This window comes from Frankia sp. AgB1.9 (assembly GCF_016786355.1).
Classification (GTDB): Bacteria; Actinomycetota; Actinomycetes; order Frankiales; family Frankiaceae; genus Pseudofrankia.
In genome coordinates this window covers 1-50,556 of the sequence record NZ_JADWYX010000065.1, presented here as the reverse complement: position 1 = coordinate 50,556, position 50,556 = coordinate 1, and the positions used below count along the sequence as shown (strand labels likewise).

Annotated in this window: 47 protein-coding genes, 2 tRNA genes, 1 other RNA gene and 2 pseudogenes; 26 read left to right on the top strand and 26 right to left on the bottom strand. The window is 71.5% G+C overall.

Annotated elements, in window-relative coordinates; genetic code table 11:
- The 4 genes from I6A60_RS41960 to I6A60_RS24455 form a co-directional block, all read right to left on the bottom strand.
- The coding region (locus tag I6A60_RS41960; protein WP_238436137.1) for a hypothetical protein at positions 1 to 233 on the bottom strand (233 nt) is incomplete at its 3' end.
- A 429-nt stretch (positions 234 to 662) separates the two neighbouring features.
- Positions 663 to 1,301, bottom strand: a complete 639-nt coding sequence (locus I6A60_RS24465; protein WP_203011809.1) for a PHB depolymerase family esterase — start codon at positions 1,299 to 1,301, stop codon at positions 663 to 665.
- Between the two features lie 122 nt (positions 1,302 to 1,423).
- Positions 1,424 to 2,149 (bottom strand): type 1 glutamine amidotransferase, encoded by a 726-nt coding sequence (locus I6A60_RS43140; protein WP_203011812.1) that lies wholly within the window; start codon positions 2,147 to 2,149, stop codon positions 1,424 to 1,426.
- A 680-nt stretch (positions 2,150 to 2,829) separates the two neighbouring features.
- Entirely contained in the window at positions 2,830 to 4,131 is a 1,302-nt protein-coding gene (locus tag I6A60_RS24455) for a Mur ligase family protein (RefSeq protein ID WP_203011810.1), read from the bottom strand.
- A 529-nt stretch (positions 4,132 to 4,660) separates the two neighbouring features.
- Between I6A60_RS24455 and I6A60_RS24450 the strand changes: the two genes are divergently transcribed.
- The 4 genes and pseudogenes from I6A60_RS24450 to I6A60_RS41955 all read left to right on the top strand — a co-directional run bounded on the left by I6A60_RS24450 (position 4,661) and on the right by I6A60_RS41955 (position 7,140).
- The gene (locus I6A60_RS24450; RefSeq protein ID WP_203011811.1) at positions 4,661 to 5,158 is read left to right on the top strand and encodes a tRNA adenosine deaminase-associated protein; all 498 of its coding nucleotides are present in this window, start codon (positions 4,661 to 4,663) and stop codon (positions 5,156 to 5,158) included.
- A 126-nt stretch (positions 5,159 to 5,284) separates the two neighbouring features.
- Entirely contained in the window at positions 5,285 to 5,953 is a 669-nt protein-coding gene (gene tadA / locus I6A60_RS24445; RefSeq protein WP_307873843.1) for a tRNA adenosine(34) deaminase TadA, read from the top strand.
- 790 nt (positions 5,954 to 6,743) lie between these two features.
- Positions 6,744 to 6,821 (top strand): annotated as a pseudogene (locus tag I6A60_RS44155) (DNA (cytosine-5-)-methyltransferase); the annotation flags it as partial.
- A gap of 91 nt (positions 6,822 to 6,912) precedes the next feature.
- A complete protein-coding gene (locus I6A60_RS41955) occupies positions 6,913 to 7,140 on the top strand; it encodes a hypothetical protein (protein ID WP_238436136.1) in 228 nt (75 codons plus the stop codon).
- A gap of 228 nt (positions 7,141 to 7,368) precedes the next feature.
- On the opposite strand, the gene I6A60_RS24435 is transcribed toward I6A60_RS41955, so the two are convergent.
- Positions 7,369 to 8,097, bottom strand: coding sequence for a hypothetical protein (locus I6A60_RS24435; RefSeq protein WP_203025231.1), 729 nt, complete (start codon positions 8,095 to 8,097; stop codon positions 7,369 to 7,371).
- Positions 8,098 to 8,577: 480 nt separating this feature from the next.
- Positions 8,578 to 8,919, bottom strand: a complete 342-nt coding sequence (cutA, locus tag I6A60_RS24430) for a divalent-cation tolerance protein CutA (RefSeq protein WP_203025232.1) — start codon at positions 8,917 to 8,919, stop codon at positions 8,578 to 8,580.
- Between the two features lie 134 nt (positions 8,920 to 9,053).
- On the opposite strand from cutA, the pseudogene I6A60_RS43670 reads away from it, so the two are divergent.
- Positions 9,054 to 9,608: pseudogene (locus I6A60_RS43670) on the top strand (replication initiator); the annotation flags it as partial.
- 59 nt (positions 9,609 to 9,667) lie between these two features.
- Here I6A60_RS43670 and I6A60_RS24420 read toward each other — a convergent pair.
- Positions 9,668 to 9,820, bottom strand: coding sequence for a hypothetical protein (locus tag I6A60_RS24420; RefSeq protein WP_203025234.1), 153 nt, complete (start codon positions 9,818 to 9,820; stop codon positions 9,668 to 9,670).
- Between the two features lie 56 nt (positions 9,821 to 9,876).
- Here I6A60_RS24420 and I6A60_RS24415 point away from each other — a divergent pair, with 56 nt between their 5' ends.
- Positions 9,877 to 10,221: a helix-turn-helix domain-containing protein gene (locus I6A60_RS24415; protein WP_203025235.1), complete on the top strand. Its 345-nt coding sequence runs from the start codon at positions 9,877 to 9,879 to the stop codon at positions 10,219 to 10,221.
- Positions 10,211 to 11,473, top strand: coding sequence for a site-specific integrase (locus tag I6A60_RS24410; RefSeq protein ID WP_203025236.1), 1,263 nt, complete (start codon positions 10,211 to 10,213; stop codon positions 11,471 to 11,473). Before I6A60_RS24415 ends, I6A60_RS24410 begins: the two co-directional genes overlap by 11 nt.
- 54 nt (positions 11,474 to 11,527) lie before the next feature.
- Here the strand turns inward: I6A60_RS24410 and I6A60_RS24405 are convergent.
- The 4 genes from I6A60_RS24405 to I6A60_RS24385 all read right to left on the bottom strand — a co-directional run bounded on the left by I6A60_RS24405 (position 11,528) and on the right by I6A60_RS24385 (position 14,504).
- Positions 11,528 to 11,614: transfer RNA gene (locus I6A60_RS24405), tRNA-Ser, on the bottom strand.
- A gap of 112 nt (positions 11,615 to 11,726) precedes the next feature.
- Positions 11,727 to 13,082 (bottom strand): NAD(P)/FAD-dependent oxidoreductase, encoded by a 1,356-nt coding sequence (locus I6A60_RS24400; protein WP_203025237.1) that lies wholly within the window; start codon positions 13,080 to 13,082, stop codon positions 11,727 to 11,729.
- The gene (locus tag I6A60_RS43665) at positions 13,079 to 13,474 is read right to left on the bottom strand and encodes a ferredoxin (RefSeq protein ID WP_203025246.1); all 396 of its coding nucleotides are present in this window, start codon (positions 13,472 to 13,474) and stop codon (positions 13,079 to 13,081) included. Before I6A60_RS43665 ends, I6A60_RS24400 begins: the two co-directional genes overlap by 4 nt.
- Positions 13,475 to 13,976: 502 nt before the next feature.
- Complete coding sequence (locus I6A60_RS24385; RefSeq protein WP_238436135.1) at positions 13,977 to 14,504, bottom strand: ferric reductase-like transmembrane domain-containing protein; 528 nt, start codon at positions 14,502 to 14,504, stop codon at positions 13,977 to 13,979.
- An 895-nt stretch (positions 14,505 to 15,399) separates the two neighbouring features.
- Between I6A60_RS24385 and I6A60_RS24380 the strand changes: the two genes are divergently transcribed.
- Complete coding sequence (locus tag I6A60_RS24380; protein ID WP_203025239.1) at positions 15,400 to 16,041, top strand: NAD(P)-dependent oxidoreductase; 642 nt, start codon at positions 15,400 to 15,402, stop codon at positions 16,039 to 16,041.
- A gap of 350 nt (positions 16,042 to 16,391) precedes the next feature.
- Here the strand turns inward: I6A60_RS24380 and I6A60_RS24375 are convergent, their stop codons facing one another.
- Together I6A60_RS24375 and I6A60_RS24370 are read right to left on the bottom strand one after the other, a co-directional pair.
- Complete coding sequence (locus I6A60_RS24375; RefSeq protein WP_238436134.1) at positions 16,392 to 17,813, bottom strand: pyridoxal-dependent decarboxylase; 1,422 nt, start codon at positions 17,811 to 17,813, stop codon at positions 16,392 to 16,394.
- Positions 17,814 to 18,681: 868 nt separating this feature from the next.
- The gene (locus I6A60_RS24370; RefSeq protein WP_307873842.1) at positions 18,682 to 19,059 is read right to left on the bottom strand and encodes a helix-turn-helix domain-containing protein; all 378 of its coding nucleotides are present in this window, start codon (positions 19,057 to 19,059) and stop codon (positions 18,682 to 18,684) included.
- 107 nt (positions 19,060 to 19,166) lie between these two features.
- On the opposite strand from I6A60_RS24370, the gene I6A60_RS24365 reads away from it, so the two are divergent.
- On the top strand, positions 19,167 to 19,529 hold the full coding sequence (locus tag I6A60_RS24365) for a DoxX family protein (protein WP_374113463.1): 363 nt from the start codon (positions 19,167 to 19,169) through the stop codon (positions 19,527 to 19,529).
- A gap of 256 nt (positions 19,530 to 19,785) precedes the next feature.
- Positions 19,786 to 20,316, top strand: coding sequence for a hypothetical protein (locus I6A60_RS24360; RefSeq protein WP_203025241.1), 531 nt, complete (start codon positions 19,786 to 19,788; stop codon positions 20,314 to 20,316).
- Between the two features lie 124 nt (positions 20,317 to 20,440).
- On the opposite strand, the gene I6A60_RS24355 is transcribed toward I6A60_RS24360, so the two are convergent.
- Positions 20,441 to 20,525: transfer RNA gene (locus tag I6A60_RS24355), tRNA-Ser, on the bottom strand.
- A gap of 668 nt (positions 20,526 to 21,193) precedes the next feature.
- On the opposite strand from I6A60_RS24355, the gene ffs reads away from it, so the two are divergent.
- From ffs to recR, 5 genes are all read left to right on the top strand, one after another.
- Positions 21,194 to 21,290, top strand: an RNA gene (gene ffs / locus I6A60_RS24350) — signal recognition particle sRNA small type.
- A 56-nt stretch (positions 21,291 to 21,346) separates the two neighbouring features.
- On the top strand, positions 21,347 to 21,550 hold the full coding sequence (locus tag I6A60_RS24345; RefSeq protein WP_203025242.1) for a hypothetical protein: 204 nt from the start codon (positions 21,347 to 21,349) through the stop codon (positions 21,548 to 21,550).
- A gap of 163 nt (positions 21,551 to 21,713) precedes the next feature.
- The gene (locus I6A60_RS24340; protein ID WP_203055700.1) at positions 21,714 to 24,164 is read left to right on the top strand and encodes a DNA polymerase III subunit gamma and tau; all 2,451 of its coding nucleotides are present in this window, start codon (positions 21,714 to 21,716) and stop codon (positions 24,162 to 24,164) included.
- Positions 24,165 to 24,190: 26 nt separating this feature from the next.
- Positions 24,191 to 24,664: a YbaB/EbfC family nucleoid-associated protein gene (locus I6A60_RS24335; RefSeq protein ID WP_238436133.1), complete on the top strand. Its 474-nt coding sequence runs from the start codon at positions 24,191 to 24,193 to the stop codon at positions 24,662 to 24,664.
- A gap of 55 nt (positions 24,665 to 24,719) precedes the next feature.
- Entirely contained in the window at positions 24,720 to 25,319 is a 600-nt protein-coding gene (gene recR, locus I6A60_RS24330) for a recombination mediator RecR (protein ID WP_203020671.1), read from the top strand.
- A gap of 163 nt (positions 25,320 to 25,482) precedes the next feature.
- Here recR and I6A60_RS24325 read toward each other — a convergent pair whose 3' ends face one another.
- Positions 25,483 to 26,235 carry a hypothetical protein gene (locus I6A60_RS24325; RefSeq protein ID WP_238436132.1) on the bottom strand — a complete coding sequence of 251 codons (753 nt, stop codon included), beginning with the start codon at positions 26,233 to 26,235 and terminating at the stop codon, positions 25,483 to 25,485.
- Positions 26,236 to 26,555: 320 nt separating this feature from the next.
- Between I6A60_RS24325 and I6A60_RS24320 the strand changes: the two genes are divergently transcribed.
- Complete coding sequence (locus I6A60_RS24320; RefSeq protein ID WP_203020675.1) at positions 26,556 to 27,056, top strand: hypothetical protein; 501 nt, start codon at positions 26,556 to 26,558, stop codon at positions 27,054 to 27,056.
- A gap of 13 nt (positions 27,057 to 27,069) precedes the next feature.
- Here the strand turns inward: I6A60_RS24320 and I6A60_RS24315 are convergent, their stop codons facing one another.
- A complete protein-coding gene (locus tag I6A60_RS24315; protein WP_203020703.1) occupies positions 27,070 to 28,098 on the bottom strand; it encodes a zinc-dependent alcohol dehydrogenase family protein in 1,029 nt (342 codons plus the stop codon).
- A 92-nt stretch (positions 28,099 to 28,190) separates the two neighbouring features.
- Entirely contained in the window at positions 28,191 to 28,775 is a 585-nt protein-coding gene (locus tag I6A60_RS24310; protein WP_203020677.1) for a TerD family protein, read from the bottom strand.
- A 427-nt stretch (positions 28,776 to 29,202) separates the two neighbouring features.
- On the opposite strand from I6A60_RS24310, the gene I6A60_RS24305 reads away from it, so the two are divergent.
- The 6 genes from I6A60_RS24305 to I6A60_RS24280 all read left to right on the top strand — a co-directional run bounded on the left by I6A60_RS24305 (position 29,203) and on the right by I6A60_RS24280 (position 35,891).
- Entirely contained in the window at positions 29,203 to 30,255 is a 1,053-nt protein-coding gene (locus tag I6A60_RS24305) for an ABC transporter ATP-binding protein (RefSeq protein WP_203020679.1), read from the top strand.
- Positions 30,252 to 30,998: an ABC transporter permease gene (locus I6A60_RS24300; RefSeq protein ID WP_203020681.1), complete on the top strand. Its 747-nt coding sequence runs from the start codon at positions 30,252 to 30,254 to the stop codon at positions 30,996 to 30,998. Before I6A60_RS24305 ends, I6A60_RS24300 begins: the two co-directional genes overlap by 4 nt.
- Before the next feature lie 26 nt (positions 30,999 to 31,024).
- A complete protein-coding gene (locus tag I6A60_RS24295) occupies positions 31,025 to 32,335 on the top strand; it encodes a histidine kinase (RefSeq protein WP_203020683.1) in 1,311 nt (436 codons plus the stop codon).
- Positions 32,336 to 32,366: 31 nt separating this feature from the next.
- On the top strand, positions 32,367 to 32,978 hold the full coding sequence (locus tag I6A60_RS24290) for a response regulator transcription factor (protein WP_203020685.1): 612 nt from the start codon (positions 32,367 to 32,369) through the stop codon (positions 32,976 to 32,978).
- Positions 32,979 to 33,234: 256 nt separating this feature from the next.
- Entirely contained in the window at positions 33,235 to 34,503 is a 1,269-nt protein-coding gene (locus I6A60_RS24285; RefSeq protein ID WP_013427956.1) for an aspartate kinase, read from the top strand.
- 275 nt (positions 34,504 to 34,778) lie between these two features.
- Complete coding sequence (locus I6A60_RS24280; protein WP_307873841.1) at positions 34,779 to 35,891, top strand: aspartate-semialdehyde dehydrogenase; 1,113 nt, start codon at positions 34,779 to 34,781, stop codon at positions 35,889 to 35,891.
- 380 nt (positions 35,892 to 36,271) lie between these two features.
- On the opposite strand, the gene I6A60_RS24275 is transcribed toward I6A60_RS24280, so the two are convergent.
- The 3 genes from I6A60_RS24275 to I6A60_RS24265 all read right to left on the bottom strand — a co-directional run bounded on the left by I6A60_RS24275 (position 36,272) and on the right by I6A60_RS24265 (position 40,090).
- Complete coding sequence (locus tag I6A60_RS24275; RefSeq protein ID WP_013427958.1) at positions 36,272 to 36,475, bottom strand: cold-shock protein; 204 nt, start codon at positions 36,473 to 36,475, stop codon at positions 36,272 to 36,274.
- A 498-nt stretch (positions 36,476 to 36,973) separates the two neighbouring features.
- Positions 36,974 to 38,818 (bottom strand): CYTH and CHAD domain-containing protein, encoded by a 1,845-nt coding sequence (locus I6A60_RS24270; RefSeq protein WP_307873840.1) that lies wholly within the window; start codon positions 38,816 to 38,818, stop codon positions 36,974 to 36,976.
- Positions 38,819 to 39,001: 183 nt separating this feature from the next.
- Positions 39,002 to 40,090, bottom strand: coding sequence for a CPBP family intramembrane glutamic endopeptidase (locus I6A60_RS24265; protein WP_307873839.1), 1,089 nt, complete (start codon positions 40,088 to 40,090; stop codon positions 39,002 to 39,004).
- Between the two features lie 303 nt (positions 40,091 to 40,393).
- Between I6A60_RS24265 and I6A60_RS24260 the strand changes: the two genes are divergently transcribed.
- From I6A60_RS24260 to I6A60_RS24250, 3 genes are all read left to right on the top strand, one after another.
- Complete coding sequence (locus I6A60_RS24260; protein ID WP_238436130.1) at positions 40,394 to 40,861, top strand: BlaI/MecI/CopY family transcriptional regulator; 468 nt, start codon at positions 40,394 to 40,396, stop codon at positions 40,859 to 40,861.
- A gap of 72 nt (positions 40,862 to 40,933) precedes the next feature.
- The gene (locus I6A60_RS24255; protein ID WP_203020689.1) at positions 40,934 to 42,055 is read left to right on the top strand and encodes a M56 family metallopeptidase; all 1,122 of its coding nucleotides are present in this window, start codon (positions 40,934 to 40,936) and stop codon (positions 42,053 to 42,055) included.
- A 266-nt stretch (positions 42,056 to 42,321) separates the two neighbouring features.
- Positions 42,322 to 43,146 carry a type 1 glutamine amidotransferase gene (locus I6A60_RS24250; RefSeq protein WP_203020691.1) on the top strand — a complete coding sequence of 275 codons (825 nt, stop codon included), beginning with the start codon at positions 42,322 to 42,324 and terminating at the stop codon, positions 43,144 to 43,146.
- 6 nt (positions 43,147 to 43,152) lie between these two features.
- On the opposite strand, the gene I6A60_RS24245 is transcribed toward I6A60_RS24250, so the two are convergent.
- The 4 genes from I6A60_RS24245 to I6A60_RS24230 form a co-directional block, all read right to left on the bottom strand.
- Positions 43,153 to 43,683, bottom strand: coding sequence for a MarR family winged helix-turn-helix transcriptional regulator (locus I6A60_RS24245; RefSeq protein ID WP_203020693.1), 531 nt, complete (start codon positions 43,681 to 43,683; stop codon positions 43,153 to 43,155).
- A complete protein-coding gene (locus I6A60_RS24240; RefSeq protein ID WP_374113511.1) occupies positions 43,680 to 45,140 on the bottom strand; it encodes an MFS transporter in 1,461 nt (486 codons plus the stop codon). The genes I6A60_RS24245 and I6A60_RS24240 overlap by 4 nt, the downstream gene beginning before the upstream one ends.
- Before the next feature lie 529 nt (positions 45,141 to 45,669).
- Positions 45,670 to 46,278, bottom strand: a complete 609-nt coding sequence (locus I6A60_RS24235) for an MGMT family protein (RefSeq protein ID WP_203020695.1) — start codon at positions 46,276 to 46,278, stop codon at positions 45,670 to 45,672.
- A gap of 131 nt (positions 46,279 to 46,409) precedes the next feature.
- Positions 46,410 to 47,006, bottom strand: coding sequence for a DUF2599 domain-containing protein (locus tag I6A60_RS24230; RefSeq protein WP_307873837.1), 597 nt, complete (start codon positions 47,004 to 47,006; stop codon positions 46,410 to 46,412).
- Positions 47,007 to 47,200: 194 nt separating this feature from the next.
- On the opposite strand from I6A60_RS24230, the gene I6A60_RS24225 reads away from it, so the two are divergent.
- Positions 47,201 to 47,347 (top strand): hypothetical protein, encoded by a 147-nt coding sequence (locus I6A60_RS24225; RefSeq protein ID WP_013427968.1) that lies wholly within the window; start codon positions 47,201 to 47,203, stop codon positions 47,345 to 47,347.
- A gap of 447 nt (positions 47,348 to 47,794) precedes the next feature.
- On the opposite strand, the gene I6A60_RS24220 is transcribed toward I6A60_RS24225, so the two are convergent.
- Together I6A60_RS24220 and I6A60_RS24215 are read right to left on the bottom strand one after the other, a co-directional pair.
- A complete protein-coding gene (locus I6A60_RS24220; protein ID WP_203020699.1) occupies positions 47,795 to 48,370 on the bottom strand; it encodes an HhH-GPD-type base excision DNA repair protein in 576 nt (191 codons plus the stop codon).
- 336 nt (positions 48,371 to 48,706) lie between these two features.
- Positions 48,707 to 49,909 carry a hypothetical protein gene (locus tag I6A60_RS24215; RefSeq protein ID WP_203020701.1) on the bottom strand — a complete coding sequence of 401 codons (1,203 nt, stop codon included), beginning with the start codon at positions 49,907 to 49,909 and terminating at the stop codon, positions 48,707 to 48,709.
- Positions 49,910 to 50,556 lie beyond the last annotated feature (647 nt).

The following is a 50,556-nucleotide window of genomic DNA, read 5'->3' as shown; positions in this document are numbered from 1 at the left end:
GGGGTGGCAGCCCGGCCCGAGCGGCGGCGGCCGCGCGGGCTTGGCGAACCGGCTGACGAAACACCCGTCGTGGTGGCCGGCCAAGCGGAAATCCGCGCGGCCGCCCCGGCGGGCGGTAGGCCGTCTTCCACCGGGCTCGTCCCGGCGAACTCACCCTCGGACCAGCGCGACGCGGCCTGACTCCGCGCGAAGCGCCCTGACGATCTCCTGCTGTCGCGGGCCAGGTCGGTCATGGGTCCTGTCCTGGCGCCCCGGTCTACCTGGCGACGCCGCGATCCATCGTGCTGGCTGCGTGACTACCGGCTCGCCGGTGCCGTCGCAGCCGGCTCCTGCTTACCTCCAACCGGGGCCGGCCCCCGGCCCGGCCCCCCCCCCCCCGCCGCGGGCGCCCCGCGGCGGGGGCCGCGCCGCCCGCTCCCGCGCACCCCCCCCCCGGGCGGCCCCCGGGCCCCCCCCCCCAAGCTCGTCCGTCGGCGCCGCCTAGGGCTTCCCCCTCCCGCCCTCGACCTGGCGCCTCCGGACGAACCGCCGGCCGATCCCCCTCGGCCCGGCGGCGGCCCGACCGGTCCCCCCCGGATCCGGGCCGGCCAGGCGGCGCCGCCCTTGCCGAGTCTTCCCCCCACCCGGCGAGGGCGGCGCCAGCCGACACCAGACCTGCTGCTTCAGGTCTTCTTGTTGGAGGAGAAGGTCCACAGCCGGGCGGCCGCGTTCTTGTCCAGGGTGGCGACGCGTTCCCGGTCGGTCGGGACTTCGGTGTCGCAGTTCGGGCCCGGGTCGGGGTCGAACTGGCCGACGACACCGATCGCCGCGAACTGGGTCGGGTTGGCACAGGCCAGGGCGAGCGCCAACCGGGCTCCCTCGCCGAGACCCCAGATGTAGACGCGGCTCGCGTCGACCGATGTCCAGTCCTTGGACATGTAGGCGACGACGTCCTTCAGGTACTGGGCGTCGGCGCCGTTGGGGTCGACCTGCCACTGGCTCGCGACCGGCTCCGGATAGACGAGCGCGAAGTGCTTGCGGTCCGCCAGCGTCGAGGCACCGCTGTCCGTCTCGAACACCTTGGTCTTGGTGTTGTCGTCCGACAGGACCAGCACCAGCGGCAGCTTGCTCTTCGACTTCTCCTTGGCGTGGATCAGCACCAGGCGCCCCTTGGACGCGTACTGGTCCGGAAGCGCCTTCTCCTTCGTCTTCGCCGATCCGTTGCCGTGGGCGACGGTCCAGAGCACAGCGATCACGATGACAGCGATGACGGCTGTCTTGCTGTTCTTCTTCCACCACGCGGAGATCGGGTTCGCGGCCACGCCACCAAAGGAATCACACTAGGCACCCCCATGGCGCCGGTTTGCGCCACCAACGTGGCCTCAGCCGTGCCTCCGTGGCATGACGGCAGCCACATCGTCCCTGGCCGAGCCGAGATCCTTGCTCAGGCGATCTCCAGGGCCCGCAGCCGCGCCGCGCGCAGGGCGTCGACCTCGGGCGGTCCAGGCAGCGGCGGCAGCTCACCGTGTACCCAGGAGAGCAGCAGATCGGCGACGGCGGGGTTCTGCGCCAGCAGCGGGCCGTGCAGATAGGTCCCGAGCACCCTGCCGTGGACCATCCCGTCGGTCCCGTCCTGAATGCCGTTGCCCAGGCCGAGCCGAACCTTGCCGAACGGAACCCCACGCGCGCCCGGCAGCGGCCTGGTCCGGCCACCGTGGTTCTCGTAGCCGAGCACGGTCGGCAGCCGCAACGACGGGTCCGGGTCCAGAACGATGTCGCCGACGACTCGGGGCGGCAGCGGCGCCTCCGGCGCCTCGAACGAACGGCGAGTCTCGACGCCGATCAGCCCGAGACCGTCGTAGATCTTCCCTCCGGCCGGGAAGGTCGCGCCGATCACCTGGTAGCCGGCGCAGACCGCGAGCACCGCCGCGCCGCTGTCGACGGCTCGGGTGATCGCGTTGTTGCGCAGCAGGCCCTCGGCGGCGAGCGTCTGCGGCTCGTCCTCGCCGCCGCCCAGCAGGTAGATGTCGCAGCTCTCCGGCACCGGCTCGCCGGCCGGCACGCTGACGACCTCGGCCGCCATCCCGCGCCAGCGCAGCCGCTGGGCCAACACGATCGCGTTGCCGCCATCGCCGTACGTCCCGAGCAGCTCCGGGTAGATGAGCGCGATCCGGGTGGTCGACTCGCGGCTGCGACGCGCCCTGGCCGGCGCCGAGAACTGCCCGGGCGACCCGGCGGCGAACGGGTCCTCGCGCCGTGCCGGCAGCCTGGCGTCATCCGGCCGCGGCCGAGCCGGCGCAGGTTCGAACAGGTGCGCGACCGGGACCTGGGGCGCCGCGTAACGACGTGGCGGCAGCGCAGGAGCGCCGCCGTGGTCCTCCGGGTAGGCCGCGGCCGGGTTCGCCTGGGCCGGGTAGCGCGGCTGGGGTGGGTACGCCTGGCCGGGCGGATCCGACCGGGGTGGCGACTGCCCGGCCGCGGGCGGAAGCTCGGGCCGCTGCGGGACGCGGCGCACAGGCAGGCCCCGCGCGGGGTACGGCCCCGGCGGCAGTTCGTCCGGGTGCTGGTAGATCGGGCGAGTGTGCTCGTACGGGTCGGCGGCCGGCGGAGCCTGGCGCCGGCCGTACGGAGGACTGCCATACGGACCACCGCCGGCCGGACCACCGCCGGCCGGACCACCGCCGGCCGGACCACCGCCGGCCGGATCTCCCCCGGGCGGGCCGAAGCCCGGCTCGGGCTCGAAGCCAGGCTGCTCACGGGCCGGCCACTCGCGGCCTGGCTGGTCGGGCTCGCGGTGGTCGTCGTCCTGGCGGCGGTTGCGGGATCCGCGCGGCTCCGGCTGGAAGAGGCTCACCAGGCACCGCCGGGGGCGGGCGCCATCGGCGCGGCGGGCGGGCGCGGCGCGGGCGTGGTCCGCACGAGCAGGTCGCGGAAGGCGGTGTAGTTCGCGACGACGTCCAACCTGCCGTCACCGGCCGCGTCGGCCGCCTGCTCCGCGTTCGGGTGCACGGTGTGCCGAACGCCGGCGTAGGCCAGCCGCACGCTCATGTCTTCCTTCCGATCCCCGGTGACGAGAACCGGACGGCCGGCCAGCCGCTCGAACGGCACGTCCCAGATCCAGGACGGGTCACGCCCATCGGCGGTCTGCGAGTTGAAGTCGACGATCAGGCTGCGCGGCGGCGTGGAGTTGATCAGCTCCATCATCTCGACCCAGCCCGCCGGGTTCTTGGCCAGCAGCATCCGGGCCCGCGTTCCGGACGCACCAAGCAGCACGTCCTGGTATCGGCCCTGGACATCCCCGAGGTCGGTCATCGCGGCCAACGCGTCCTCGACGGGCACGCCGAACTCGCGGGCCGCGGCGGCCGCCATCGCCGCGTTGCCGAGGTTGACCCGGCCGGGCAGACCGATCGACGCCCTGATCGTGTGGCCGAACCACATGATCTCGTCGGGGCCGGTCACCGCGACGATCGGCTCCGGGCGCGCCAGCCCGCACTCCGACCACCAGCCGGACTCGTTGCGGTGCAGCAGCCGCGCGCACTGCGGGCAGACCATCGCGTCCGCGGTCCAGTTCTGCCCGACCGAGACCCAGACCTGCTTCGCCCAGGTCGCCGCCGCCCAGGTGACGAGCGGGTCGTCGACGTTGGCGACGACCGTGCAGTCCCCGAGCTCCGTGCCGAGCTCACGCCAGATCGCGGCGATCCGGCGGGTCTCGTTGGAGCGGTCCAGCTGGTCGCGGCTGATGTTGAGCAGCGCCACCACCCGAGGCCGGACCTGGCGCGCCACCTTGGGCAGCCAGATCTCGTCCACCTCGAGGGCGGCCGCCGCGTCATAGGGCGGGCGGGCCAGCGCCGCGAGCACGCCGGGGGCCATGTTCGCCCCGCCGCTGTTCGACTTCACCGGGCCAAGCGTGCCCAGGGCCCTGGCCAGCAGCCGGGTGGTGGTCGTCTTACCGTTGGTGGCGGAGACGCAGGCGATCGGCCTGCCGCTGCCGACCTCTTCGAGGGCGTGCGGCGAGACCCTCAGGGCGAGCTTGCCGCCGATCATCTCGCCGGAACCCTTGCCCAGCCGGCGAGACGCCTCGGACGCCAGTCGCTCGACGGCAAGCGCCGTCTTCGTCCTCGTGGAGAGGCGGCGCGGCAACGGAGTCATCATGGCGATTTCTACAGTGCCACGCCGCCGTGACGCTGTAGCGGCGACCCCGCGACCTGTCCCCGCTTGCGCCGCTCGTCCCCCACTCGCCGGGGGCGAACGGGCCGCCGACCACCCCCGGAGCAAGGTCGTCTAACCGGCCGGCTCCCGTCCACCGGTCTCCTCTCCACCCACCCAGGCCACCACAAATATGACCGAATGGGATAAATGCGAGCCGGAGGCCCCTCAGCGAGCATTCGGACGCCTCGGTCCCCGGGGGATTGCCAGCATCGCCCTCCGCGGAGTATTCGGATGGTGTCGTTCCACGCCCGCGACCACCGTCAGCACCGGCCCGCGAAGGCCTCTCCGGCCGCAAGGCTCGGGGTGGGCGGGGCGGACGGCCCCTGTGAGGGTGGCCTGGGGCGATGCGGTGCGCCGGGCGAACGGGACGGCGCGAGAATCACGGTACGGAGGCATCGACCCCTCCGAACCGAACGGCGCTGCCAGCAAAAGACTGACGATTCACCAGCTTTGACGATGTGAGGACACCACGGTGAGCACCAAGGCCGTCGCGATCGCGCGAGAGGACGACCGGTGGAGGGCATATGACCTCGACCACGCCGAGCTCGAGGACCTCGATGCGTTGATCGACGCGATGCGTGATCTGGGCGACGGCCTCGTGGTCGCCTTCGTCGAGGAGGACGACGAGTACCTGGCGATCATCAGGATCGACGAGGACACCTCGGATCCCCGGGTCTTCCTCTCCGACCGGCGCGTCCTCGGGACCTCCGGCCTGGCCGAGGCCCTGCTGGCCGACGCGCTGCCGCTGCCGGCACCGCGTGGCGGGGACGACGATGACGACGACGAGGACCAGGCCGTCATGCTGCACGCCCAGCCGATCGGGGACCTCGACCTGCTCGGCGACCTCGGCACGACAGCGGAGGCACTCGTCGCGTTGATCGCCGAGGAGGGCATGCTGCCCGGCGACGTCGTCGCCGCGATCAGCGAACGGGCGGGCGCCGGCGAGATCCTCGACGAGGTCCGCGGCTGACCGGGTGCGCGGTGAGCGGACGGCGGATCGGCCGCGGGCGGCGGTCGGGGCCTCGCGCCGTGACCGGCGCCGGCCCGCGTGACCGCGGGCTCGCCGTCTCGCGACGTCTGACCGGGTCCAGCCACCATGTCTGACACGGCCCCCGGGCACCCCGCCGGGCGGCCCGAGCCGGTGCCGCCAGTCCGGCTCACTGAGCCGGCGGGGTCGGTCCAGCCCGCCGAGGCAGCGGAGTCGGTCCGCCCCGCCGAGCCGGCGGGGCCGGTTAGGCCCGCCGAGCCGGTGCCGCCGATTCGGCTCGCCGAGCCGGCGGGGCCCGACCGTGACCTCGCGGCGATGCGGCTCGCGCTCGCCGAGGCCGCGCTGGCCGTCGCTGGCGGCGACGTGCCGATCGGCGCCGTCGTGATCGGCACGGATGGCACCGTCCTCGGCCGTGGCCACAACATCAGAGAAGCCGCCGCCGACCCGACCGGGCACGCCGAGATCGTGGCCCTACGCGCCGCGGCGACCGCGGTCGGCGAGTGGCGCCTCACCGGGGCAACCCTGGTCGTCACGCTAGAACCGTGCACGATGTGCGCCGGCGCGCTCGTGCTGGCCCGGGTCGACCGCCTCGTCTACGGCGCCATCGACGAGAAGGCCGGCGCCGTCGGCTCGCTGTGGGACGTCGTCCGCGACCGCCGCCTCAACCACCGCCCAGAGGTCATCACCGGCGTGGCCGCGCCCGACTGCACGGCACTCCTGGACACCTTCTTCGCCGAGCGCCGAGCCCCTCGACGGCCCCACTTCGGCGACCGGTAGGCACTCGACCGCCGCCCCAGCCGCGAGGCTCGGGCACCAGCGCCGTCTCCGGCAAGGTTCACCCGGCTTCCCGAATCTCCATGATCGCCATTTCGGCCTCCCAGTGGTCGTACCCGGGGCCGTTCCGTAGCCATCAGGACCCCCCAGCGCGGCCACCACCTTGATCATGATCGCCGTTTGAGCCCTGGGGTGGTCGTAGAAACGCCCCCGCCACGACCACCCAGGGCCAAACCAGCGATCAAGCCGACGGGCAGGCCTTGGATGGTCACCCTGAAACGGCCAAAACAGGGGCGATCGCGCCCGGACGGGGGCTACGCGCCACATCTGGCGACACTCCAGCGGAGGCGAAGCCTCCGACCCGGGGGTTCCAGGGGGTCGCCCCCCCTGGGCAGACATTGCGGGCCCCCGGCGAAGCTGCCCCGAAGGGCAGCGAACAAGGAAGACCGCCGGCGGTGGAGGTGGGATTTGAACCCACGGAGGGGTTGCCCCCTCACACGCTCTCGAGGTCTGCGATCAGTAGTCCGCGCGTGGTCCTACCCACTCGATCCCTGGCACTCGTGTGGTCTCGCCGTCCCGCCGGACGGGGTTTGATCGCGGCGAATGAGACCGAATCTGAGACCGGTCCAGGCGGTGCGACGTTCCGACGGGCGCGGGCGGGTGGCGGTCCGACGCGCCCGCCGAGCACGGCGCGCCAGCGCCGCGCGCAGGCGGCCGCGCGGCGGGCCGCCGGGTCCTGGCCGTGCACGGCGCGTGCAGCGCACCACGCCCCCGTCCCGGCTGGCGGTGTGGCATGAGGGTGCTGTCGCTGTGCTCGGGTATCGGCGCGCTCGACCTCGGGTTGCAGCGCGCCGGGATGGCCATCGTCGGCCAGGTCGAACGCGATCCCTACTGCCAGCAGGTGCTGGCCCGGCACTGGCCGGAGGTCCCCGCCATGACGACGTCACCACCGCCCCCGCCTGGTGACCAACCAGCAGCGACCTGCCGTCGACGTGGTCGCTATCGCCGGACAGTATGTCCTGGTCGGGCGCCGCGCCGCAGGCCGCACGATCACGGCTCACGTCGCCGACACCACGATCACCCTGGAGGTCGGGGACGGCGAACCACCCCGCACCGTCGTGCGGACCACGACCCAGCCCGTCACGAGCATCAAGGCCCACCAGCCCCCCAAGGCCGACACAGTTTCCTAGCCCTACCGTCAAGCATCAGGTGAGACTGAAGCGTCAAGCATCACCTGGGACTCGACAGACCTGGACCTAGACAAGTCGGGGGGAGACAATCGGGGGGCAGTCAGCGACAGCCAGTCAGTGAGTGAGACGCGCAGAATCTAAGTAATGACACTGTGGAGCGGGGATATCGGACGAGACATAGGGGCGCCGAAGGGGTCCGTCGCTCGCCCGACGCGAAGGTGCGATCAATTACTCGGTGTACAATTTACGCCTCTGAACTACTCGCACTTTCTGTGGTGAGTCGTTGACTACGTTGCACGAGATCAAGGCGACAAACTCCTCCCCCGGCAAGCCCGACAATTCTTTTACGAGGGACTCCTCGGTCACCGCCTCCTGAGCCGCGCGTGTTCCATATCCATAAATTCCGGCCAAGATCAATACGAATGAGCCTTCAGCGAATGGACTTTTCGCGAAGATGACGAGAGCGTAGTCGCGAGTGACTACGTTCTGATTTCTTTCGGATTCCCATGTCCCGCCAGACTCTGGATCTATGATGGCCTCATCGTCTGGTACACGAAATTGAAGCGGCAGCCTCGACCTCAGGGAATCGGTCACTTCTCGGGTGATTCTATTGGCATCGGCCGCGCCGATGAGAATCAAGTTTCGGCGCCGCTCCTGACTCGTTAGCGTGGTGCCGGTCCGAAATTCGAAGCTTCTCAGGCCGGCGCTCCGAAGATGCCGGTCTAGCTCAAGGAGCGTCTGCATGTCCGCAATACCACCCATGCCGGATGGCTCGTAATCCTTAAATTTTTCATGCGCGTCTACGATCAGAACAACACGTTCCCCGGCGGCCATTGGTTTCCAGAATTCCCGCAGCTGTCGGAACCGCCAGCGAGTTAGGGCTACAGCTTGGGCGCGCCCGAAGATGAGGCCTGCGCCCGCCACCGCAATGTTGGACAATATATCCTCCACCAGCATTCGTGATGACCTCCTCATGCCCACTCCTAATGGACAGACGGGAGATCAAACAGCGCGTTTGTCGCCGGCGGACGTTACCACGTGATCTACGTTGGGTCGTCGACCGGTCCGCCCAGCCGACGGCTTCCTTGGCCCCCGTCGTCCCACAAGGGATCGATGTCACCGAGCACGATAGACATCCAGGAGCCACGGTTCGTGGCTTATGTCCAACAGACGGTGGATGGTCACTTCAAGCGCCCGTCTAGTGACATAAAGTAACCAAATGTCAACGGTGTCATGTGGAGCTTGCCGAGTGCTTGGGCCGCTCGGAGAGCTGGGTGTCCCAGGCGGAACTGGGATGCGCACAGTCGATCGCCTGTCGGTGTGGACGCGACTGGTGGAGGTTCTGGGCGCACAGTTCGAAAACCGAACGAGCGATGCCTGGCCCACGTGCGTCACTTTTGGTTGATACCTAGTCCCGCACTGGAAGTACAGGCTCAGCTAAATGGGATTTGGGTCGCCAGTCTCGCTGTAGATCCATTCGAGATAATTCGCTGGACCTTCCAGGATGGGAAGGATGATGACGCCCGGTACCTCGAATGGATGCCGGTATCGGACCTGGTTGAGGATGGCTGGGACGAGAGACCGACGAGTGTGGAATGCTGCGCTGATCTCAGATTTCTGATGGACGGTGTCGTCCCACCGGTAAATCGCCATGATTGGCGCGAATAGGTGCACTGCGGCGACAAGTCGCTCAGCGATTAGGTGGCGGGCGAATTCGCTCATCCACTCGGCATCCGGCGCGGTGATGACGACCTCGCAGACGTCGGCGGCGTCATTCATGCCGGTATCCCGCGCTGCTTGAGTGATTCGATCAGGGCGCGCGCCTCGACCTCGGTCCTCGCCGTTGCCGTCCAGCCGGTGACGATCGGTCCGTCGTAGCTCAGGCCGACCCGCCTTCCCTGCAGGTTGATGCCATGGGCATGGAGGGCGAAGTACATCGTGCCCTTCGAGGTGCCCGAGCCGTCATCAGCCGCGTACCAGCCCATGAGGATGTGGTTGTCCCAGATCCGCAGTTCGCCGCGCCACAGGTAGCCGCCCTTGGCGAGGTCCGCCGCTACTTCGACACCGCGACCAAGCCCGACGGCACGATCCTGATCCCGTGTGGCAACCGGCGCGCCTCGGTGTGCCCGTCCTGCTCCTACACCTACGCGGGCGACGCCTGGCAGATTGTGCACGCCGGCCTGACCGGCGGCCACGGCGTGCCCGACACGGTCGCCGAGCATCCCGGCCTGTTCGTCACCGTGACCGCGTCGAGCTTCGGGCAGGTCCACACCCGCAACGCCAAGAAGAACCAGCCCGCCCGAACCTGCCACCCACGCAAGGGCGTGTGTCCCCACGGCAACCCGATCGGCTGTTTCAGCAAGCACGAGGACACCGGCGACCCGGCGCTGGGTCAGGCGCTCTGCCTGTTCTGCTACGACTTCCCGGGCGCGGTCCTGTGGAACGCGACCGCGGCCCGGCTGTTCAAACGCACCGTCGACCTCTGGTACCGCCGCCTCGCCGCCCACGTCGGCCTGCCAGTCCTCGGCTACACCCGGGCGACGAAGTCGTCTCCCTCGGCGCCTGGCGCTTCGAGGGCGCCGGCTACCGCCTGCCCGGCGACGCCCAGTTGGCCGCGATGGCCGCCGACCTCGCCCGGTCGCGACGCGAGGCAGCCCGCGACGCCCGCACTACCGCCCACGCTGCCTAGCCGCCAGGGCGACACCCCCCACCCGCTACCCCCTCGAAGGAGACCCCATGACCGGGGTGGCGTTCGGTCCGGACCGGCCGCCGGTATCCGTACCCGAGTCCGAGTTCGACGCGGTACGCGCGGCGCTGCATGCCGCGCTGGCCCGGCTGGACGAGCTCGCCGCGAACGCGCGGCCGGTCCCACCGCCGAACCCGGCCGGCGCACCGGTGCTGCTGACCGTGGAAGAGGCCGCGAACCTGCTGCGGATCAGCCGGACCGTGCTCTACGACCTGCTCGGCGACGGCGAAATCCCCGCCGTCCGGATCGGCCGGCTGCGCCGACTGCGCCTGGCCGACGTCGAAACGTTCGCCGCCAGGCGCGCCGGCGCGGACGGCGGCAACCGTGCCGCGTAAGCGCCCCGAAGGCACCCGCGCGCCCAACGGCGCGTCCACGATCTACCTCGGCGCCGACGGGTCCTGGCACGGCCGGGTCACCGTCGGCGTCAAGGACAACGGCAAACCCGACCGCCGCCACGTCCGCGGCAAGACCGAGACCGAGGCAATCGCGAAGGTCCGCAAACTGGAGCGGGAGCGCAACAACGGCACCGTGCGCAAGACCGGCCGACCCTGGACGGTCGCGCGTTGGTTGGAGCACTGGGTCGAGAACATCGCAGCGCCCTCGGTCGGCGAGAACACGATCGACGGCTACCGGGTCGCGGTCCGCGTCCACCTGGTGCCCGGCCTGGGCGCACACCGGCTCGAGAAGCTGGAGCCCGAACACGTCGAAGCACTCATGCAACGAATGCAGACGAACGGCAGCGCGGCGGCCACCGCGCATCAGGCGCTGCGGACACTGCGGACGGCGCTCGGAGAAGCGGTCCGCCGGGGCCACCTCGGGCGCAACGTCGCGTCGCTGGCGAAGCCACCGCGGGTGGTCGAGAAGGAGGTCGAACCGTACTCGGTCGCCGAAGTCCAGCAGCTGCTCGCCGAGGCCGCGAAGCAGCGCAACAGCGCTCGATGGGTGCTCGCGCTCGCTCTCGGCCTACGCCAAGGCGAAGCGCTCGGCCTGCGCTGGCCCGATCTCGACCTGGATGCCGGGGTGATCCGGATCCGCCGGGGCCGGCTCCGGCCGAAGTACCGGCACGGGTGTGCGACCCCGTGTGGCCGCAAGCCCGGCTTCTGCCGGGACAAGGTGCAGATCCGGGCGGACACCAAGGAGACGAAGTCCCGTGCGGGAACCCGGACGATCGGCCTACCTGACGAGCTGATCGAGATCCTGCGGCGGCACAAGGAGCGGCAGGACAAGGAGCGCGCGGAGGCCGGGAACCTCTGGCGGGACGGCGGTTGGTTGTTCGCGTCGGAGACCGGCAGCCCGCTCAATCCAGGTACCGACTACCACGAGTGGAAAGACCTCCTCGTCGCCGCCGGCCTGCGGACCGCCCGGCTGCACGACGCACGGCACACCGCGGCGACCGTGCTCCTGCTGCTGGGCGTGCCCGACCGCACAGTCATGGGGATCATGGGCTGGTCGACCGATCAGCGCAGCCGCTACCAGCACATGACGGACCCGGTCCTCAAGGACGTGGCGGGGCGCCTGAACCGGCTGCTGTGGCTCGGCCCGGCGTCCGCCGAGGGGCCCAATGAGACCGGAACTGAGACCAGATGATCCACGGGCAGCCACAGGTTGCGGGCCTGCCCGTGCGATCAGCCTGGTACGGGGCGGTGGAGGTGGGATTTGAACCCACGGAGGGGTTGCCCCCTCACACGCTTTCGAGGCGTGCGCCCTCGGCCACTAGGCGACTCCACCGCAGGTGAGCTTACTAGACGGAGATGGTCGGATGGAGTGGGGCCAGTGCCGACCTTGCCTGGCCCGTGCCGAGCCAGGAGGCCCTGACCACCGACGGCGATCCGACAGTGGATCAGACGGTGGTCAGCCGGTCTCCGATCGCGGGGGTGGCGGCCGGGAAGGGCGCGTCGAGGGGCCAGCCGATGAGGTCGGTGTACTCCAGTAGGCGGGCGCCCGCGTTGGCGCTGACCGCGCCGACCACGATGCCCTTGCGGGTGTAGACGGCGACGAACTCGAGGGCCTTGGGCGAGCCTTCGGCGAGCCGGCAGGTGTCGGCGAGGCCGGGGCGCCCGACGCCCTGCAGTCGGACGCCGAACTGCTCGGTCCAGAACCGGGGCACCGGGGTGAACGGCGGCGCCACCTCGGGGCCGAGCAGGAGCGCGTCGGCAGCAGCCTGGCCGTGTTCGGAGGCGGTGATCCAGTGCTCGACCCGGCGGGGGATCCGGTCGAAGAGCAGGTTGGGCCAGCGGGCCACGTCGCCGGCGGCCACGATCGAGGGCACGACCGCGGGGCTGCCGCCGTCCATGTGCACGGCGTGGGTGGTTGGCCCGGTCAGCACTCCGTCGCTGATGTCCAGGCCGGAACCCTGCAGCCATCGCACCGCGGGCAGCGCGCCGACGGCGACCACCGCGACGTCCGCGTCGACGCGGCAACCGTCGTCGAGCCAGATGCTGACGCCCACGCCGGGCCGCGACCGGTCGGTCTTCGAGTCGGCGGTCGCCCAGCGGACGGGGTTGGCGCCGAGCAGCAGGCCGACGCGGTTGCGCCGGTGCAGCCGGGTCATCAGGCCGCCGACCCTGGCCCCCACGGCCGCCGACATCAGCGCGTTGCCGCGGCCGATCAGGGTCACGTCCAGGCCACGGCTACGCAGGCTGGAGGCGATCTCGCAGCCGATGAAGCCGGTGCCGATCACGGCGATGTGCCGCGTCCCGTCGGCGAGCCGGCGGCCCAGGCCACGGCCGTCGGCCATGTCGCGCAGCGACCAGACGTAGTCGGACCACAGCGGGGCGCCGGGCAGGTGCCGGGACTCGACTCCCGTCGCGATCACCAGGCCGTCGTACTCGACCTCCTCGCCGCGTGCGAGCAGCAGCCGGCTGCGTTCGACGTCCAGGCCGAGGGCTCGGGTACCGAGTCGCCAGGTCGCGTCGAGCTCGCGGTAGAGGGGCAGCTTCAGGTCGCCGAGGCGGCCCGTCCTGGCCAGCAGCTGCTTGGACAGCGGGGTGCGGTTGTACGGCTTGTGTGGTTCCTCTCCGACGAACACGATCGATCCGTCGAAGCCACGCTCCCTCAGGCGCTCGGCCGCGCGCAGCCCGGCGATGCCGGCGCCCGCGACCACGACGGTGCGCGGCCGCGGCCGGTGCTCTAGGCGAGCCCGGCCGACCTTCGCCAGCGCGTGCGCGATGTCCGGACTGGGACGGTGCCTGATCATCTCGAGTCGTTCCCCAAAGTGATCGCCTGCATGGGGCACAGGCGGGCCGCCTGGCGGACGCTTGCCATCAGGTGCTCCGGCGGCGCGGCGTCGTAGTAGAGCCGGCCGTCCCGGGAGACCAGGAAACTCGCGGGAGCCTCCTGCTGGCAGATCGCGTAGAGGTGGCAGCGGTTGTTGTCCACGCTCACCACGGCCGGCTCGGAGCGCCGGCGCACGCCGCCGCCCGACCGGCGCCTGGCGGTCGGGCGGAACGCGGGCGGCGCGGCGCGGCGGCCCACGGCGGAGCCGCCGAGGTGGGTGAGCGGCACGACGTCCAGCGGGCCGGTCTCGACGATGCCCGGCTGCGGGCCGGTCGACGCCGGCAACGGGAGCGGGACGCTCGGCTCGATCACCTGGGGTCCCGTGTCCGGTACCGCGGGCAGCCGATCGCTGGTCTGGTCCGGCCGAGGCAAAAGGTCGACGCGCGGGACGTGGCCGTAAGGGGGCGTGTGTGGACCCGCGAACTGCCTGGGTACCGGGACCGCGGCGGCCTCGTACGGCGGATCGGTGAAGGGTGCCGAGGCGGCCCCGTTGGAGGGCCAGAACGGGTGCGCCCACTCGCCCGGGGGCGGCGGGGGCGGCAGCACGCGCGATGCCCCCGGCGGCGGGGTGCGGGGAGCCTGCGGTGCCGGCGGCCAGGGCGCGGACGGTGGCGGTACGGGCGGCCACGGCCGCAAGGACGAACGCGGTGGTTCCGGCGGAGGTTGCTGCGGCGGCTGCCATGGCCAACCATCCGGCGGCGGCCCGGCCCGGCCCGTCATGCCTGCCTCCGGCCCAGTCGGCGGCCCTTGCATCCAGCGTGACTCCCAGCTGGCCTCGTGGACGGAATCGACGTGGATACCCGGCTCGCCCTCGTCACCGACGGTAGATGCCATCTTCGAATGCCTCCACTACGTCGAACCAGGTGTCGCTCTCGTCCTGGCGCCCAGCGGGTGCGAGCACGCGTAGCAGAAGCAGTGCCGCCGGGACGAGAAGGGCGGCCGCCATCGCCGCGTAGATGATGCCGAAATGCTGCTCGCGCGACGCCCACACGCTGTGGACCGCGATCAGGAGGAATCCGGGGTACGAGAGCCAGTGGAAACGGTGCCATCGGCGATATCCGGCGCGGTGCTGGAACCAGATCGACAGCGCTACCAGCACCACGATCTCGAGGCCGAGGATTCCGGGTATGACGTCGCCCTTGGCGCCGCCCCACGGCAGCCAGATCCGGCTCTCGGTGTAGTACGCGTCGTGCCGGAAGAAGTGCACCTGTGCGTGCACGACCGACGCGGCCAGCGCGAGGATCGCCAACGTCATGTGGGCGCCGTACAACGTCTGTCGACGGATATGCCGCTCCGGCAGCCTGGTAATGAGCAGCAGGCCCCAGATGACGGTGGCCGCCATCAAAAAGAACGCGGTGTAGCCGAGTATCCCGGCGATATGACCCAGCGTAGCGTCGGTGGTGACGCCGGGGCGAACCGCTGGTCCCGCAGCGGTTCGTATGATCGTTCCGGACGCGGTGTGCGCCATCGTCGCATCGCGCGGAACAGTCGTATGCGTCAAAGCTAGTTGTGCCAAGGTATCCTCCGGGCTTTCCCCCCCGGTAGTACCTCGGCACGAACCGTAGCAGAGTCGTCCGATCCGAGCCAGACCGGACACTCTGCGGCCACGGGGGCGAAAGGCGCTGGCGCCGGATCCGGCCGACCGCGGAGTGTCTCGCGGAGGCACGCCCTGGGCCCCTTCGTCCGACATCGCGCCGGCCCGCGCCCCTGATCGCGCCCGCGGTGGCGACCCGCGGCCGGGGCCGGCGGTGAGCGCTCCCGGCGACCGGTACCGAGGCCGGGCCGCTCGCCCGCGCCAAGACACAGACCGGCACCGCGTCATCTCCGGCTCGTCCGGCACGCCCGACGCGCCAGTTTCCGCGATGTTTTCCGGCCGCGGACACCTGTGCCTACATCCTTTCCAGGCCACTCCAACCGGGCGTCACACGAGGATGGAATTCGCCGGCTTTTCCGGAGAAAGACCGGCCAGCTGGCCCGATGTTCTGGAGACGTTGACGGTGGCGGGCAGAATCTGCGTGCGTGCGAGCGCAAGGGCGGGTATATCCACTGGTCGGGTTGCGGCGGCCGGCCGGCATGCAATAGTCATGGCGAAGGAAAAAGAATGCGGATCATGACTCCACTGGAAGGTCGCGGCGCGGCCCGGAGAATGATTTTCCAAATGTGATGGGCAGCGCTTGTCTTTAGATTCTTCGGTGGAGCGTGACGCGCAACCTATCCCCGCCAGGAGGTAATGAAGAATGGCAAGGGTTGTGGTGTTCGGCGCGAGCGGCAGGGTTGGCCAGTCCGTCGTCAACGAGGCGATCCGGCGCGGCCACAAGGTCACCGCGGTCGCCCGCGACGAGGCGAAGCTCAGCAAGCTGTCCAGGAAGGCCAATGCCGCTGTCGGTGACGCCACTTCGCGTGACTCGGTGCACAGCCTCGCGGACGGTGCCGACGCGGTCGTCGTGGCCGTCGCCGGCAACGACAAGAAGATCTGGGCGAACGCCGCCCGGACGATGATCGACGCGCTGAACAAGCAGGGCGACAGCGCGCCGCGTCTCATCCACGTCGGCCACGGCGGCACACTCGAGGACGGGCAGGGTGCCCGCATCCTCGACGACCCCGAGTTCGCGAACAACATGCGCAAGGACGCGCTCGGCCAGGCGGAGGCCCTCGACGTGCTGCGCGCCTCCAAGGGCGTGCGGTGGACCGTGGTCTGCCCGCCGCCGGTCCAGCTGGTGCAGGGCAAGCGCCGGGACACCTACCGCACCGGCACCGACCAGCCGGTCCAGGACAGCCGCGGCAACATGGCGATGTCGACGGACGACCTCGCGGTGGCCATCATCGACGAGATCGACAAGGCCAAGCACGTCAACCAGCGCTTCACCATCGGCTACTGACCCACCAGGCCGGCGGATGAACGGCGGCCAGCGGGGACGGGGTTTCGCGGAGTTTCTCCGTCTACCGCCGGCCGTCGACCTCCCCGAAGGTCCGCGCGGCGCGCGTCGTTGACACGCGCGCCGCGCGGATACCTTTTCTCATCGCTCGTCGGGTCATCCTGAATCACGGACAGCGACGTCCGTGAATCCCGCGATGACCCGAAAGTCCCACGCGGCGTCCGGACGCCGCCGCGGCTCGGTGCGCGCACACGTCGGCGCCGACGTCAGCGTCGACCACGGACGCGGACGTGGGCCGCACCGCCGCAGCCCCCGGAAGTCCGCTCAATGCCGAGCGGCTTCCGGGGGCTTCCTCACGTCGCCGGTCCGGGATCGGCAAGCATTGTGTCGAGGATCAGCGCGGTGTCATTCGGCGTAGTGCGCGGCGACACTATGGCGAACCGTGCGAGCGTCTCCCCGTCGTGCACGGTGGGCGTGACGAAAGCCAGCCCGTCGCGCAGCAGCCGGTCGGACCAGGCGTGGTACTGAGCCGGCGTCCAGCCGGGCCGCCGGAAGACCACGACGGAGAGCTCCGGCGCACCGACGAGCTCCAGCCAGGGCCTGGCCCTGATCTGGTCGACGCACACGGACGTAGTACGGAGCGCGCTCTCGACCGCCTCCGTATAGGCACGCGTGCCGTGTACCGCGAGCGAGAACCAGAAGGGCAACCCGCGGGCCCGCCGGGACAGCCCGACCGCGAAATCCGACGGGTTCCAGTCGCCCGAACCCAGAACGTCCAGGTAGCCGGCCTGCTGGGTGTGCGCGGCCCGGGCCAGCGCGGGCTCCCGGTAGATCAGCGCGCAGGCGTCGAACGGAGCGAACAGCCACTTGTGCGGGTCGACGATCAACGAGTCGGCCAGCTCGAGGCCGTCGAACCGGGCCCGTGCCGACGGTGCGGCTATCGCCGCGAGCCCGTACGCGCCGTCGACGTGCAGCCAGAGCCCGCGCTCGCCGGCGGCCTCGGCCAGCCCGCGCAGATCGTCTACCAGGCCGAACTGGGTACTTCCGGCCGTCGCGACGACGGCGAAGACGCCGGCCCGCCGGTCGGCCGCCAGACCGTCGACGGTCGCGGCGAGTGCCGCGCCGGTGAACCGTCCACCGTCGCCGGAGGGGGCGACGACGACGTCGACGTCCATCACCCGGGCCGCCTCGGCCAGCGAGGAGTGCGCCTCCTCGCCACAGACGAAGCTCCACCGGGCAGGCGGCACCGACGGGCCGTCCGCCGCCTCTGCCCGCGCCGAACAACGGGCGCGAGCCGTGTGCCGGGCCGCGACCAGCGCGGAGAGGTTCCCGACGGTGCCGCCCGGAACGAAGACGCCTCCGGCCGACGACGGCAGACCGGCGAGGTCCGCGAGCCAGCGCAGTGCCTGGTTCTCCGCGTAGACCGCTCCGGCGCCTTCCAGCCAGCTGCCGCCGTAGATGGACGAGGCGCCGACAACCAGGTCGAACAGCACCGCGGCCCTGGTCGGCGCCGCCGGGATGAACGACAGGTAGCGCGGATGATCGGTGGAGATGCAGGCTCGAGCCAGCACCTCGTCGAACACCCGCAGCGCCTCGGCGCCACCGAGACCATCCGGGGTGACCGTCTCGCCCGCGCGGGCGGCGAGCTCCGCCGGCGACAGCGGCGCGTCCAGCGGTGCCGGATCGAGCCGCAGGCGTTCCTGCGCGTAGGCGATGACCGCACTGGCCAGCTCGGCCGTCTGGTCGTCGTACCGGTGCACGGCGCGCCTTTTCATCCAACCGACGTCGGGCAGGCGCACGGAATTCCGCCGGACGCCGAAAGGCCCGTCGTCTCGCGCGTTCTCCCGAGGGCTGGCCGGCCGTCAGGTGGCCAAACGGCCCCTATCGGTCATCCACTCACCCATTTGAGTTCTGCTCCAGCGAAACCGTCCGGGAAACCGATCCCGGACGGTTCTCGCTCAGGCCTCCTGCTTGCCCTTGCGCTGACGAAGGAAGAACCCGCCGGTAGCGAGGGCGACCAGCAGCACGACGATGCCGACACGCTTCATGACAACCTCCGAAGAAGTACCTGTCGAAGACTCAGAACGGCGACAGTGAGCCGCCGTCGGCCGAACCGGGCGACGTCGTGACAGTTGTCGGTGGGAGGGCGTTCGACCGCGCGCCTCGGGGCACGTGGCCGGCGTCCTCGGCAGGGCTCCGACTGATTGTCACGGCGAGGTTTCCAACCGGCTGGGCCAGAGCATGCCACGCGCCGCCCGACGACGGTGCGGCGGCACCGGCACGTGCCCGGCTTGCCCCAAACATCCGGCGAGCCGCCACGCCCACGACCAGCGCCGATTCACGCCGCCCGAGCGGCGGTACGACCCGATGTCACCACCATCACACCGCTGCGGGACCCAGTTGGGCCGCCCGTTGCCTGGTTGTTCGACGTCCTTCGCCGGTTTGGGAGCCGACGGGCGCAGACCACCCGGCCCCCCGCCCCGAAGCGAGTCCAACCGTCCCCTCAGACGCGTTTCTCGGTCAGATTCGCCCGAACAGCGGGGCTGGCCAGCGACCTGTTCCAGGCTCCCGCGGTCGAAGATCGCGCGCGGCGAGGCAGCCCGTCTCACAGCGGCACCGACTACTCCGTACTGACCTGCACATTCACGCCTCGCGATCGTCATACTCGCGACGGCTGCGTTCGATGTCGGGGTCGTGTTCGACGGCCCACTCGGCCAAGGACAGGGCGGGTTCGATCAGCGTCCGGCCCATCGGCGTGAGCTCGTACTCCACCCGCGGCGGAACCTCCGCGAAGACGGTGCGGGAAATCAGGCCGTCCCGCTCCAGGTGCCGCAACGTCAGCGAGAGCATCCGCTGGGAGATCCCCGGGATGTGCTGCTGCAGCTGGGTGAAACGCAGACGTTGGTCATGCAGTGTCGCGACGATCAGTAGCGCCCACTTATCGCCGATCCGATCCAGGATCCGCCGGATGGCGCGCCCACCGTCGGCTCGGATGAGGCAGACCTTCTCGTACCGCGACACGACGGTCGCCTCCCGTTAGCTACGCACACGCGTGTTCCTTTTGTACCAATGGTCATAGTCACCCATCATGGGGTCACTTACAAGTCGTAACCATGAGGGGGGCGATCATGAAGGTCGGGTACTGGGTGGTCATCGCGCTGCTTGGAGCCTTCTACCTGTATGGGGGCGGGAAGAAGGTGACGCAGAGCAAGCAAAAGCTGGCGCCCATGATGGGCTGGGTTGACACGATCCCGATGTCGCTGGTCCGGGGCATCGGCGCTGTGGAGATCCTCGGCGTCGCCGGTCTCGTACTGCCGGCGGCGACGGGCATCGTGCCCATGCTCGCGCTGTGCGCGGCGATCGGATTCGTCGTCCTGCAGCTTCTGGCCGCGGGCCTGCACTTCTCCCGCGACGAGCGGAAGCAGACGGGCCTCAACGCCGTGCTGATCGTCCTGGCGGCCCTGGCGGTGTGGCTGGCAACGGCCTTCTGACGCAGCTCCGGCGCAGTAGCAGGCCCATCCGCCGGTCGGACGCGGTGCTCAATCAGATCAGTCAGGTCCATCTGCCGCTGCGTCCGACGCTTGATCGGCATGCCTCACGGACCCGAGGGCTACGGTCCGAGTGCGCCTGCCGTCCCACGGTCATATCTGGATCCCAGCCGCGCCACAGCCTCAGCACAGCCAGCCTCGTCATGGTGGCCGCCACGGATGGATCTGCACCATCCGACGACGCCCACCTAGGAGGATCATGGACGGCCGCAGGATTGCCAGCCTGACGCGACGATGGCGCGCCTCACGCGCGAAAGGCGGCCGCTGGCTGGCCGTCCCGGCCCTGGTGCTCGCGCTCGGCGCGTGCGGCTCCGGCGGGACCAGCACCGCGCAGGCAGGAAACGCGACCACCGCAGGCTCTTCGACCGGGGGCACCAGCGCCATGAGCGCCTACACCTCCTGCCTGGCCCAGAACGGCGTGACCCTGCCGACCCCGTCCGCCGGGCCGGGCGGCGGCACCGGACAGGGCGGCACGCCACCATCGGCGCAGGGCGGCACGCAACCGCAGGGCGCTCGCCCGTCGGGGTCGCCGCCCTCGGGGATGCCGAACGGTGGCCAGGGCGGGGGCGCGCCGGGCGGAGGCGGGCCGGGCGGGGCCCTGTCGACCGCGGCACCGGCCGGAGTCGACGCGCAGACCTGGGCCAAGGCCCGCACCGCGTGCGCCTCACTCGCCCCGACACCACCAGCGGCCGGCCAGACCGCGGCCCCCAGCGCGCAGCCAACGTCCTGATCCGGTGTGCCCACGGTCTGACCCACACGCGTGGGGACAGTCCCGCGACATGCGACGGGCCGCGCCCGGCGGTGAGAACCAGGTCAGCGGCCCGTTAGAGATCTTCCATCACGGATGATCAGAGCGGAGGACGGGGGATTCGAACCCCCGAGGGTGTGAACCCAACACGCTTTCCAAGCGTGCGCCCTAGGCCACTAGGCGAGTCCTCCGCCGACGAGACTACCGGATCGCGGGAGTAACTGGGCCAGCGGGCGACCACAGTCCAGCGGACCTCTCCCGGCAGATCTCTCGCGAGCGAAGCGAGGTCCGAGCGCCGCTGTCCTCGGGTAGCGAGGTCAGCGGCGGTCCGTGCGCGTCTCGCCGCTCGTTGATCGTCGTTTTCGCCCTCCGGTGGCTGTCGTTCTGCCTCGGTGACGACCACTGGGACCCTGCTGGCCTAGTCGGTAGAGCCTGGCCGCGCGTGACCTTGATCGCGGTTTTGGCCCTAATGGGGTGGTCATGGTGAGAGCGTTTCCATGACCACCCCAGGGCCAAGACGGCGATCATGACCGGCGCGGTGCCCGTAAGACGGGACTGGACGCCGCGCGCCGATCACCGGGACGCCTGGATCAGGCTCCAGTTCTACCTCGCGGTCGACCGCGGACGAGATCCGCGACCACCACGTATGGCAGAGCAGCCTAAAGGCCCGAACTAGCCAACAGCGACCGCTGGAGGGCGAAAAGGACGATCTAGGGACGACGGACCCGCCTGCGCGGGCCTCTGCCGGGCTACGGACAGCCGGAGGGCGAGGCGTTTGCCGGATTGCGGACGGCCGGAGGGCCCGGAGCGACCAGACGGCCCCGGCGTCAAGATCGGCGCTGGCGGGCTATGCTGCGTGGCAGACCCCTCGTACGGCGTCATCCTCGTGAACCTCCCCAGGGCCGGAAGGCAGCAAGGATAAGCGGGCTCTGGCGGGTGTGCGGGGGGTCCTCTCGTTGGCCCCCGCAGCCCGGAAGGTACGGCCGGTGCAGGCCTGCCTAGACTCGGCGCGGTGTTCGATTCGCCCGCTTCGTCCACCACGGCTGCCGGTGGCATCCAGCTGATGTTCCCGCTCAGCCCCGACGAGCTCGCGACAGCCGCTGCCTCGTGGATCCGTTCCCAAGCGCGGCGGATTCGCACCCTCGCGGCGGTGGTCGTGCCAGTAGCCGTGCTGCTGGTCGGTCTCCTGGCCGGACACACCCAGCTGATCCGCTGACCGAGACCGCGGGGCGACCCGAGCCGGTTGCCGCGGGAGACCCGGGAGACAGGGCTCGTAGTGGCCCGGACGGACGCCCGCGGCAGGAGGGGACAATGGGCACCGCTCGCGACGTAGGCGAGCTGGTTGGGCCAGCCGGGCAGACGGGCGGGGAGACGGGCCAGTGAGCACAGCGCTGTACAACCGGTACCGGCCCGCGACATTCAGCCAGGTCGTGGGCCAGGAGCACGTGACCTCCGCGCTCATGCAGGCGCTGCGGACCGGGCGGCTGCACCACGCCTACCTGTTCAGCGGCCCGCGTGGCTGCGGCAAGACGTCGTCGGCCCGGATCCTCGCCGCGTCGCTGAACTGCGAGCAGGGGCCGACCCCGGATCCATGTGGGGTCTGCGACCAGTGCGTGTCGATCCGCACCGGCTCGTCGATGGACGTCACCGAGATCGACGCCGCCTCGCACGGTCTCGTCGACGACGCCCGTGACCTGCGGGAGAGGGCCTTCTTCGCGCCCGCATCCGCCCGCTTCAAGATCTTCGTCGTTGACGAGGCGCACATGGTCACGGCGGCCGCGTTCAACGCGCTGCTCAAGGTCGTCGAGGAGCCGCCGTCCTACCTGAAGTTCGTCTTCGCCACCACCGAGCCGGACAAGGTGATCGCCACCATCCGGTCCCGCACGCACCACTACGCGTTCCGGTTGGTGCCGCCGGGAGTGCTGCGCGACCACCTGGCCTCGGTGGCCACGCAGGAGGGCGTCGACGTCGACCCGGCGGTGCTGCCGCTGGTGGTCCGGGCCGGCGCCGGCTCGGTGCGTGACTCGCTGTCGGTGCTCGACCAGCTGCTCGCCGGGGCCGGCTCGGACGGGCTGCGTTACGACCGCGCGGTCGCCCTGCTCGGTATGACCGACGGCGTGCTGCTGGACGAGACCGTCGACGCGCTGGCGGCTCGGGACGGCGCGACCCTGTTCACCGTCGTCGACAAGGTCGTCGGCTCGGGGCACGACCCACGTCGGTTCACCGCCGACCTGCTCGACCGGATGCGCGACCTCATCATGATCAAGGCGGTGCCGGACGCGGTCGAGCGGGGACTGCTGGACGCCTTCTCCGCCGACCAGATCGAGCGGATGAAGGCGCAGGCCGGCCGGGTCGGTCCGGCCGAGCTGTCCCGGACCGCGGACGTGCTGCACGCCGGTCTCGCGGAGATGCGTGGGACGGCCAGCCCGCGGCTGTTGCTGGAGCTGGTCGTCGCACGGGCGCTCCTGCCCGCCGCAGCCGCGGCGGATCCGGCCGCCCTGCTGACCAGGCTGGAACGGTTGGAGCGCGGCCTCGCCGCCGGCCCGCCGCCGGCAGCCGCCGCGGGGCGGGCCGGGGCCGTCGCCCCGCTCGCCCCCGCCGGGCCAGGTGCCCCGGACGCGCCGCTCGCCCCCGCGAGGCCGACTGCCCCCGCCGCCGAGCCTGCCGGGGCGCCCCGGCAGGAGACGTCGCGGGCGCAGCCCCCGGCAGCCGCGCCTGGACCGCCGGCCGGCTCGACACCCGCGCCCGCCGCCCAGCAGTCCAACGGCTGGAGCGGCGGCCCGAGCACTCCGCCCGGCCCGCCTCCCGCAGCGCCCCAGACACCAGCCCCCCAGACACCGACCCACCAGGCCGTTGCCCCGTCTGCGCCCGCCCAGCCGGCCCCTGCCGCGGCGGGCGGCGAAGGCGGCGAGGCGGCCACGGTGCGGGCCGTGTGGGACCAGGTGCTCGCGGCGACCCGGCGACGTAAGCAGACGACGTTTGCCCTGCTCACCGAGTACGCCAGCGTCCTGGACGCCCGCGGCGGCGAGTTGTTCCTCGCCTTCTCGGCGCCGCGGATCGCGCAGATGTTCGGTCAGGGCTCCCACATCGACGTGCTCTGCGAGGCGCTCGCCGAACAGCTCGGCGGCGGCTGGCGGGTGACGATCGGGGAGCCCGGGGGCGGCCGGCCCGCCGGCGGCCCCCGCGGCGGGCCGACCCGGCCGCCGGCCGCACCATCCGGCGGTGGCTTCCCGTCGGCGTCTGGGGGCCGGCCCAACCCGACCCCGCCGCCGAACGCCACCCCCCGTCCGCCGGCCGGATTCACTCCAGCCACGCCCGGTGGAGGTCTTGCCTCCCAGGCCTCAGACGGCTTCGCCGCCGCCGCCTCGCTGGGCGGCGGTGCGTCGGCGGCACCGGGCGCCTACGGCAGCGCCATCGGCCCGGGCGGCGGTGCGGCGATCCCGTCGACTTCCGGCCCCGCCGTCGCGACCGCTGTCCGCGGGCCACTCGGTCCGAGCCTGGACGCGACCGCCGGCAGCCCGCAGCCCCAGGTCACGCCTGGTGCGGGCCACCCGGGGATCGGAACGTCCGCCTACGCCGACCAGGCCGGCGCCGGCCTGGTGGCCACGCCCTCCGCCGTCCCGCTCGGCGGCAACCTGGGCGGCCCCGCACCCGCGGTCGCCGGCACGACCGCGGTGGTCGCCGCGCCGAGCGCGCCCGACGAGCCCTCGCTGGACGACGAGGACGCCCCCGCCCACGCGGGCTCGACGCTCTCGGGTGAGGCCGCCGCCATGGAGCTCCTGCGGGTCGGTCTAGGCGCCACCGTCATGGAGCAGCGCGGCGCCAGCTGAACGTGTCGTACCCGGGACGTAGGCTCATGGTCATGTCGAGCCCAGGCGAGCCGTTCGGAAACACCTGGCCTGCTGGAAATTCGGGGCCTGCCGGAAATTCGGGCCCTGCTGGGAATCCAGGGCCGGCCGGCGGGCTGGGCGACGGGATCGGCGGCTTCGGCGCGATCTTCGAGCAGGCACAGAAGATGCAGGCCGCGATGGTCGCCGCGCAGCGCGAGCTCGCCGAGGCCCGGGTCGACGGCAGCGCCGGCGGCGGCCTCGTGACGGCGACGGTCAACGGCGGCGGTGAGCTGGTCGCGTTGACGATCAGCCCGAAGGCGGTCGACCCCGAGGACACCGAGACGCTGGCCGACCTGGTGCTGGCCGCCGTCCGGGACGCGACGACGAACGCCCACAAGCTGGCCGAGGAGAAGATGGCCGGCGTGACCGGCGGCCTCGGCGGCATGCTCGGCGGGGGGCTGCCTGGCCTGCCCGGCGGGATCCCCGGGCTCGGCGGCTGAGTGACGACCAGGCGTTGGACGACGGCGCCGACGGCGCGGGAACGGTAAGGCACACGTGTACGAAGGCGTCGTCCAGGACCTGATCGATGAGCTCGGAGCGCTGCCCGGGATCGGCCCGAAGAGCGCGCAGCGCATCGCGTTCCACATCCTCGCGGCGGATCCGGCCGACGTCCGGCGGCTGGCCAAGGCGCTGCTCGAGGTGAAGGAGAAGGTCCAGTTCTGCCGGATCTGCTTCAACGTGGCCCAGGCCGAGCTGTGCCGGATCTGCTCTGACCCGCGCCGCGACACCACGGTGATCTGCGTCGTCGAGGAGTCGAAGGACGTCGTCGCGGTCGAGCGCACCCGGGAGTTCCGCGGCCGGTATCACGTGCTCGGCGGGGCGATCAACCCGATCGGCGGGGTCGGCCCGGACGACCTGCACATCCGTGAGCTGATCGCGCGGCTGGCGGATGGCACCGTCACGGAGCTGATCCTCGCGACCGACCCGAACACCGAGGGCGAGGTCACCGCGAGCTACCTGGCCCGCCAGATCGGCCCGATGGGCCTGACTGTGAGCCGGCTGGCCAGCGGTCTGCCGATGGGCGGCGACCTGGAGTGGGCCGACGAGGTCACCCTGGGGCGCGCCTTCGAGGGCCGCCGCGTCGTCGCCGGCTAGTCGGCCCGGCGCCGCTGGCAGTCATGATCGCTGTTTCGGCCCTCCGGCGGTCGTGACCGGGCCCGTTTTGTAGCCATCAGAGGGCGAAAACAGCGATCTGGCGACGGGCCGACCTTGGCGATCGCCGTCCTGGACAGTCCGGCGCGGTCGGCGAGGACCCGGGTCAGAAGCCGAGGATGGGCGCGTAGGTCGAGCTGGGCAGGGACGCGAGGGTCGCGAGGACGACGCTGACGTCGAGCTCGTCGGCGCCGGGTTCGAAGTGGCCCAGCATGCCGCGGGTCAGGTAGACCGGGCGGTCGCCGCGGCTGACCCGGACGCCGAAGACGCCGGTCGCCCGTAGCCACCAGACCCGGTCGCCGGCGCGGATGCGGACCTGCCGGTTACCCCGGCGCAGGCCGGTCGTCGCCCTGGTCAGGCGGCCTGCTTCGGCCGGCGGACGTGCCGGCTGGTCGAGACTTCCGACGATGTCCCGGTCCGGGGCGCGTACCACCAGCCGGGCCGGGGAGCCCGCCAGCTCGATCAGTGGGCTCTCCCGCGAGACCTCGGAGTCGGCCGGCCACACCGTCGCCGGCCACACCCCCTCGCCGGCCAGCACGCGGGCACCGAGCCGGCCGGCCGCCGGGTGGCCAGGCGGCAGGAGCGCACCGACAACGGAGCCCACCCCGTCGAGCTGCCAGGCGACCGAGACGACCGCGCCGGCAGGCAGACCCGCCGGCCCGTGCTCGCCGCGGGCCAGACCGTCGGCGCAGCGCAGGGGCAACATCCGCACCCGCCGGGCCGGGGTCGCCTCGTCGCCGGACAGCGCGGGAGCGAGGCACGCCCCACGCGGGCCCGGCGCACCGGCGAGGCGCCGTAACCCGGCGGAGAGCTGGCCCAGCGTCAGGGGGCGGGGTTCCCCGCCGGTCAGACTGACCATGTGCCTGGCGCCTCCTTCGGCCGTCACCGGCGCGGACACGGGGGCCTCCCCCCAGTGGTCCGGCCGCACGGTCCTAGCCGACGCACGCTCCGTCGGACCGGGTCGACAGTCTGCCATCCGCCCCTTACAGAATGCAATACCTGCTATGTCGGCGGCAGGTTCTGGCCTAAGACGGCCATCCGAGCTCCTCGATCCGCGAACTCGGAATGACGATCTCGACCCGCGGGCACAAGCCCCACCCCGGTGGTCGTCCGCGAAGGGACGAGTGGCAGCGTGGAGTGCGCGGCCACGCGGAGCCGTCACGTCAGGAGCGGGACCAGATGATCATCAGTTCGCACGTCGGGGCGGGCGCCTTCGTCGGCATGGCCGTCCGCCGGCCGGGCGCGGCGCTCGCCGCCGGCTTCCTGTCGCACCTCGTGATGGACGCGCTGCCGCACTGGGGCCTCGGGCCGAACACCGAGGACGAGTGGATGCCGATCGCGAAGGTGGACGGCATCGCGGGGCTGTCCGCGATGGCGCTGCTCACGGCGTCGGCGCCGGCCGACGTCCGGCTGGCCGTGTTGGCCGGGATGACCGGCGCCTGCCTGCCGGACACGGACAAGGTCGGCCGGTTCTTCTTCGGCCAGAGCCCCTGGCCGGCCAAGTTCGACCGGTTCCACGAGCTGATCCAGAACGAGGCCCGCCACCGCCTGCCCCGCGAGGTCGTCACCGCCGCGGCGCTGACCGCCCTGGGCACGGCGGCGCTCCGAGTCTGGAAGGCGCGCGCCGCGCGACTGGCCCCCAGCGACCTGGAGCCCACCGAGGCGCTGGCCGCGGCCTGACCGCGACCGCGGGTCAGCTTTCCGGGTCGGGGAAAAGCACGGCGGCGCCGGTGACCCGGTCGGCCGCGAGGTCGGTCAGCGCCTGGTCGGCGGCGGCCAGCGGGTAGGGCGCGACCGTGACCGCCAGTCGGTGCCGGGCCGCGATCTCCAGGAACTCACGGCCGTCGGCCCGCGTGTTGGCCGTCGTGCTGCGCACCGAGCGCTCCTGGAACAGCTGGCGCTGATAGTTGAGCGTCGGGACGTCGGAGAGGTGGATCCCGGCGATCGAGAGCGTTCCACCCCGGTCGAGCGCCTCCAGCGCGACGGGCACCAGCTCCCCCACCGGGGCGAACAGCACCGCGGCGTCCAGTGGCTCCGGCGGGGCGTCGTAGGCGCCGGTCACCGACGCGGCGCCCAGCTCGGTCGCGAGCCGCTGAGCGTCCGCGGACCGGGTCATCACGTGCACCGTCGCCCCCTCGGCGAGCGCCACCTGCGCGGCGAGGTGGGCGGACGCGCCGAACCCATAGATCCCCAACCTGCCGCCCGGCGGCAACTGGGCCCGGCGAAGCGCGCGGTAGCCGACGATCCCGGCGCACAGCAGCGGGGCCAGCTCGCCGTCGCCGTAGCCGATGGGCAGCCGGTACGCATAGGCGGCGCTCACGACGGCGTACTCGGCGTAACCACCATCGACGTCCCACCCGGTGTAGGTGGACGCCGGGCAGAGGTTCTCGTCGCCTCGACGGCAGTACCGGCAGCTCCCGTCGGTCCCGGCCAGCCAGGCGACGCCGAGCCGGCCGTCCGGACCGAGGCCGGGCCACAGCGCTTGCGCGTCGACCCCCGGCCCTACGGCATCGAGCCGGCCGACGACCTCGTGGCCCGGGATGGTGAACGGCCGGTGCGGTGCCAGATCCCCCTCGGCCAGATGCAGGTCGGTCCGGCAGACCCCACAGGCCAACACCCGCACCCGCACCTGGCCCGGCCCCGGCTCGGGCACCGGCACCTCAACCCGCCGCAACGGCCCAGCCGCCGCCGGCCCCGGGGTCGCCACCTGCCACCCGGTCATCACGGGCCCCGCCGTCATGCCCTCAGGCTCCCACCACAAGCGAAAGGGTGCCCGCCATCAGGCAGGCACCCCTCACTCAGAAAGACCTGGTGCTAGACGTTCACGCCGTAGTCGCGGGCGAGGCCGGCCAGGTCGTTGTGGCCCTGGCCGACGGCCCGGAACTTCCACTCGGCGCCGTTGCGGTAGACCTCGCCGAAGATGACGACCGTCTCGGTCGAGTAGTCCTCGGACAGGTCGTAGCGGACCAGCTCGGTGCCGGTCTGGTCGGCGACCCGGATGTAGGCGTTGCGGACCTGGCCGAAGTTCTGCGCCCGGTTCACGGCGTCGTAGATGGACACCGGAATCACGATCTTGGTGATGTCGGCCGGGACGCTGGCCAGGGTGATGACGATGGACTCGTCGTCGCCCTCGCCCTCCCCGGTCCGGTTGTCGCCGGACAGCACGATCGCGTCCTCCGGCGACTTCAGGTTGTTGAAGAAGACGAAGTGCCCGTCGGAGAACACCTTGTTGCTCTCGTTGACGCCGATCGCCGAGGCGTCGAGGTCGAACTCGGTTCCGGTGGTCGTGCGGGCATCCCAGCCCAGACCGACGGTCAGCGAGGTGAGTGCCCCGGTGCCGGCCTCCGCCGCGGTCTTCGTCAGGCTGACGTTGCCGCCCTTGGCGAGACTGATGGCCATTTTGACGTCCTTCCTGGCCGATCCCCACAAACGTCGCCGGCCATGACGAGAAGCAGCTACTGGGCAGTAGATGAGTACTAGGCAGTGGCGAACACTCTGGCACAGCCAGTCGGGCGACCCGTGTCCTCGTCGCCCGCCAGACACGCGTCGCCGGGCCGCCCGGGCCGCCTCAACCCAGACTCGCGAGATATCACGAAAGCAGCCAAACGCAACCGTACCGAAAGAGCAACGAAACATCTCCCAGGACCCACCGTCACGGCGCGTCCCGTTCCGACTCCGCCCAGGGACTCCGCGCCCAGGGACTCCGCGCCCAGGACGGCGGACCACCGAGTCTGGCCGGATCCGCCGGCGGCAATGACGGATGTCATCCCGAGGTCGTGACGGGCATGACTGACCTTGGTCCGGGTCGAAGCGGCACTCTGCTGACATGCCCAGCGACCACCTGTCACCGCAGCCCGACCGCCGCCGGCGGGCCCCGTTCGCCGCGACCTCAGCCGTCATGACCTCGACCGCCGCGCCGGCACCGATCGCGCTGAGCGGCGTGCGGCGCAGCTACGGCGCCACGAAGGCGGTGGACGGCGTCAGCCTCACCGTCCCGGCCGGCCAGGTCATCGCCCTGCTCGGGCCGAACGGCGCCGGCAAGTCCACCACGATCGACATGCTGCTCGGCCTGACCCGCCCGGACGCCGGCACGGTCAGCCTCTTCGGGCGCTCGCCCCGGCAGGCCTGCGCCGACGGCCTTGTCGCGGCGATGCTGCAGAACGGCGGCCTGCTGCCGTTCGTCACCGTCCGCACGATGCTCGACGCGCTGCGCGGGCTGTACCCCCGCCCGCTGACCGTCGCCGAGGCGCTGCGCCGGGCCGGCGCGACCGAGCTCGCCGACGCGCGCACCGAGAAGCTGTCCGGCGGCCAGCGCCAGCGGGTGCGGTTCGCCGTCGCGCTGCTGCCCGACCCGGCCCTCCTGGTGCTCGACGAGCCGACCGCCGCGATGGACGTCTCGGCCCGCCAGGCGTTCTGGGCCTCGACGCGGGCCTGGGCCGCCGAGGGGCGCACGGTGCTGTTCGCGACGCACTACCTGGCCGAGGCGGATGACTTCGCCGACCGGATCGTGCTGCTGCGCTCCGGCCGGGTCGTCGCCGACGGCCCGACGACCGAGGTCAAGGCGCTCGTCGGCGGCCGGACGATCCGGGCCACCCTGCCGGGCGTCGACGACAGCACGATCACCATGCTCGACGGCCTGCCTGGCGTGAGCCGGGCCGCCCGGCGCGGCGACACGATCGAGCTGCGCTGTTCCGACAGTGACGTCGCCCTGCGGGCGCTGCTCGACGCGGCCCCGACGGTCCGCGACCTGGAGATCTCCGGCGCCGGCCTGGAGGACGCCTTCCTCGCCCTGACGTCCGACCAGCCGTTGACGCTGCCCACCCCCACTGCACCGACCGGCGCGGACACCGACGCCGCCGCGAAGGAGACCGCCCGATGAACGGCACGCTGTTGATCGCTCGCTACACCCGGTTCGAGATGGGCCGAATCCTGCGCAACCCCAGGTTTCTCATCTTCAGCATGGCTCTACCGGTGATCATGTTCGCCGCGTTCACGGCGACGGACCCGACCGACACGCTCGGCCCGATCACCGTCGGCCCGTACATCATGATCAGCATGGCCAGCTTCGGCGCCATGATGGCCGTCGTCGCCATCGGCACCCGGATCGCGCTGGAGCGGGCCGGCGGCTGGAGCCGCCAGCTGCGGCTCACCGCGCTGACCGGCCCGCAGTACCTGGTCTGCAAGGTCCTGGGCGGCTTCACCCTCGCGCTGCCCGCGCTGATCGCGGTGTTCGTCGAGGCGGTCGTGCTCGGCCGGGCGCACCTCTCGGTCGGCACGTACGTCGAGGCCGGGATCTGGGTGATGATCGGCATGCTGCCGCTCGCGGCACTCGGCATCCTGCTCGGCTACCTGGTCCGGGCCGACAACGCGGGCCAGCTCATCGGCGGTATGACCTCGCTGATGGCGTTGGCCGGCGGCATCTGGGTGCCGGTCGAGCAGTTCCCGCGCTGGCTCGCCGACGTCGTCAAGATGCTGCCCATCTACTGGTCGGCTGACGCGGGCCGGGCCGTCATCGCCGGCTCCTGGATCGGCTGGCACGGGCTGCTGGTGCTGGCCGTCTGGACGGCGCTGCTGAGCCGGCTGGCGATCCGCTTCTACTCCCGCGACCAGTTGCGCGCCTAGTCTGGAACCCGATGGTGGCGACGACGATGACGACCGACGAGAGCACGAACGACGAGAGCACGCAGGGCAGCTCCGACGGGCTGGCCAGGTTCCGGAAGTACATGTTCGAGCCGATCCGGGGCGAGAACGCGCTCGGCCGCCAGGCCGGCGTCACCCGCTGGCGACGCACCGCCGGTATCTGGCTGGTGTACCTCTGGTACGCGCTCGTCGACCTGGTCGGCGAGAGTCCTTGGCGCATCGTGCTCGGAACCCTGCTGCTCGCCGGGTTCTGCTGGCTGTACATCGTTCCGCTGCCCCGTGCCATGTTCTCCGGGCCACTCAAGGACCGGGTGACGGTCCTGGTCGGTGGGCCGCTCATCGCCGTGCTGTACCTGGCGCTCGTCGGGCGCGGCGGGCTGGTCTTCCCGACCTTCCTGTCGGTCGCCTTCGCGCTGCTCCTGGTTCCCGCGGTGAGCCTGCCGATCATCGCGGCCATGGCCGCCACGGTGATCTGGCTGCCGCAACTCGTCCCGTCCTGGCACGTGCACGGGGCGCAGTGGTCGACCGCCGCCCCCATCGCCCTCGTGGTCTTCGCGCTGTACGCCATGCGCGCCGGCGCTCGCAACCAGATCGAGCTGCACCAGGCGCGCCAGGAGATCGAGCGGCTGGCCCAGGAGCAGGAGCGGCTGCGGATCAGCCGCGACCTGCACGACCTGCTCGGTCACGCACTGACGACGATCACAGTCAAGGCCGAGCTCGCGTCCCGGCTCGCCACCCGCGACCCGCAGCGGGCCGCGGCCGAGATGGCCGAGGTCGCGGCGCTCGGCCGGGAGGGGCTGGCGGACGTGCGCGCGGCGGTCGCCGGCTACCGGAGCGTCAGCCTGGTCACGGAGCTCGCGACCGCCCGCGAGGTGCTGTCCGCCGCCGGCATCCGGGCCGAGCTGCCGGCCGCCGTCGAGGACGTCCCGGTCGAGCTGCGCGAACTGTTCGGCTGGGTGCTGCGCGAGGCGGTGACGAACGTGGTCCGGCACAGCGGGGCGTCGTCCGTCCGGGTACTCGTCACGAAACGGTCGATCGAGATCGTCGACGACGGGACCGGCGGCACGCCCGACGGTGGCGAGCCGGGCGAGCCGGGACGCTCGCGCTGGCAGCCGGGAACGACGACGCGTCCCGGCGCTGGCGGTGGCAACGGGCTTGTCGGGCTCGCCGAACGCGTCGCCGCCGCCGGCGGACGGCTGGAGGCCGGGCCGGCCCATGCGCCTCGAACCGGTGGCGAAGCCCTCGCGCCACCGCCCAGGCCGGGCCCGGCGCCTACCCCTGGTCTCGGCTTCCGGTTGCGGGCGGCGGTCCCGGCCTAGCCAGGCACCGGGCCGGTGCGATCATGGCTGCGTGCCGTCGATCCGTGTGCTGCTCGCCGACGATCAGCATCTCGTGCGTGGCGCGCTTGCCGCGCTGCTGTCCCTGGAGGACGACATCGAGGTCGTCGGCCAGGTCAGCCGGGGTGACGAGGTGGTCGCCGCGGTCCTCACGGCCACGCCCGACGTCGTGCTGATGGACGTCGAGATGCCCGGGATCGACGGGTTGGCCGCGGCGGCCGCGGTCCAGGCCACCCGGCCGGCCACGAAAGTGCTCATCCTGACCACGTTCGGCCGCGCCGGTTACCTGCGCCGGGCGATGGAGGCGGGCGCGCTCGGCTTCGTCGTCAAGGACGCCCCGGCCGACGCGCTGGCGGACGCCGTCCGTCGGGTAGCCCGCGGCGAGCGCGTCGTCGACCCCACACTGGCCGCGAGCACGCTGGCCAGCGGGCCGAGCCCGCTCACCGGCCGGGAGCGCGACGTCCTGGTCGCCGCCCGGGACGGCGCCACCGTCGCCGACATCGCCGGGCGGCTCTTCCTGTCCGAGGGCACCGTGCGCAACTACCTCTCCGCCGCCATCGCCAAGACCGGAGCCCGCAACCGCCTGGAAGCCCTACGAACCGCCGAGCAGTCCGGCTGGCTCTAAGGCGATCGGCCGGAACCGGGCGCGGAGCGCCCTTCGCGGACCTCCCAGATCGACTTCGTCGATCCGGCAGGAACCCCGGCTCCGCCTGTCGGGCGCTGAGCGCCCTCCAGGCCCCTGATGTCTCGAGGCGTGGATGTCGAGGGCTGTGCCATCAGTGGTCGGAATCTTGGCTAGGTTGCGCTGTGACGTGGACGCCGCCCGCGTGCGGGCCTAATAACGAATCGGCTCCTCGGCCCTGGCTCGGTAGCCTGGGGGCATGGCGTTGGTCGTGGCGAAGTTCGGCGGCTCCTCCGTAGCGGACGCGGACAAGATCAAAAGGGTGGCCGAGCGGATCGTCGAGACGCGGCGCGCCGGCAACGAGGTGTGCGTGGTCGTCAGCGCGATGGGTGACACGACCGACGAGCTGCTCGAGCTCGCCGAGCAGGTGTCCCCGCTGCCGCCGGCCCGCGAGCTGGACATGCTGCTCACCTCGGGCGAGCGCATCTCGATGGCGCTGCTGGCGATGGCGATCTCGAACCTCGGCGCGGAGGCACGTTCGTTCACCGGTTCGCAGGCCGGCGTCATCACGGACTCCACCCACGGCAAAGCGCGGATCATCGACGTGACGCCGGGCCGCATCCGTACGGCGCTCGACGAGGGCGCGATCGCGATCGTCGCCGGCTTCCAGGGCGTCAGCCAGGACACGAAGGACATCACGACGCTCGGCCGGGGCGGCTCCGACACGACGGCGGTCGCGCTGGCGGCGGCGCTGCACGCCGACGTCTGCGAGATCTACACCGACGTGGACGGCGTGTTCAGCGCCGACCCGCGGATCGTCCCGAGCGCGCGGAAGATCGACACGATCTCCTACGAGGAGATGATGGAGCTCGCCGCCAGCGGCGCCAAGGTGCTCATGCTGCGCTGTGTCGAGTACGCCCGTAACTACAGCGTGCCCGTGCACGTCCGCTCGTCCTTCTCGACGAAGCCGGGCACCTGGGTCACCGACATTCCGGAGGCTGAACTCGTGGAACAGGCCATCATCCGCGGCGTCGCGCACGACAGCAGCGAGGCGAAGGTGACGGTCGTCGGCTGCCCGGACAAGCCCGGCGTCGCCGCGGCGGTGTTCCGCGCGGTCGCGGACGCGGACGTCAACCTCGACATGATCGTCCAGGTGGGCTCGGTGGCCGGCACCGGCCGGACCGACATCTCGTTCACGCTGCCCAAGACCGACGGCCGCACGGCGTTGGCCGCGCTGGAGAAGGTGCGCGGCGAGATCGGCTTCGAGAAGACCCTCTACGACGACCACATCGGCAAGGTGTCCCTCGTCGGCGCCGGGATGAAGTCGCACCCGGGCGTCTCGGCCCGGTTCTTCGGCGCGCTCGCGGACGCCGGGGTCAACGTGGAGATCATCTCAACGTCGGAGATCCGGATCTCGGTGGTCGTCCGCGACACGGACCTGTCCGGCGCCGTCAAGGCCGTCCACGACGCCTTCGAGCTGGGCGACGAGGGCAACCAGGCCATCGTCTACGCCGGCACCGGCCGCTGAGTATCTTGGTTCGCTCCGTCCGGGCGCGGCGCTCCGCGGCCATCCTCGCCTGGCGGCTCGGATGACCACTCCGCGCCGCGTCCTCCTCCGCGAACGGGCGCTCCGGCGACCTGCGCTGCGGCCCAACCCCCTCGCTTCGCTCGGAGGCCGGGCCTCCGCGCAGGCGCGCCTCCGCGCCGTGGGGGTACAGGGCGAGCTGAAAAGTAGTCGGAGTGGGACCGATTCTCGTTCTCCCCGCGTAAGGCAACCTGAGTCGAATCGAGAGGAATCCGGCCGTGGCCGACCAGAACTCCCCTGACGGCCACGTGCCTTCCAGCGGCCGCCGCTTCTCCGCTCGCCCCACCCTCGCCATCGTCGGCGCGACCGGCGCCGTCGGCACGGTCATGCTGTCGCTGCTCGACGAGCGCCCGGACGTCTGGGGCGAGATCCGGCTGATCGCGTCGGCCCGCTCGGCCGGCCGGACGCTGCGAGTTCGTGGCGAGGACGTCGTCGTCCAGGCGCTCGCGCCGGAGGTGTTCGACGGCGTCGACATCGCCATGTTCGACGTGCCGGACGAGGTCTCCGCGGTCTGGGCACCGGTAGCCGCCGAGCACGGCGCGATCGCCGTGGACAACTCGGGCGCGTTCCGACTGGACCCGGACGTCCCGCTGGTCGTCCCCGAGGTGAACCCGGACGCGCTGGCCGACATCCCGCGCGGCATCATCGCGAACCCCAACTGCACGACGCTGTCGATGATCGTCGCGGTCGGCGCACTGCACCGCGAGTTCGGCCTCGAGTCGCTGTTCGCCACGTCCTACCAGGCGGCGAGTGGCGCCGGGCAGGTCGGCATCGACACCCTGTACGACCAGTTGGCCGCCGTCGGCGGGCGCCGCGACCTCGGCCAGACCGCGGGTGACGTGCGCAAGACGATCGGCGACGACGGCTTCGGCCCGTTCCCGGCGCCGCTGGCGCTCAACGTGGTGCCGTGGGCCGGCTCGCTGAAGGACGGCGGCTGGTCGAGCGAGGAACTCAAGATCCGCAATGAGTCCCGCAAGATCCTCGGGCTGCCGTCGCTGCGGATCTCGGCGACCTGCGTGCGGGTCCCGGTCATCACGACGCACGCCGTCGCGGTGCACGCGCGGTTCGGCCAGCCCGTGACCGGGGCCGAGGCCCGCGCGGTGCTGACCAACGCGCCGGGCGTGGCCGTCCTGGACGACCCGGCGAACGGCGAGTTCCCGACGCCGGCGGACGTCGTCGGCACCGACCCGACCTGGGTCGGGCGGATCCGCCAGTCCCCGGACGACCCGCACGAGGTGGCGCTTTTCGTCTGCGGCGACAACCTGCGCAAGGGCGCCGCGCTGAACACGTTGCAGATCGCCGAGACACTCGTCGCGCGCGGTCTGCGCTAGTCGATCCAATAGAGGTTCATCGAACGGCAGGCGCAATACAAATACCGGCCGATCGCGGGGAGCCTCGAACAAGCCATGGGCCGAACCCGGGTGGCCCAATCAGCGATCAGTGAAACAGACGGCGGACGTCGGGCCCACGGCTGACTGCGTTAGCGGCAGCCGAGCGCTCGACATTCCGCGTGCTTGGCGATAGTCCGGTCCGGGCCCCTCGCCATGGCGGCAGCGCCGACAGAACAACGGTCGACGCCGCGTCGTCGGCGCGGGAGCCCGGTCGTCGGAGAGTCAGCCGCGTCGAGAGCTGCGAGAACGCAGGACGGGCCACTCGGGAGAGCTGCTCGAAGAGCGGCTGGCCCGAGTGGCCCGTGAGGTCTGCTGGTGGCTCAGATGGCGCGGACGCCGTCGGCCTGCGGCCCCTTCTGACCCTGGGTCACCTGGAACTCGACCCGCTGGCCCTCCTCGAGGGACTTGTAGCCGTCCATATCGATAGCGCTGTAGTGGACGAAGACGTCCGAGCCGCCGCCGTCCACGGAGATGAAGCCGAAGCCCTTCTCCGAGTTGAACCACTTGACCGTGCCCTGAGCCACGTGCCGTTCTCCCTGCTGGTGCAGTCAGGGCCCGCACCGCGCGGACCCCGGGCCTAATGCCGGTGCCGCATTTCCATCACCGGCTCAGTTCCACAGCGTCCCGGTTGAGACACGGATCGAACTGCAGCCAGGCACGACGGTACACGGCGAGGGGCGCGGACGGGAGTCCTCGCGGTAACGAAGTCCACTTCATCCGGCGTTAACAGCGGGAGACGCGGCTGCGCATCGGTGCCTATATCTCATCCGACCCAATCGGTCGAGACCGTCCCGCGGACATGCCGAAACGACACCCCTTGCCGCAAACCAGCCACACTCCGAAAGGTGAGACAAGTCACGGAGGATAGCCATCCATCACCCAATGCGCGCGAGAACTCGCGGCCCGTCGCGAGCCCTCGACTGTCATGGCCAGCCCGATCGGCCGGCCCCGGCGCCGCGGCTGGATGGCGAGACAGGCATCGGACAGCCGGCCCGACGGTGCCAGGCCGGCCGGGACCAGCGCTAGACCTTGAGCCAGCGGCGGTGATCGGGGGCGGACAGCGCCGGCCAGGCGTCGAAGAAGTCCCGCTCGGCGGTGCGGGCCCGCAGCTCCTCCAGACCCAGCAACAGGCCGTAGGTGAACGCCGTCGAGTCCCCGGCCTGCTGCGCCGCCACCCCCCACGACCTCAGCAGCCCCGCCGCCACCGTCGCGTCCTGGTGAGTGCCGAGCAGTTCCTGCGCCTCGCCCGACAGTTTCGCGAGCGTGCGGGCGTCCGCCCCGAAGATCGGCGTGAGCGCCTCGCCGGCGTACCGCAGCCGCTTCGCCTGCTTGCGGGCCGAATGCAGCAGCTCGTCGCGGTCATGGCCGGCCGGCGTCGCCGCCGCGGTCGCGACCTTGCGGGCGAGCCGGCGGTCGGCATCCCGCACCAGCCGGGGCAGCTCGGTCGCCGCGGGACGGCGGGCCCGCGCGGACAGCGGGGCGCGGGCCAGCTCGGTGAGGTCCACCACCAGGACGAGGTAACGCTCGCCCCGCAGCGCCGCGAGGGCCGTGTCCCGGCCCGCCGCCATGCCAGCGCTCAGATGGCCGCTCAGGCTCTCCTCGACCGGTCCGCGGACCAGCTCCGACGGCAGCGCCGCCAGCCGGCCCTCGAAGTACGCCAGCTGCACCTCGCTGTCCCTGGCGCCGGACAGCGCGCCCGCGAGGTCACCCAGCTCCACGTCCAGGTGCGCGACGAGATCGGCCGGGAACAGCGCCGCGAACGTGCGCAGTGTGCTGCGCATCCGCCGGGTGGCGACCCGCATCTTGTGCACGGCGTCCGGCTCGTCCATCCGCACCCGCGGGTCGACGGCGAGCAGTGCCGCGACCTGCTCGGCCAGGTAGGCGCGCAGCACCGCGCCGGCGGTGTCCCCACGCCCGGGGCGCCGCGGCCGCTCGGCCGGCTCGGCCGCCGGCTCCGGCGGCGCGGTGTGGGCGAGGCTGAGCAGGTGCGCGAGCTTGGAGCCGTGCGGGGCGTCCGACGCCCCGGCCGCCCGCAGGACCGCCTCGACGGCGTCCAGCAGCCGGGTGCCAACCGGACCCGCCTGGGCATCGACGGGACCCGCGTTGGCCGCCTTGCCCCCTCGCTTGCCGGCACCCTTGGCGTCGGTCGCCTTGCCGCCCGCGGCCGCCTTTCCATTGGCCGCCGCCTTGCCGCTCGTTGCCGCCTTGCCATTGGCGGCCGCCTTGCCGTTGGACGCCGCCTTGGCGCTCGCCGCCGCCTTGCCGTTGGACGCGGCCTTGCCGGTCACCGCGTCACTACCGACCTTGACGGCGGTCGCGGCCGGACCGGTGACGGCCGCGTCGAGCAGCTCGACCTCCACCTCACGCCACTGGGTCAGGACGGTCTGCTCGCCCAGCGTCTGCGCGTGCACGTGGTCGTCGACGATCTCCACGAGGCCCGCGCCGGCCGCGTCCAGCAGCCGGGTGGCCGTCCGGGTGGTGACCAGCCGGGCGACCGGGCTGACCCGGGCGCCGCGCAGCACCAGGAAGACGATGTCAAGCAGGTCGGCCGGCGGCGCGCAGTTGGCGACGCCTCGCTCGTCGGGCTCGCCGGCGTCCAACGGACGGTGGATCTCCTCGCGGGCGCCCGTACCGGCCGGTAGCTTCAGGTGCCAGCCGTCGTCGGTTCCACCGGTCCGGCGGCGCAGCGTAATCTTGGCGCGAGCCAGCCGCAGGTCTTCGGAGTCGTAGTACACGGCCTCCTGGGTGAACGTCTCCAGTGTGCCGACCGCGGCGACACCAGCGTCTCGGCCGGCGTTAACCAGGCTAGGCAGCGCAAATCCTGGCTCAACCGCGAACTTGCGCTCGATCTCCACCCGGCCGCCCACTACGTCCCCTTTCGGAGCTTCCGCTCCAGGTCGCCGTCTCCGACCCCGACCGCATGCCGCGCGCCAAGGCCCGAGGGCTGACCGACGCGCGACGCTCGGCCCACCGGGGGCCGACGGGGACCAGCCCACACCGGGTCAGCCCTCCGGGACGGCACCCCCGGTTCGCCTTCTGTTCCCCTATTGTTATCCGGAAGTTGGCAGCCAGGAAACCGATCCGGCCAACGCCACATAACCGACGAACGCAACCGAGTCGATCAGGGTGTGCGCCACGATCATCGGCACCACCCGGCCGCGCCGCTGGAAGAGCCAGCCGAACAGCACACCCATCGCCAGGTTTCCGAAAAAGCCGCCCAGGCCCTGGTAGAGGTGGTACGAGCCACGAAGCACGGCGCTCGCGGCGAGCGCCCGCCGGTCTCCCCATCCGAGCTCGCGCAGCCGGGCCAGCAGGTAGCCGCCGACGATGACCTCCTCGGTCACCGCGTTCTGCAGAGCTGAGAGCAGGAGCACCGGGATTCGCCACCACACGGCCGGCAGCCCGGATGGCGCCACAGTCAGGCTCGCGCCGCTGTGCCAGGCCACCAGGTACAGGCAAAGGCCGATACCGCCGACGCCGGCCGCGATCGCGGCGCCCAGACCGAGGTCAGCCCCGAGGGCACGGCCATCGAACCCGATCATCGCGCGGCCACGCCGTAGCCCGTAGGAGGTCTCGGGCGCCTCCTCGTAACGACGCCCGAAGGCCCCGGGACCGGGCCATTTCGCCCATCGCAGCGCGGACCGCGGGCTCCCGGCCGTGGACGGCCTCGACGCCGGCGACCGGAGGCGCGCCGGCCGCGAAGCCAGGAAGGGCGCGCAATGCCGGGCCAGCAGGTGAATCGCGAGGAAGGCCGGGGCCACATCTGCCAACAGCCCGGCGAGCTGCAACGAAAGATCCAGCCACGGGCGCCCCGGCGCGGCCGAGCCATTGAGCAGGGCCACCTGGCCCCGCAGCGGGCCACGGGTGACGGCACCGATATATCGGATAAGCGCGAACAGCCCGGACATGCCCAGCGATACCGCGAGCAGCAGCCAGACCTCGGTGGTCAGATCCCGCCGCCCGAGCGCCTCGCCCACCGCGGGCTCGCGGCCGCGACCCGCGGTGGCCAGGGCCTCCACCGGTCCGTCAGCCATGCCGACGCCCGACGGCTGCGAGAAGACTCGTCCAGCGACGCCGCCGCCAGCCGCTCCCGCGCCGTCGGACGTCTCCGCGCTGTCGGTCGTCGCGCTGTCCGTCATCGCGGCGACGTCCCTCGCTCCGGGGCTGTCGACTGTTCCGGCGCCGTCGATCGTCCGAGGACGCGTGCCTGCCGCATGCCCGGACGGTAGCCCAGACTCCTGAGCCGGGAGTTAACGATCCTCCCCGCTCAACGCCCTCGCGCGAGCTGTTCACGCATGCGGGTGTGGCTGCATGACTCGCCAGAGCCGAACGCTTGTCGGCATCGCCTCGCCAGGCCAGCGCGCAGGACGGTGGCCAGCCCAGGCCGGTCAAGTAATTGGTTCGCCAGCGCACGATCTTCTACGCGGCGTAAAATTATGATCATGGCGCGGCTGGGAGACCTTGAACGCTCGGTTATGGACGTGTTGTGGGACTCCGTCGGCTGGCTGACCGCGCGCGAGGTCGCCGCCCGGCTTCATCATGAGCGTGACCTCGCCTACACGACCGTGCTAACCGTGCTCGAACGGCTGGAGCGCAAGGGCTTCGTGCAGCGCCAGCGGGCGGCCCGGGCGCACCGGTACAAGGCGGCCGACGCCCGTGAGGTGGTCGTCGCCGACGCGATGCTGGAGGCGCTGGGCACCGCCGACGACCGTGGTTCCGCGCTGGTCCGCTTCGTCGGCGCCGTCTCGGCGGAGGAGGCCGAGATCCTGCGCCGGGCACTCGCGTTGCCCACCGTGGTGGAGCCCACGGAGCCCGACGCGGCCGAGGCCATCGCGACCGCTGGCCTGGCCGACGACGCCGACGACACGGCCCCGTCGGCGGCCACCACTGACAGTGACGACCTGGGCTGACGCTGTGCGACTCCACCGACGCGATTCCGCATCGTCGCCCGATAAGGCTGATGGCGGTAGCGTTGCGTCGACATGACGACGGCGGCCGCTCTCACGCTGTTCGCCGCGGTGCTGGCGTGGCCGGTGCCGCGGCTACTGGCCGGTGCTCGCTGGACGCATGGCTGTCCCCGCGCGGCGATCGTGCTGTGGCAGGCGATCGGGCTCGCCGGTGGGGTCTGCGCGCTGCTGGCGGCGGTCGCGTTCACGGTCGCTCCGCTGTCCGGCTCGACGCCGCGGGGAATCACCCACCACGTTCATAACCTGGCCAAGGGCCAGCCGCTCTCGGGGCTGGACTGGCTGAGCGTCGTCGGCCTCGGTCTGGTCGCGGCCCTGGCCAGCCGGCTGTTCGGCGTGCTCGCCTCGTCGACCGTCGCCACGCTGCGCCGCCGCAGCCACCACCGCACTCTCGTCGACCTGACCGGCGACGACCACACAGAGGACTGCCGCGCGGCCGCCGAGCTTCCTGCCAGCGCACCCCGGCCCCGCCATCACCGCATCCAGGACTGGACACCGCTCGCCTCGATCCGGCACGGCTACCACGCCCGCGGCACGGACGGCTGCGAGCTGTGCGGGCACGTCGGGCTGCGGATTCTCGACCATCCGGTGGCTGTCGCCTACTGCGTCCCCGGGGTTCGGCACGCCCGGGTGGTCGTGTCCCGCGGCCTGCTGACCACCCTCGGGCCACGCGAGCTACGCGCCGTCCTCGCGCACGAGGACGCGCACGTCACCGGTCGCCACGACCTGGTGATCCAGCCCTTCATCGCCTGGCAGCAGACCTTCCCGTTCCTGCGGCCGGCCTGGGAGGCGACCGCGGCGGTGTCGCTGCTGGTGGAGATGCTCGCCGACGACGCGGCAGCCCGCCGGACCAGCGGTAGCACGCTCGCCCGGGCCCTCGCCCAGTTGGGTGTCACCCGTTCCCTCATCCCGGCGGGCACACTCGGCGTCAACGGAACCCCCGACACCCCGGGTGCGGGCGCGCCGGAGACGGGCGTCTGCGCTGAAGCGGGAGGCACCGAGCCACCGTCCCGCTCCCCAGTGATCGCCCGTATCGTCCGGCTGCTCGACCCGCCCGCCGTCCCGTGGTGGCAGCCGGCGGCCGCCTACACCGCCGCGGCCGTCATCCTCGCCGCGCCTTTCCTGCTGCTCGCCGTGTAGCCACGGTCCTCGGCGAGACCAGGGTCTTCGGCAAGGGCACGTCCGCGCCGGCGTCACCGGGCCGTAGCTGGGTCTTCAGACGTTCGAGGCGTCACGTTTCCTGGTCGGGACACCGAACTGGGAGGACGATCCGGGCAGACGGACCGCCCGAGCGCGTCGCGTGTACGTCTGAACCGATGAGCCCCTCGCCGCCCACGGGTCCGTGCCGAACGCCCGGCCCGCGGCGACGATGGCAACGGCAGGCTCACGGCCGTGGACGGAGGACGATGACGACGGCGATCGGCCCGGACTCGGCCGAGCACAGCGACTACGACGCCCTTCGCGCCGGGTGGCAGGGGGACGGCCAGGACGGCGAGGGCCGCGGGCACCACCGCCGCCGGGACAGTCCCGCGGCGGTCATCGTCGTCCACGACGTGAGCGGCGTCGCGGCGGCGGGCGAGCTCGGCACGATCGCGGACCGCATGACCCAGCACGGGATCCGCTTCGACCTGATGACCGCGGGCGAGCGGCCGTTCCCGGATCCGGCCCCGCTCGACCTCATCGTGATCATGGGTTCGGACCGGTCCGCGTTCGACGACACGATCCCGTGGCTGGCCGACGAGCTGGCCTTCCTGCGGGAGGCGGTCCGCGTCGGCACGCCCGTGCTGGGGATCTGCTTCGGCGGCCAGGTGCTGGCCCGGGCGCTGGGCGGCTCGGTGCGCCGGGCCGAGCGACCCGAGCTGGGCTGGTACTCGGCCACGACCGTCGACCAGGCGGAGCTGCCGACCGGCCCCTGGATGGAGTCCCACTGGGACACGTTCACGGTGCCGCCTGGCGCCCAGCGGCTTGCCTGGACGCAGGACGCCGAGCAGGCGTTCCGTTTCGGCCCGCACCTCGGGGTCCAGTTCCACCCCGAGATCACCCCGGCCGTGTTCGAGACCTGGGCCGGCGTCTGGCAGGCGACCGGGTTCGACCGCGAGCTGGCCCGCACCGGCGTGCGGCTGTCCACGCTGCGCGAGGAGATCGCCCGGCACTCCGACACGTCGCGGGCTGCGTCGTACACCCTGTTCGACGCCTTCTGGGCCCGCGCCCGCGCCGTCACACGAGCCTGAGCTTCGCTACCAGGGTTCCAGCGCCGCCGTCAGGCGATCGAGGGTCGCGAGGTCGGCGGGAGGCAGCGCGGCCAGGGCTGGCGGCGGGTCACTGAGAATCCGGTCCGCCTCGCGGGCCGCGTCCTCGCCGGCGGCCGTGAGCGAGACCTGCCGGCAGCGGCGGTCGTTCGGGTGGACGGTGCGAGCGACCAGCCCGCGCCGTTCCAGCTCGTCGATGACGACGGTGGCGTACGGACGGTCGATCGCGAGCTCGGTGGCGAGGTCACGCATGGTGCGCGGCCCCGGGCGCAGCTTGAGCAGCGCCTTCACCCGGATGAAGCTGAGGTCCAGCGCCTCACAGACCTCGCGCCGGCGCTCGTTGCGACCGAGCACCAGCTCCCGCATCCGCCGCCAGACCCGCGCCGCGGCATCGTCGGCGCCAGGACGCGGTTCGGCGCCTGGCACCTCGGGGCCCGGAGTACCGAGCACATCCGCGGCCTGCGGCGCTGGTGTCCCCATGACCGTCGCGGCCTGGGGCGCCGGCGTTCCGGCGGTCATGACGCTCGCCGGTCCGTGCCAGCGAGCGCCGCGTTCCCCGCGTTCCCCGCCGGCCGCGCCGGCCGCGCCGCCTGGGCGCCGAACAGTGCCGCGGTCCTCTCGGCGGTCCCGCGAGCCCACGAGCCGGTCGTCAGCACGCCCAGCACCCCGATGGCCGCGCCGCAGCCAACCATGATCCACCAGGCGGGCGCGCTGGTGGGGTCGATGGCGGCCCGGCCGACCTGGCCGGCCGCACTGTGCGCCGCCACCGAGCCAAGGATAGCCACGCCGAGCGCAGACCCGATCTGCCGGCTGGTCGAGGCCACGGCCGCCGCCACCCCGGCCTGGGTAACCGGCATCCCGGAGACCGCCGTGTTGGTGATCGGTGCGTTGACCATCCCGAACCCGATGCCGAACAGCACGTAGGCAGAGATCAGCAGCACCAGGCTGGTGTGCGGCCCGAGGAACGTCAGCAGCAGCCCACTGGCCGGCAACGCGATCCCGGCGACCATCAGCGACGGCCGCGGCCCACGGCTACCGACGAGCCGGCCGGAGATCGGCGGCATGATGGCGGCGAACGCTGCCATCGGGAGCGTCATGAGGCCGGCGTGCAGCGCCGAGTAGCCCCGCACGTTCTGCAGGTACAGCGTGTTCAGGAACAGGAAGCCACCCAGGGCCGCGAACGCGCAGACGGCGATCCCGGTCGCGCCCGAGAACGGCACACTGCGGAAGAACCGCATGTCCAGCAAGGCTTCCTCGCGACGTGTCTCGACGATGACCAGGCCAACGAGCGCGACGGCGGCGATCACGAACATCACGATCGTCTGAATGGACGCCCAGCCGGCCGACGGCGCCTCGATGATCCCATAGGTGAGCGTGCCGAGTGTCGCGGCGACCAGCAGCTGGCCCGCCGGATCGAAGCGGCGCGCCCGCGGCGCCTTCGACTCCGGCACGAACAGCCCGGTCAGCACCATCGCGGCCAGCCCGATCGGAACGTTGATCCAGAAGATGGACCGCCAGCCGATGCCGTCCACGAGCACGCCGCCGAGTACCGGGCCAAGCGCCATGCTCAGACCGATCACGGCACCCCAGACGCCGATGGCGCGGGCTCGCTCACGTCGCTCGGTGAAGGTGTTCGTGATGATGGCCATGGCGACGGGGTTGAGCATCGAGCCGCCGACCGCCTGGATCATCCGGAACGCGATCAGCCAGCCGAGGCCCGGCGCGAGGCTGCACAGCAATGAGCCCGCGGAGAAGAGAATCAGCCCGGTCCGGAACACCCGCTTACGGCCGAAGCGGTCCCCCATCGAGCCGGAGAAGAGCAGCAGGCTCGCGATCACCAGCCCGTAGGCGTCGATCGTCCACTGCAGGCCGGAGTCGGGCGCGTGCAGGTCCTGCTTCAGCGACGGCAGGCCGACGTTGAGGATCGTCGTGTCCAGCCCGACGATGAACAGGCTCGAGCAGCAGATCGCCAGCACCAGGTAACGCCGGCTCTTGCTCAGCGGCTTACCCGCCGGTGCCCCTCCTGGCCGCGATCCCGCCTGCCCCGGCAGCCCACCCGCCGAGGGGCCTGCATCCACGGCGTCCGTGGACGGAGCCGCGCTCGCTGAGGAACCGGTGCCCGCCTCGGGACCGGTGATTGAGGAACTTGTGGTCACAGGGCCCCCGAGATCGTTGTAGATCGTTAATAGTTATCAGACTACAACTAATTCGAGCCCCGGCGATTCCCTCGCCTCGATGTGACGACCGCCGCGGACCAACCCCACGGACCGCGGAGCCGACGGCCGACGCCGATGCCAAACCGGCGATCATCGACGCCGGTCATGATCGCGGGTTGGGCCCTGGGGTGGTCGTAGAAACGCGCGGGGCACGACCATCCCAGGGCCGAAACAGCGATCAAGGCCACTCGTAGCCAGGCCTCGCCGAATGGGTCAGCAGGGTCTGTAAAGGGGCGAAACGACGATCACTCCGCCGGACGTACCTTCGCGGCGACGGCGCTAGGGCGCTTCAGCTGTCGGCGAACAGGTCGTCGAAGAGAGTTGGGGCCGGGGCGGGCAGGGCGCCTTCGATGCGGAGGATCCGCTGTTTCGTCGCGGCACCGCCGGGGGCGGAGAAACCGCCGAGCGCGCCGCCAGCCGCCAGCACCCGATGGCATGGAACGATGATCGGCACCGGGTTGCGGCCCAGCGCCTGGCCGACCGCCTGCGCGGCGCCCGGCATGCCGAGCCGGGCCGCGACCTCGCCGTAGGTCAGGGTCGATCCGGGCGGAATCGCCCTCGTCACCTCGTACACCCGCCGGTGGAAGTCGGGCATACCGTCAAGATCGACGCGAATGTCGGCCAGATCGATCGGCTCACCGGCGAGGAGCGCGATCATGCCGTCGATCGCCGCCGCCACCTCGGGCGGGGGTTCGCGTTCCACGAAGTCCGGATATTCGGCGGCCAGGGAGGCCCGGGTGGCCGCAAGGCCCGCGGTCTCGTCGGACGCGTCGGGTCGGGCCGGCAACGCTACGCCGACGATTACCTCGTCACGCCAGGCGACGCCGCAGCAGCCGACCGCCGTGCCGAACAGTGCGAACCCGACTCCCGCGAACCCGGCCCCAACCATGAGACCCATCGTGCCCGCCGGTACCGACAAGTTCGGCGCGGGTCACGGTCAGCCAGGGCGCCGCCCACAAGCGTCGACCCGGCCACCCACTCGAAGGCGCGAACCCCCCAGCTCGCGGCTCCTGGGCCCCATCCGGTCCGCTACTCGTGCTCGCCGCCGGTCGTGTACTGGGGTTTCACGCCGTCCGGGCGGTAAGTCCTGACTGGCGCCCCGGACGGGTCGGTACCGAGGGTGTTCCCACATTTCGTCGAGAACCAGTGCGTCGGGCCGGCGGTCGGCCGCCAGCTCTCGATGTCGAAGGTGTCGCCGGTGGCGTAGCCCTTGCCGCCGCCCAACGCTGGAACGAGCGCGAACGACTCGTGGCAGCGCAACTGGTCCTGCAGGCTGGCCCCGACCGCGCCATCCAAACCGGTAAAGCCGGCTGACGGAGTCAGGCAGCGCCGGATCGCCTGCCACATCACGTTCTCGGCCGCATCCCTGTCGCTCGCGTGCCGACCGTCGGAGGTCGGCCGCAACGAGACCCGGAAGTCCCCGTTCGACCACTTCTCAACGGTGATCTCCGCGACGTACTGGCTCGCGCCACAGTAAGGCGCGCCATCGGCACGCGCGGCGGAACTCGGGCTGGCAAGGGGTGCCACCGAGGGGGTGGGCGACGGGGTGGGCGAGCGGTCGGCAGCCGTCGACCTGGTCGAGGTGGCCGGCCCACAGGCCGTGGCGACCGCGACGACCAGCGCCACCGACGCAACCGTCCGGACGCTGACCAGTCTGCCCGTCGACAAGCACCGCACGGCTCCGAGCCTATGGCGAGGCCACCGGTTGCACCGCCACGCGCCACGCGTGACCTGCGCCCTGCCTCGACCCGATCCGCCGGGGTCGCCGGGGTCGCCGGGGTCGCCGGATTTGTCGGACGATCAGCGGGTAGGGCGGGATCATGCTTGCTCTCGCTGCCGCCCTCTGTTTCCTACTCGCCGCTTTCGGGGTCGACTCCTCCGACGTCAACCTGGTCTGGCTCGGTCTCGCCTTCCTCGCCGCCGACTTCGCGTTCCCGTATCGCTTCAGCCAGTTCAGACGCCGGTAGTCGCGGCGATCCAACTCCTTGTCTCCCACGGCCGCCGTGTGACCCGGTCCTATCGGCGGGTCGGACGGCGGCCTTGGCGCCATTCTGGCTCCATCGACCCGGTGGACCAATCCCCTTTGCCCTCCGGTGCCGCCTCCAGCAAGGTTCGCCCGTTCCGGGCGCCGCCTTGATCGCCGTCTCGGCCCTCCGATGGTCACTAGCGGGTCTGTTTCATAGCCACCAGAGGGCGAGAACGACGATCAAGGCGACGGGCGGACCGTGGCTGTCACGGCACCAGGGTCGCGAATCGAGCCTGACCGCGGCCATTCGCGGGCCAAATTCGCGGTCAACGCCGCTCGCGAGGCCGCCGACCAACCGGTCTCGGGCAGAGACAACCTTGTCAGATGCGGCGCTAAGAGTCAGAGAAGGCGCCCAGGAACCTACCGGTGGCCTGAAGGTTCATTGCGCTCAGCCCGCCGATGGCTTGACTGCGGCCTTCATGGCCTTCTTGAAGTCGCGGACCTGGATCCGGGTCTCTGGGCTGACGATGTCGGCGACGGACCGGAGGCTGCCTTCCTCGCCGAAGGGAGCGCTTGCCTCGCGCCAGCCCGAAACGGTGACGCCAAGCTGCTTGCCGAGCAGCGCCAGGAAGATCTTTGCCTTCTGCTCACCGAAGCCGGGAAGCTTGCTGATCCGACGGAGCAGATCCTTGCCGTCGGCAGCCGTCCTCCACACCGCCGCCGCGTCGCCGCCGTACTGGTCGACAAGAAGCTGGCAGAGCGCCTGCACCCGCTTGGCCATCGAACCGGGGAACCGGTGCAACGCCGGCACCTGCGAGAAGATCGCGCCCAGTTCGTCCGGGTCGAACGACGCCAGCTCCGCGACGTCCAACGACCGGCCAAGCCGCCTGGTGAGCTCCAACGGAGCCGCGAACGCCCGCTCCAGCGGGATCTGCTGGTCCAGCACCATCCCGATCAAAAGCGCCAGCGGGTCGTTCGTCAGCAGCTCGTCCGCCTCGGCGATCTGGCTCAGATGCAGTCCCACGCCATCACCGTAGCCGACCTCCGCGCACGATTGTCGGCGCGGGGTGAGCCACCTGGCCTGGCGTTTCTCGAAGTCTTCGCCTGGGCGAACTCCCGCGCGGTCTCCGCGGCCGTCGACAGGCGACGTCGAGGTGCCCTGACGTCGCGCGATCAGAAGTTACCAGCGGATCACCATCTACGGCTCTCTCCCAGAGATCGTTCAACTGATCGCGCCGCTATCGGCAACGCCGACCGCACTCGTCGAGTATCGCTTCGGAGGGGCCAGAGCCCGAGGTACTTTGACAGCCAGACAGGACCGCTCACGGCCACACGTTCCGACGGCCGGGCGCCCCTGCCACTACGACGGCACGACGACCAGGTTGGCCGCCCAGAGGCGGACGTATCCCTCGTCCTGCTCAAATTCTTGCCCCGCCTTCATGCGGCGGTCCTCCGGTGGCTCCGGCTCCTCGGGATCCGCCGGCTCCTCCAACAACGTGATCTTCACCGTCACCCGGTAGTCGTCGCCGGACGCCTCGATGCGTTCCACCACACCGCCGACGTGCTTCATGAGGTACGGCACGTTGATCGCGTCTTCCACGTACTTGGCCGACTCGGGATACGGGTACACACGAATGTCCACATTTGACATATCCGGGGCGGCCGGCCGCCATTTCACCGTGTTCCCGACGACGAACGGCACTTGAGCCCCGCCAGCGCCGCCGGCTCCGGCGCCGCCCACGGCTGCGCTCCGACGGTAGGCGGCGAAACTGGGGTGCGCGAAAACAGGCGGAACCTCCGCGGCCTTGATGTAGCGGCTGCTGTCGGGATGCGCCGGCCCGGCAACGCAGACCACGGTCACGACGCCCCCGGTGAAGCTGAACTGGTACTCGACCGGGCTGTGCTCGTTGGCCGTGTCCCGCTTGCCGGACTGCTCGCACAGAGCCAGATAGACCTGGCGCAGCCGCGGTCCCCAGGCCGCGAGATCGTCGGGGCGGGCGGGCACAAGGAACGCCTGGCCCCCGGTGACCAGAGCGTCCACGAGCGCGCCCAGCGCCGCCTCGCGGTCAGGCGACGCAGGTACTCTCCGGGCGGCCTCCACCGCGGCGGCGACGGAGATGTCCCAGGCATAGCGAAAGTCCCCGACGTGTTCGTCCTCAGCCGTCTTCACAGCCGCCGCGAGTTCGGCGGACACCTGGAGGCGGACCGGCCAGACACCGTTCCCGGGCTGGGCGGTCAGCCACTTCGCGCCGAGCCGGGACAGGTATCTGTTGACCGCGCCTCCCTTCCACTGGCCCGGCCCCGTCACCGTCATCGATTCCAGGTCGTAGACCCCGGCAGCTATGCCTTTGGAGTCATGCCAGTTCGGGTCGTACACGGAATGGTCGAGCGCGAGGGCGACATTCGGCGCGGCTCCGGTAGCGACCAGTTCAAGCCTGGGGATGTTCCCCGTCTCCGTGATTCCCAACGGCGTCGGGAAAAAGTTCCCGAGCTCCGTCGGACCGACTGCCCGGTAGAAGAAGACCAGCCCCTCCCGCCGGAAGGTCCACGCACGCCCACTCATGGTCACCACCCCCGCGCCATACTGCGACGCCCATACGATGGAAGGGGCCCGTTACCGACCAGATAGCCCGCGCTGGCTGCTCAGATGACCCACGCCGACCACACGGGCCGTGGCCACTGAAGGTATGACCGTGGTCACGAGAGCGAGAAAGGCCTGACGCGACTCGCCCATTGACAGTGCGCGCGGCCGGCGGCCCTGCCCCGACTCAGGCGCCCGCGCGTCATCACCGTAGCTGACCACCACCGCGGCGACTTCGGGCGGCAACCGGCCCGGCTCGACGAGCCAACCGGGGCGCCGGCCGACGGCGGTAGGCACGGACTGTCGCAAGCTCACCGCCGAGTCGTCGCCCGCCAACGATCCGCCGCGCCACGCGTACGGGATCTACATGCCCATGCTGGGCCGGGCGTGCCGGAGGGCAGGAACCTGCTGCGCGCCGAGGGGTGGAGGTTCTGGTAGTCGATGAAGACAGCGACTCCGCCGATTAAGGGAGGTGCGCCGTGACCGCGGAGATCGTCGCTCCCGCCTGGATGCACCAGCAGATCACAGCGGAGCTGTACAACTCGCTGTCTGAGAGCCTGTTTTAGATCTTGATGGTGTGGACTGGGTGTTGGCTGTGTGGGTGCGGGTCGGCGTGGCCGCGTGATCGA

Excerpts from the sequence above, each read along its gene's own strand:
- I6A60_RS24455 (WP_203011810.1), bottom strand. The coding sequence starts at position 4,131 with ATGATGACTCCGTTGCCGCGCCGCCTCTCCACGAGGACGAAGACGGCG.
- tadA (WP_307873843.1), top strand. The coding sequence starts at position 5,285 with ATGTCTGACACGGCCCCCGGGCACCCCGCCGGGCGGCCCGAGCCGGTG.
- I6A60_RS24435 (WP_203025231.1), bottom strand. The coding sequence starts at position 8,097 with ATGCTGGTGGAGGATATATTGTCCAACATTGCGGTGGCGGGCGCAGGC.
- cutA (WP_203025232.1), bottom strand. The coding sequence starts at position 8,919 with ATGAATGACGCCGCCGACGTCTGCGAGGTCGTCATCACCGCGCCGGAT.
- I6A60_RS24415 (WP_203025235.1), top strand. The coding sequence starts at position 9,877 with ATGACCGGGGTGGCGTTCGGTCCGGACCGGCCGCCGGTATCCGTACCC.
- I6A60_RS24400 (WP_203025237.1), bottom strand. The coding sequence starts at position 13,082 with ATGATCAGGCACCGTCCCAGTCCGGACATCGCGCACGCGCTGGCGAAG.
- I6A60_RS24385 (WP_238436135.1), bottom strand. The coding sequence starts at position 14,504 with ATGGCGGCCACCGTCATCTGGGGCCTGCTGCTCATTACCAGGCTGCCG.
- I6A60_RS24380 (WP_203025239.1), top strand. The coding sequence starts at position 15,400 with ATGGCAAGGGTTGTGGTGTTCGGCGCGAGCGGCAGGGTTGGCCAGTCC.
- I6A60_RS24375 (WP_238436134.1), bottom strand. The coding sequence starts at position 17,813 with ATGAAAAGGCGCGCCGTGCACCGGTACGACGACCAGACGGCCGAGCTG.
- I6A60_RS24365 (WP_374113463.1), top strand. The coding sequence starts at position 19,167 with ATGAAGGTCGGGTACTGGGTGGTCATCGCGCTGCTTGGAGCCTTCTAC.
- I6A60_RS24360 (WP_203025241.1), top strand. The coding sequence starts at position 19,786 with ATGGACGGCCGCAGGATTGCCAGCCTGACGCGACGATGGCGCGCCTCA.
- I6A60_RS24335 (WP_238436133.1), top strand. The coding sequence starts at position 24,191 with ATGGTCATGTCGAGCCCAGGCGAGCCGTTCGGAAACACCTGGCCTGCT.
- I6A60_RS24325 (WP_238436132.1), bottom strand. The coding sequence starts at position 26,235 with ATGGTCAGTCTGACCGGCGGGGAACCCCGCCCCCTGACGCTGGGCCAG.
- I6A60_RS24320 (WP_203020675.1), top strand. The coding sequence starts at position 26,556 with ATGATCATCAGTTCGCACGTCGGGGCGGGCGCCTTCGTCGGCATGGCC.
- I6A60_RS24315 (WP_203020703.1), bottom strand. The coding sequence starts at position 28,098 with ATGACCGGGTGGCAGGTGGCGACCCCGGGGCCGGCGGCGGCTGGGCCG.
- I6A60_RS24310 (WP_203020677.1), bottom strand. The coding sequence starts at position 28,775 with ATGGCCATCAGTCTCGCCAAGGGCGGCAACGTCAGCCTGACGAAGACC.
- I6A60_RS24305 (WP_203020679.1), top strand. The coding sequence starts at position 29,203 with ATGCCCAGCGACCACCTGTCACCGCAGCCCGACCGCCGCCGGCGGGCC.
- I6A60_RS24300 (WP_203020681.1), top strand. The coding sequence starts at position 30,252 with ATGAACGGCACGCTGTTGATCGCTCGCTACACCCGGTTCGAGATGGGC.
- I6A60_RS24295 (WP_203020683.1), top strand. The coding sequence starts at position 31,025 with ATGACGACCGACGAGAGCACGAACGACGAGAGCACGCAGGGCAGCTCC.
- I6A60_RS24285 (WP_013427956.1), top strand. The coding sequence starts at position 33,235 with ATGGCGTTGGTCGTGGCGAAGTTCGGCGGCTCCTCCGTAGCGGACGCG.
- I6A60_RS24265 (WP_307873839.1), bottom strand. The coding sequence starts at position 40,090 with ATGACGGACAGCGCGACGACCGACAGCGCGGAGACGTCCGACGGCGCG.
- I6A60_RS24260 (WP_238436130.1), top strand. The coding sequence starts at position 40,394 with ATGGCGCGGCTGGGAGACCTTGAACGCTCGGTTATGGACGTGTTGTGG.
- I6A60_RS24255 (WP_203020689.1), top strand. The coding sequence starts at position 40,934 with ATGACGACGGCGGCCGCTCTCACGCTGTTCGCCGCGGTGCTGGCGTGG.
- I6A60_RS24250 (WP_203020691.1), top strand. The coding sequence starts at position 42,322 with ATGACGACGGCGATCGGCCCGGACTCGGCCGAGCACAGCGACTACGAC.
- I6A60_RS24245 (WP_203020693.1), bottom strand. The coding sequence starts at position 43,683 with ATGACCGCCGGAACGCCGGCGCCCCAGGCCGCGACGGTCATGGGGACA.
- I6A60_RS24235 (WP_203020695.1), bottom strand. The coding sequence starts at position 46,278 with ATGGGTCTCATGGTTGGGGCCGGGTTCGCGGGAGTCGGGTTCGCACTG.
- I6A60_RS24225 (WP_013427968.1), top strand. The coding sequence starts at position 47,201 with ATGCTTGCTCTCGCTGCCGCCCTCTGTTTCCTACTCGCCGCTTTCGGG.
- I6A60_RS24215 (WP_203020701.1), bottom strand. The coding sequence starts at position 49,909 with ATGAGTGGGCGTGCGTGGACCTTCCGGCGGGAGGGGCTGGTCTTCTTC.